The sequence below is a fragment of the Geodermatophilus sp. SYSU D00525 genome (genome assembly GCF_054050475.1).
The window spans coordinates 109,566-166,345 of sequence record NZ_JBJGZK010000010.1 but is presented as its reverse complement, the minus strand read 5'-3'; the positions used below and the strand labels follow the sequence as shown (position 1 = coordinate 166,345).

Below are 56,780 nucleotides of genomic sequence, written 5' to 3'. Positions count from 1 at the left end.
CGGTCATCGACCGGCTCGCCCGCGGCCTCGTCCGAGCCGGTCACCACGTGCTGCTCGGCGCCACGGCCAACAGCACGTGTCCGGTGGGCCGGGTGCCCGGGACGGACGAAGCCGCCGACGGCGCACCGGCGACCGGGGGTTCGGTGTCCGAGGTCCGCCACGTCGTCACCACGTCGTCACCACGGCGCCGCCCACGTGCAGCTCTACGACCGGGCCTAGCAGGCCGTCCGGTCCGAGACCGACCGGCCGCACGCCCTGCGCCAGGCCATCACCTCCTGCCGCAGCGGGGGGATCGTCTCGGTCATCGGCGTGTACGGCGTATTCGTCGACGAGCTCCCGGCCGGCTCCCGGATGAACCGCTCCCTGACCCTGAAGACCGGGCAGTGCCACGTCCAGCGGTACATGCGCCCGCTGCTCGAGCGCATCGAGCGCGGCGAGATCGACCCCACCCGGGTGATCACCCACCGGCTACCGCTGGCCGAGGTGCCGCACGGTGCCACGACGTCCTCAAGCACGAGCAGGATCGGTGCGAGAAGGTGGTCCTCAGGCCCTGACCGTGACGTGCCGCCGGCCGTCGCCGGGAGGGCGGACCGGTTCGATGAGCGTCTGCGGGCCCCGGGACGACTCGACGAGGAAGTCGACGAGCCTGCGGACGGCGGGAGTGACCGGTTCCCGCCAGACCGCCTCCAGGGCCCACGTCAACGCCGGAACGAGAGGCCGCACCGTGATCCCCTCGACCCCCAGGTGGTCGACGAGCCGGAGGATGCTCAGGGCGATGCCGGTGCCGGCTGCGACCGCGCGCAGCACCGCCCGCGGCGCGTTCAGCAGGTCGGGTTCGATGACGACGTGGTCGTGCGCGGCCCCGGCGGGGAACACGTGGTCCACGGCCCGGTCCCACGTCCCCGCGAACGGCTCCCGCGGGAACATCACCAGCACCTCGTCGGCGAGCGCGGCCACCGGCACCGTGACCGCGCCGCTCAACGCGTGCCCGAGCGGGAGCACGACGCCGAGGACGACCGAACCCAGCACCACGCCGGCGAGGTCCCGCTGCGGATAGGACCGGCTCCAGACGATCGCCGCGTCCGCCCTGCCCTGGCGGACGGCCTCGACGGCGTCGTCCCCCCGGGCGGAGCTCACCGACACCTCGATCCCGTCGATCGCCAGCGCGGCGTGCCGCAGCGGGCCGTCGAGGACGAGGTCGGCCATGGTGGCCACCCGCAGGGTCAGTCGCTCGCGGGAGTCCGCTCCGGCGGCGCGCGCGTCAGCCAGCGCCCGGTCCACCTCTGCCAGGATGATCCGGGCCCGCTCGACCAGGACGACGCCGGCGAAGGTCAGCCGGGCCGCTTCCGGGGTTCGCTCGAACAACGGGACCCGGAGCTCCCGCTCCAGCGCACGGATCTGCTGCGAGAGCGACGGAGCAGCCATGTGGAGCCGTTGCGCGGCCCGACTGAAGCGCCCCTCCTCAGCCACCGCCAGGAAGTAGCGCAGTTGGCGCAACTCCATGGTGGATCCTACTGCGGGAAACCGTGCCGTCCACGGGCCGTGGTGGCGGTGGCGACGACTCCGACCACCGAGGTTTCCGGTCACGGGGTCACGGGTTGCTCCCCGGGTGGGGTCGGTATGTACAGCTGCAGCCCGGTCAGCCTCGTCCAGGGCCGCGGCCGTCCTCGACGGCTCCGTCCGACCGCGCAGGCCCTGGACTGGTGGAGCGACATGACCGAGGCCCCGGCCCTCCGCCTCGCGGAGATCGCCGCCACTCCGGCACTGCTCCCTGAACGCGCCCAGGCGCTGCTGCACGAGCTGGGCCGCCACATCCCCTTCGACGCCTCGTGGATGGCGCTGGCCGACCCGCTGGGCAACGGTTACTCCTCCGTGGCCAGCACCTCGCTGGACCAGAGCACCGTCCGCTACCTCAGCGGTCCGGCGACGGCGCACGACCTCGAGGTGACCGGAGCCTGTCGCGCCCGCCCACCGCTGAGCCCGTCGGACCTCCCCCGTTCCGCCAAGGACCTGCCGACGTGGGCCGAGTGCCTCACCCCCGCCGGATACCACGAGGCCCTCACCGTGGGACTGTTCGTACCGGGCCAGCGCCACGTCGGGTTCCTGGCGCTGCTCTCCGCCGACACCCGGCCTCCGCCGGAGGCCGTCCGGCGCCGCCTGGCGCAGCTCGCCCCCATCCTCGCCCGCGGCATCGACCCGATGGACTCGCTGCTCACCGCCGCCCGCGTGGTCCAGGGTGCCGCGGCCGGCGTGGTGCTCTCCAGGGACGGTGGCACCGCCCCGTTCCCGGGTCTCGGCGACGACGCGCTGCTGGCGGGAGGCTCTCCCGTCCTGGACGCCGCCCGCGCGGCCATCCGGAGGGGCCAGGTGTACGCGTCCTTCGTGTGGCCGCGCGGTGGCCGTCACGCCCCGGACGGCCATGTCCGCGTGACGGTCCTGACGGGTACGGACGACGTGTCCCGCGTGCTGTCGGGGATGGTGCTGCTCTCCCCGGGCGGCGATCTGCGCGGGCTCACGCCCCGGGAGCTGGAGGTCCTCGGGCTGCTGGTCGAGGGGGACTCCAACCAGGAGATCGCCCGGGCTCTCGTGGTGGCCCCGCGGACGGTCGCCGCGCACCTGGAGCACATCCTCGTCAAGCTCGGGGCTCCCTCGAGGACGCTCGCCGCCGTGCGCGCCGAGAGGGCGGGCCTGTACGTCCCAGCGGGAACGGGCGCGGCCGGCCGGCGCTGACCCTCGGCGGAGGACTCACGGCCAGAGCAGGGGACGGTCCAGGCCACGTGGGCGCCGGGGAGAGGGGACGACCGACGACCGGCGGGGCCCGATCCCGGTCCACCAGGCGACCGACGGGCGTCGGGCGGTCTGCCGATCTCGGCCGGCGGCTCCGGTTCCGACGGCGACTCGGGGTACTCCCACGGCATGGACGGCGGAACCATCCCTCCGCAGGACGACGCACCCGCGGCTGCGGCTGCCGCCGAGGTCGACATCCGGCTCCCGGACGACCCGCGGGTGCCCCAGCCCGACGACGCGGATCCGACGGTGAGCAAGGAGCTCGGTGGCGCGGCTCCGGCCGTCGGCCCTGGGCGCTCGCGAGAGGAACCCGGGACCCGGGACCCGGACGGCTCTCGGCCGGGTGCGGACGACTAGCGGCGGACCGGACGACTCGGTCTCCGCCGCGGCCCCCGACACGGAGACGCGGGGCAGGCGATCACGTCCGGCGCGTCCGTCGTGAACAGCCCGCCGGCGTGCGGTCGAGCCGCCTGCTCCTCCCCCGGCGGTCCCTGGGCCGAGGAGCGGAGCCGTCGCCGCGTGTCGCCTCCCCGCGCGGGCGGCCGTGCAGGGACACGGGGGCCGGAGGCCGGATCGGTTGATCGACCGATGTCCCCGCGCCGCGACCGGCCCTAACGTCTGAGCCGCGGTCGGACGACGGGATCCCCACGACCGGCGCACGGCGGCGTCTCCGGAAGACGGTGCGGGAGGCGGTCGCACCCGGGGAGTTCGACGACGTCCTCTCCCAGCTGCCGCAGGAGTACCGGGAGCTGGTCGGGCCGCTGCTTGGACTCGCCGCCCGGGCAGCGGTCGGCGACCGGAGGAGCAGGACGGCAGCAGGTCAGGAGGAGCCCGGTGATCCGGTACGCGACGTTGATCCAGGCCGCGGGAGCGCAGGCCGGCGCAGCCGACACCGAGGAGGCCCGGCGGGCGGTGGAAGCGGTCGTCGCCGCCGTGGCGGCCTCGCTGGACGAGCCCGAGCGCGACCGGCTGGCCGCGGTCCTGCCCGGCTCCCTCCGGGGTGTCGCCGAGGTCCGGGGCCCGGGTCTGCACCCTGACAGCGGTGCCGCCCTCGTCTCCGCGGTGAGCGCGAGGTCCGGATGCCCGGCCGAGCGGGCCCGCTTCTACACCCAGGCGGTCCTGTCGACCCTGGCCGCCTCCGAGCCGGAGGTCGCCGGCGTCCTCGCCCGGCGACTGCCGGACGGTGAGGAGCTGTTCTCACCGATCGACCAGAGCGTTCCGCCCCGCGGTTCCGGAGTGCCGATCGGACTGACCCCGCGACTGCTCGAGCAGGACGAGATCGACCGCGCACTGGCCGCCCTGGAGGGCTGGGAGGGCGACGGACACCGCCTGCGGCGCACCGTCGTGCTCCCGCCCGAGCGCCGGCGACCCCTGCGCGACGCCGTCGCCCGCGCCGAGCAGGACATGACCCACCACGCGCGCGTCGAGCAACTGCAGGACACGGTCACCTTCGAGGTCTGGACGCACTCGCTCGACCGCGTGACCGACATGGACCTCGAGCTCGCCCGGCGGATCGACGCGGCCATCGCCGCGGTCGGGTCCTCCGGCTGACCCCCGGCCCGCCGGACACCGACGACCACGAGCAGGAAGGCAACCGACCGTGACCGCTCCCATCACCCCTGACGAGGTCCTGCGGTACCTGCAGGACGTCGACTACCCGGCCGGCAAGGACGCGCTGGTCGCCGCCGCCGAGCGGGCGGGCGCACCCGAGGCGGTGGTCCGCAGCCTCCGCGCCATCCCGCCGGTCGAGTACCGCAGCCGTGCGGAGGTGGTGCGGTCGGTGCCCGTCGACCCCGGAGCCGGCCGATCGGCGAGCCGGGCGGCCGAGCAGGCCCGCACCCGTGCCCCCGCGGGGGTCGCCGAGCACATGCGCGAGCCCCGGTAGGACCGGTCGCCGGCCACGTCACCGCGCCGGCCGGCTCTCGGAACGTCACTGTCCGGCCAGCCGTCCCACGAGCCCGAGGAACTCGTGGAGTCCACTGCGTGATCACCGACGTCGAACTACCTGGATGGAGGAGTCGTGAGCGAATCAGAGCTGGAGGAGACCGGGACCGGGGATGCCGCCAAGCGCATCGGTCAGGCGCCGACGACCACCGACGTGACCGATCCGGAGCGGTCCTCCCGGAACACCGCCGCCGGTTCCGGTTCCGAGCCGGGCGAGGGCCCCGTCCAGCCGGCCGCCGACGAGGGGGTGGACCCCTCGGCCAGCATCGAGCCCCACAACGAGGGGCTCGTCTGAGCACGGCGGCCCCGCAGCCACTGGCTGCGGGGCCGCCGTCCTGCCCAGCGTCGGCCGAGCACCTCCATCGCCTGCGCCGCCATCCGGGACCCCCCGGAGCCCCGGGAACGGGCCTGCGCCGGCGGGCGAGGCACCCGAGTCGCCGATCGCCAGAGGGAGGTCGAGCAGGAGCAGGAGCGAGCACCGGCACACCGCCCTCCTGCGGGGTCTCGTCGACATCACGCGACGGGGAGACCTGCTCCCCGATCTGAGGGGGTGTCCGGGCCCGGAGACGACTGCGACGACTGCTCCCCACTCCTGCGTCGAGTGGGCGTGCCGCCCCCGGACCGGCCCACGATCACGACGAGGAACCCGCCGGCTGCAGCTCGTGAGGCAGGCTCTCGTGACCGGCTCGTCGGCCGGTCTCGCCGGACGGCGGGGGGAAGAGCCGGTCGAGCCGGTCCAGCTCCGCCTGGCTGGAGCCGATCCCCGGCGCCGCGCGGTTCTCGACGACGTGCGCGCGGGTCGAGGCCTTGGCGACGCGAACACGTCGGGCAGCCGCAGCACCCACGCGATGGCCGGCGGGGCCGGGGTGCCCCCTTCTCCGCGGCCAGGTCTCGGACGGCCCCGTGCTCGAGGAGCCTGCCGTGGTCGACGGGCGAGTACGCCATCAGGGGCATGCGCCTGCCGCGGCACCAGGGGACCAGGTCGTACTCGGGGCCGCGCCGGGCGAGTTGTGGAGCACCTGGTCGGTCTGGACCCGGTCGTCGCCGGGAAGCCCGACCAGCTGGTCGAGGTCGGGGACGTCGAGGTTGCTCACGCCCCGGGCACGGATCAGCCCGCGGGAGACCCACGACTCGAACGCGGCGACGGTCTCCTCGACCGGGACCCGGCCGCGCCAGTGCAGCAGGTACAGGTCCAGGCGGTCGGTGCCCAGTCGGCGCAGGCTCCGCTGGCAGGCGTCCACCGTGCCGTGGCGCGTGGCGTGGCGCGGCAGCACCTCGCTGACCAGGAAGACGTCGTCCCGCCGGCCGGCGATCGTCCGGCCGACGAGTTCCTCGGCGGCGCCGTCGCCGTCCATCTCGGCGGTGTCGACCAGCGTCAGGCCGATGTCGATGCCCGTGCGGAGGGCGTCCAGCTGGGTGTCGTTCCTGCCGGGGTCCTCACCGAGGTACCAGGTGCCCGTGCCGAGGGCCGGGGCGGCGGTGCCGTCGGGCAGGGTCACGGTGCGCATCATGGATGCGGTCATGCGGGGCTCCTCCGGGTCCAGCAGGACGCGCACCGCGCCGTCCCGCGTGGTGAGCACGCGGAAACCGCTCCCGGCCGCCCCCGGAGCAGTTCACGGGCGCCGTCGTCCCGCACCGGTCCCACCCCGCGTCGCGCGGGGCGGGACCGGTGTGGGCGCGGCCTCGAGAACCGCGGGATGGGACGCCCGTTCGGCACCCGTCCGACGGCATGCCGTTCCCCGGGTCGCGCTGGTCCGTCCGTGTCCCGGGGCGAGCCGTCACCGGTTCAGTGCACCGGCCGCTGCCCGTCGGACCCGACGCGCGCCAGCGACCTCGACACGCTCCGGGCACCGGCGTAGACCGCCCCCGCCGCGGCGATCCACGGACCACCGACGATCACCGGGTCGAGTACCTGGTGCTTGAGGTCCGTGCGGTGCTGCCCGACCCGCGACCGCAGGCCGTGGTGGGTGAACTCGGCCTTCACCCCGGTCTCGGTGATCGGGTTGTCCGGGTGCAGCGTGAGCAGTGACTTCAGGTGGTGCTCCCACGCATCCACCCGGTCGGCGAGGATGAGCAGCAGCCAGTGCGCCGCGCGGCCCTCGCTGTAGCGGTAGGCGTAGCGACGGATGGCGCCGGAGACGCCTGACGGCGGCTGGGCGGTGCCGAAGACCGGGGTCAGCATCCCGTGCTCGACCGAGCGTTCCCGCGGATACCTCTCCGGCTGCCGCTCGGGGAACTCCCAGTGCGCGCCGGTGAAGTCCTCCTGGAACTGCAACTTCGGCACCGACGGCCGGACCTTGGGGTCCAGGTCGACGCCCCAGCCCGGGATGCGCTTGCGCAGTTCGTCGGGCGACTCCGCGATCGGCGGCTTGTGCGGTGTGTAGGTCATCAGGTTCTCCTGTCGCTCACGCCGCGGATGGGAGGACGAGGGGCTTGATGCAGCCGTCGAGCTTGGCCGAGAAGATGTGGTACCCCTCGGCGATGTCCTCGAGCGGCACCCGGTGGGTGACCAGCTCGCTGGGCTTGAGGTAGCCGTCGCGCACGTGCTCGAACAGGCGCGGCCACTGCCGTTTCACCGGGCACTGGTTGGTGTGGATGGTCAGCCCCTTGTTCATCGCGTCGCCGAACTTGACGGCGCTGAACAGCGGGCCGTACGCGCCCATCACCGAGATGGTCGCGCCCTTGCGGACGGAGTCGATCGCCCAGTTCAGCGCGACCGGGGAGCCGCCCTGCAGCTTGAGCTTGGACGAGGTGACGTGCTGGAGGAAGTTGCCGTCCGCCTCGGCGCCCACGCAGTCGATGGCGACGTCGGCGCCGAGCCAGTCGGTCGCCTTCTTCATCTCCAGGACGATGTCGCCGTACTCGGTGAAGTTGTACGTCTCGGCGTGGGCGAAGGTGCGCGCCTTCTCCAGCCGGTGGTCCAGGTGGTCGATGACGATGACCCGGCCGGCGCCCATCAGCCAGGCCGACTTCGCCGCCACCAGTCCGACGGGCCCGGCGCCGAAGACGATGACGACGTCGCCCTGCACGATGTCGCCGAGCTGCGCGCCGAAGTAGCCGGTCGCCGTCGCGTCGGTGAGCAGGACGGCGTCCTCGTCGGCCATCCAGTCCGGGATCTTCGAGGGGCCGACGTCGGCGAACGGCACCCGCACGTACTCCGCCTGGCCGCCGTCGTAGCCCCCGGTCGTGTGCGAGTAGCCGTAGATGCCGCCGACGGCGGTGGCGTTCGGGTTGACGTTGTGGCAATTGGAGTACAGCCCTCGCGCGCAGTACCAGCAGGTGCCGCAGAAGATGTTGAACGGGATCATCACCCGGTCCCCGACCTGCAGGTTCTGCACGGACGAGCCCACCTCGTCCACCACGCCGATGATCTCGTGGCCGAAGGTGTGACCGATCCGGGTGTCCGGCATCATGCCGTGGTAGAGGTGCAGGTCGGAGCCGCAGATGGCGGCCAGGGTGACCCGGACGATCGCGTCGTTGGGGTGCTCGATCCTCGGCCGCTGCTTCTCCTCCATCCTGACCTTGTATGGACCTCGGTACACCATCGCTCGCATCCGGTCGCCTCCTGGCGCGCGGGCCCCGGGGCTCCTGAGAGCACCACGGGGCGCCCAGCGGCCGGCTCTGCTCACCGGCCCCCCGACTCTGCGTCGGCCGTCCCACCGGGGCCACTCCAACCCGGGCTCCACGCGTCGCTCCGCCGAAAGATCGGCAGATCTACCGATGCCCGACGTCCCCCGGTCCCGCTCTGATGGGCTCGGACGTTCACACCGCTGAGAGCCGACCGGACCCGACCGCCTGGCCCGTGGTGCCGCGGCGCAGTCCCCGCGGTCGAGGGCCCTGCGCCCCCGCACCGACACGCCCCGGGCGCCCGCGAGGTCGGTCTGCCCCTACTGCGCCGTCGGCTGCGCCCAGCTCGTCCACGCCGACGCCGGGCGGGTCGTGCAGATCGAGGGCGACGCCGACACCGAGGACCTCGACGGCCTGTTCAGCGGCTACGACTCCGCCACGGGCAGCTACGACACCACGACCTGGGACCACGAGGGCGCCGGCCACCGCCAGACCGACCCCATGGAGACCGGCATGGGCGTGCCGCCGATCGAGGGGGCAGGGGGCGGGATCGCCCAGGACCCCACGCTGGAGCATCCCCGCTGCGTCTCCCGGGTGCTCGAGCGGCACTTCTCCCGGTACACCCCGGAGATGGTCGAGCGGGTGTGTTGAGCGCCCCGCGAGCAGTTCCTACAGGTCTGGGAGGCCTGGGACGGCGAACTCCGGCCGCGAGCGCACGGCGGGCCTGGTCCACAGCGTGGGGTGGACCCAGCACACCGTCGGCGCGCAGGACATCCGCGCCGGGGCGATCGTGCACCTGCTCCTGGGCGACATCGGCCGGCCGGGCGGTGGCATCCACGCGCCGCGGGGGCACGCCAACATGCAGGGCTCGACCGACATCCTGACGCTGTCCGACCTGCTGCCCGGCTACCTCCCGATGCCCCGCGCCGGGCAGGCCGGCGTGGCGCGGGGCGACCGGTCCGGTCACCTCGCCGGATCACCGCACGGCACCCCGCTCGCGGGTCACGCCCCGTCTTCCCCGCGGCCCCCCCAGGTCGGCGCCCTGCCGGACCAGTTCCGCCTGCACGGCGGAGATCTCCACCTCCCGGGGTGCCCGGCCCGCGGCGGCCGCGAGCGCCGCACAGACCCCGGCGGCCTGGCCGGTGGCCATGGCGGTTGGCGTGACCCGGTAGGAGGAGTGGGCCTCGTGGGTGCCGGAGATGCAGCGTCCGGCCGTCAGGAGGTCGTCGACGTCCCGTGGCAGCAGGCAGCGCAGGGGGACGTCGTACGCGTCCCCGGGAGGCACCGACCGCAGCACGGTTCCCCTGCCGTTGGGGTTGTGGATGTCGACCGGGTAGGTGCCGCGCGCGATCACGTCGTCGAACTTCCGTGCGCTCAGGATGTCCTCGCCCGTGAGCACGTAGTCGCCCAGGATCCGCCGCGTCTCCCGGACGCCGACCTGCACGCCGCTCTGGGCGACGTAGGAGTCGGCGAAACCGGGCACGTAGTCCCGGAGGAAGGCCGCGATCTGGGACATCTGCCGGTGGCTGACCGCCTCGGCGCGGGTGAGGTCGAAGACGTCGGTGCCGAAGACCTGCGTGACCCGTGTCGAGTTCACGGCGACCTCACCCGGGTGCGCCGAGTTGAAGAAGAGGACATCCTCGCGGGGCAGGTCCAGGTCGCCCGCTGCGGTCGCTTCCTCCACCAGGTCCCAGAGCCCGTGGACGCTGCGCCACTGGTCGGGGTGGTCGGCGACGTAGCGCTCGAAGGGTGCCGGGTCGAAGCCCACGACACGGAACATCAGCGTCATCGGCTGCACCAGTCCGTCACTCTCGCGGCCGATCTCGAACGGCGCTCCCGCGGCCGCGGCGACGTCGCCGTCCCCCGTGCAGTCGACCGTCACGCGGGCGGTCACGACGACCGGCCCCGACTTGGTCTCGAACACCACCTCGCCGGCCCGGCCCGGCGTCCGGACCCCGCTGGCGAAGGCGTGCAGCACGTACCGGACACCCGCGCCGTCGAGCAGGTCCAGGGCCACCTGCTTGAAGACCTCGGGGTCGAAGGGGACGGTGTACCCGGTGTCCGGCGACGGCAGCACCGCGCCGTCGGCCTGCACCAGCCGGTCGATGACCTCGATGTGCTTGCCCGCGACGACGGGCTCGCCCTCGCCGTGGTCGGTGGGGAACAGGCTCACGTCACCCAGCCGCGGCGGCTGCGGACGGCGGGTGTGGAAGGACATCCACGGCATCACGAGCGCCGCCGTCGCGTTGCCGCCGAGGAACCCGTACCGCTCGACGAGGACGACGTCGGCGCCGGCGTCAGCAGCCGCCAGCGCAGCACCGATGCCGGCCGGCCCGCCTCCGACGACGAGGACGTCGGCCTCAGCCGCCTGCAACGCTGAGCGTGGGGGCAACGTCAACCGCTCCCCCGCGACCGGCCGGGTCAACGGCGGCACGCTGGACTCCCTCCTGCTCGATGGACCGGCCTGCGATCGCGGATGCCACCGGTGCCGACGGCCCCGCCAGGACGTCGAGGACGTGCCGCAGCGGGGCGGCCGACCGGCGCTTGAGCCTCTCGATCCGGGCCCGTACCCGTCCGGCGTCCGCCTCGCGCTCGTCCCAGAGCCGGTCGACGGCCGCCAGCAGCGGTCCCACGGCGTCCCGGTCGAGGTTGCCCGGCGACTGGACACCCAGTGTCCGCGCGAAGTCGGCGACCTTGCCGGCGTAGGGCAGCGGCAGGAAGGGCACCCCCGAGAGAGCGGCGAAGACCAGGAAGTGCAGCCGCATGCCGACCGCGAGGTCCATGTGCTGCATCAGGCCGAGGATCTCGCGGGGCCCGTACGTGCCGTGGAGGACCCGCGCGCGGTCGGGGGCCGTCATGCGGGCCAGCACCGCATGACTCTCGCGGACGTCGCCGCGCTCCATGGGGACGAACACCACCTGGCCGCCGTAGCGGTGCACCGCGAAGTCGGCGACCGCGGCCAGGGTGGCGTGATAGGCGTCCACGGCGAGACCCGGTGCCGCTCGCCCTGGTTCCCGGACGGACATGGCGATCAGCCGTCCGGAGCCGTCCACCCCGTCGCGGGCCAGTCGGTCGGCCGGGAAGGGAGCGGGGCTCAGCAGCAGCGCCGGGTCGGCCACCACCTCGATGGGCCGCTCGATGCCGACCTCCTCCAGGACCCGCCTGCTCCCCTCGTCGCGCACGGTCACCTGGGTCATCACCGAGACGACCTCGCGTACGGCGCCGCGGTCCTCGGCCGTCGTGAGTGGCCCGACGCCGAGGGCGTATCCGACCGTCGGCACGCCGTTCCGGTGGGCCGTCCGCACGTGCCGGAGGTACTCCGTGGCCTCGCTGTCGTACAGCAGCCCCCCGCCCCCGAGGACGAGGACGTCGAGCCCGGCGATCTCCTCGTTGACGGCGTCACACCGGCCCCGGCGGGCGTCGACGACCCGATCGACCAGATGAGCGTCCCGGGTGTGCGCGGGGTCGCGGGAGAACACCACGACCTCGGCGAAGGGCACGGCCTCTCGCCAGGTGGCGAGGATCGAGGTCAGGATCGCCTCGTCGCCGATGTTGAGCCCGCCGTAGGAACCGAGCAGTCCGATGGTTGCCATCCAGGTCCTCCTGTCGATGTGTGGCCGGTGAGCGAGGGGAGACGGGACGCCGAGCAGGAGTGGCGATGCAGGACAGGCGGCCGGGGGACGGGATGATCGAGGGCGGGGCCCCGTGGTCCGTGGTCGCCGAGCCGGCCGGTTGCCGGCTGCCTCAGCGGAACGCGATCACGTCGGCAGGGGCGGTCTCGAGGGCGGCGGAGCTGCCCACGGTTCAGACGACCTCCCCGTGGGGTGCAGGACCGCGTGACCGGCCTCGCCGGCACCGTCCCCGTCGTGATCGGCGGAACGGCGTGTGGTCCAGGATCCCCTCGGCGGCCCCGGCCACACTCGGCAGATCGACCGATCCCGGCGGTCGGCACTCCGCCGCACCTGCGTTCCGGGGCATCAGCGGTCCTCGGCCAGGGGGGAAGGACTCAGAGCGACCAGCGCCTCCGGCAGGTCGTCGACGACCACGGCGTCGGCACCCGCGGAGACCAGTAACCGGGCCGACGCGATCTGCGGGCACCAGACCAGCAGCCGGCGGCCGCAGCGGTGGAGCAGGGACAGCAGCCTCGCCAGGACGCCCGAGTCGACCTGGCCGGCGGCCGTTTCCTCCCAGAGCGAGCCGACGTGGAGCGCGAGCACCTCGACGTCCATGTGGACGCAGGCCGCCACGGCCATCTCCACGGGGAAGCCGTGCCAGGTCAGCAGTCCGAGGGGCACCCGCGGCGCCGTCGCACGCAGGAGCCCCAGGGCTGCCGGGTCGAACGAGGAGACCATCAGCGGCCGCCGCGTCGCCTCCGCCGCCACGACCGGCGCGAGGAAGCCGGCGCTGGTGTGCTCGGGTGACCGCAGACAGTCGTCCATCGAGGACTTGAGGTCCAGGTTGAGCCCCACCTCGCGAGGGAGCTCGTCCAGCAGGGTGCTGAGACGCAGCGTGCCGCGACGGTCGGCCTCCGCCCCCGTGACGTCGTCGAGCCGGGTGCCGTCCGGGTACACGGCGTCGTGCGCCACCACCAGGACGTCGTCGGCCAGGCGCTGGACGTCGGCTTCCACCCATCTCGCCCCGCTGCGCACGGCGGCGGCGAAGGAGCCGAGGGTGTTCTGCTGATGCCCGTCGACGATGCCGCAGCCGAGCCCGCGGTGCCCGATGACGGCAGGCCCCTCCCCGAACACGTCCGGGGGCACGGGTCGTGCCCGGCCGGCCGTGGTCACGGGTCCACTGCGAGGTGGACGCAGGTGCACCGTCTCGTCCGGAGGGGTCACCGACCGCAGCCCGCGAGGCTCCGACGGAGGGCGCAGCCGCCCCGTGACGCGAGATGGAGCACGCGGTCATCTCCCCCCGTGGCGTGGACGCGACCGCCGGCGTACCTGGCACGGCGTGCAGGTGCGGAGGTGCTACGAGAACGCCCGTTCCCGTCGTGCAGCCGCTCTCCAGGATGGTCGGGCCGGTGCCCGGGCGCCGTCGGCACAACTGCCCATCTTCGGCCCCGAGCGGCCGCCCGGAGCCGCTCCGGCCCGGGGTCGTGGCCGGGGCCGGGGCCGTGAACGAACGGCTCCACGCCCAACTCCTCGCTCGGACCGCCCGGGGGGACGCCCTGCGGGACGGCCGACCCACCAGCGACGCCCGGCGCGCACCGGCGCCTCCCGATGGGCGTGTTCCAGGACGCCGAGGATCCCGGGTCGATCCCGAGCGGGACGTCGTCCCGAACGCGCTCCCCGGGCCGGCTCCGACGGCCGCACCGGCTGCGGCGGACCCGCCGTGGGCCCACGTGCCTCAGCCGGGTGCTCCGGCCGCCCGGAGCAGGACGACGGGCTGATCGCGCGTCGGTCCGCCCGGGGACGTGTCCGGCTGTCGGGCGCGGGTACCCCGCTCACCGCCGAGCAGCCGGCCAGGTGAGAGCAACTCCGTGGCGCCTCGATCGAGGCTTCCGCCGCCGGGGGATCTCCGTCATCTCTCCGCCATCGAGCACCAGGGGACGACATGCCCACCAGACGCAGGCTCGAGGGCCGCACGCTCGCTGCCCTGGCGGCCGACGGCTTCGAGAAGGTGGAGCTGGTCGTTCCGCTGCGAGCCCTGAAGGCGGCCGGCGCCGAGGTGGACGTCGTGTCCCTGCGGCGCGGACGGATCCGCGGGGTGAACCTGCACATGCCGGCCAGCCGGGTCCGCGTGGACAAGACGATCGAGGAAGCCGATCCCGGCGACTACGACGGCCTGCTGTTGCCCGGTGGGTTCATCAATCCCGACCTCCTCCGGCAGTCCGCCCCGGCACGGGAGTTCGTTCGCGCCTTCGCCGCGAGTGCCAAGCCCATCGCCACCCTCTGTCATGGACCGTGGGTGCTCGCATCGGCGGGACTCGTGGACGGACGGACGCTCACCTCCTGGCCCGGGATCCGCGACGACCTGGTGAACGCGGGCGCCACGTGGCTCGATCAGGAGCTCGTCCGGGACGGGAACCTCACCACCAGCAGGGGGCCCCAGGACATGGCCGCCTTCGTCCCCGGGATGCTCGATGCCTTCGCGGCGCCGTCGTCGCCGGAGCCGGCGACGACGGCGCCGCGTCGTGAGTCCGATCGGCAGCGCGAGGCGCCCGTCGGCTGGGCCGTCGCCGCGCTGCGGTGGTCGCCGAGACCGTCGGCCGCCGCCGTGATGGGCATCGGCCTGGCTGCCGCCGCCCAGCGCGCCCTGCACGGCCCGGCCGCGCAGACCTGGAGGACCCGCACGGCGGGCCGTGCTCGGTGACGTCCGCGATCGCGGCGGCTGAGGAGTACCTGAGCCGGCGCGGCTCCACGACCCACGCCGGTGCTCCGCAGTGCAGCCGCGTCGCTGGCACCGTTAGGCGGTACCTCAGACCACTGCGGCTCTTTCGTCATCGTGAACGGGACTACTCGGTCCCGCTTCGCGGTAACCGGGCCCACGGGGGTCAGGCTTCGGCGCCGTTGAACAGCCAGCGTGCCGTGCCGAGGCTGCGGTCCCGGGAGCGCAGATGACCGAGACCGCGGGCCTCGAACTGGCCGAGGTCGCCGCCTCGACCAGCCCTCTTCCCCAACGCTCGCAGGAGATGTTGCAGAGCCTTCGCCGCCTCGTGCCGTTCGACGCCGCGTGGCTGGCCCTCGCCGAGCCGATGAGCAGCAGCTACACGTGCGTGGCCAGCACGGGCCTGGATCACCGCGCTCTCGAGTACTTGAGCGGTCCCAAGATGGCGCACGACATCGAGGTGACAGGGACCGACCGCGCCCGCCCTCCGTTGAGCGTGTCCGACCTGCCCTACTCGGCCGCAGACCTGCCGACATGGGCCGAGTGCCTCATGCCGGCCGGCCTCCACGAGGCCCTGGCCGTTGCGCTCTTCGACAGAGGCCGGCGCCACGTCGGGTTCCTCGCGCTCCTCCACGGCAGCAAGGAGCCACCCTCCCCGGTCGTGCGGCGCCGGTTGCACCGGATGACCCGTGTCCTGGCACAGGGGATCGACCCGTTGCGCTCGCTGGCCGCGGCGGCGCGGGTGGTGCGGGGGGCGGCCGCCGGTGCGGTGCTGTGCCGCGACGGCGCCACCCGGCCGCTGCCCGGCCTCGACGGCGACGCACTGCTCGCCGAGGGATCGCCTGTCGTCACCGTCGCGCGTACGTGCATCGACGACGGTCGGGTGTTCGCGTCCTTCCTGTGGCCCCGCGGAGGACGCCATGCCCCGGACGGGCACGTCCGCGTGACCGTCCTGGCCGCTCCCGGGGAGGCATCCGCACGCCTGCTCGGAACGGTCGTCCTCTCCCCCGTGACCCACCTGCGGGGGCTGACGCCGCGCGAGCTCGAGGTGCTCGGGTTGCTGGTCGACGGGTGTACCAACCAGCAGATCGCCCGCGCGCTGGTCGTGGCCCCGCGTACGGTCGCTGCCCACCTCGAGCACGTCCTGGTCAAGCTCGATGCGCCCACGAGGACGCTCGCCGCGGTGCGGGCCGAGCGCGAAGGCCTCTACGTGCCCGTGATCCCGTCGCCCTGCCGGACCTGAATCGGGCGTTCTGCCGATGGAGCTGCCCCGTCCGCATCGGTTCCATGGGAGCACCTGGCGCGCCCCGAGGTCGCCGGGTCGAGCACGTCCGCACGAGCGCATCCGCCCACACGGAGGGGAGAGCATGACCGAGTACGAGTCGTGCGTCCAGGCGGCGGACCTGCAGGCCTCCAGCGCATGAGTTGGCTGCGGCTCCAGCGCTTCGTCCGCACCAGCATGTGGCTGCTGCCGGTCGGCTGCCTGGCCGCGGGCGCCCTCCTCGCCGTCGGGACGCTCGCCGTGGACCGGGCGACGGGCTACCGGCTGGTCCCGCAGAGCCTGACGGGGACGCCGTCCGACGCCCAGACGATCCTGTCCTCCTTCGCCACCGCCATGGTGTCGCTGACCAGCCTCGTCCTGACGGTCACCCTGGTCGCGGTCCAGCTGGCGATGGGACAGTTCTCGCCCCGCATCGTGGGGGCACTGCTCAACGACCGGTTCAGCCAGTTGGCGATCGGACTGTTCGGGGCGACCTTCCTGGTCGCGGTGCTGACCCTCCGCGAGATCCGCGGCTCCGACACCGGCACCGTGCCCGGACTGTCGATGCTGCTGTGCTACCTCCTGATGCTCGCCAGCATCGTCGTGCTCGTCCTGTTCGTGCACCACGCCGGCCAGGGTCTGCGGGTCGCCGGACTGATCGACCTCGTCGGCGACCGGAGCCGCGAGTTCATCGTCCGCGAGCACGGGGAGCGGCCCGTCGTCACCGGCGGCCCGGACGAGATGGTCGCCGCGCAGCCCGGCAACGTGATCCGCGTCGACCGGCCGGCGTTGGTCGCCGCGGCCCGGCAGGCGGACTGCGTGCTGGAGCTGGTCCCCGTCGTCGGGGACTTCGTCGTCGGCGGCGCGCCGCTGGTCCGGGTGCACCCGGGCACCCGGTCGCCGGTGAGCGCCGACGGCCCCTGGGCCGGTCGGCTCCGGGCCACCGACGTCACCCGCCACGTCCTGCTCGGCCCGGAGCGCGTGCACACCGAGGACCTCGCCTACGGCTTCCGCAAGCTCGTCGACATCGCCGTGCGGTCGATCGCACAGCCGTTCAACGACCCCACGACGACGGTCCAGGCGCTGCACCGGCTGCACGACCTGCTGCGCCAGATGGCCGCTCGCCCCCTGCCCTGCGGTGAACACCGAGACGAGGACGGCGTGGTGCGCCTGCTCGAGCGGACCCTCAGCTGGGACGGCTACGTCCGGCTGGCGTTCGACGAGATCCGACTGGCCGGGGCGTCGGAGCCGCAGGTGACCCGGAAGATGTGCGCGGCGCTGGCCGACCTCGAGAGCGTGGCACCGCCCGACCGGCAGGAACCGCTGGACCGCCAGCTCCGGCTGCTGCACGCCGCCGTCCGGCGCGCCCACGAGGACGAGGAGGACGTCGTCGCAGCGCTCACCCCGGACACCGAGGGCATCGGGTCGGGGGCCGACGTCACCGCCGCGCCACGATCTCGGTCGGCTCCGGGCCCGTACTGAGCTGCCCGGATGCCGGCCGATCCGCCGTCGCGAGTCAGGAGCTACACCGTCGTCTCGATGCGACTGCAGCCAGAGACGACTCAGGCCGTCCTCCCGGGGGAGAACGGCCTGGTCATCGGGGTGGAGCTGAGGGGACTCGAACCCCTGACCCCCACACTGCCAGTGTGGTGCGCTACCAGCTGCGCCACAGCCCCGTTCCTCGGCCCGCCCGGTCTCGCTCGGGCCACGGAGAACTATACGACGTCCGGAACGGCCCTCTGCGACGGGGGGTCGTCCCGCGCGTCGCGGGTCAGACCTCGACCCCGCGCTCGGCCAGCCACGGCACCGGGTCGATCTTGCGCCCGTTCATCCCGCCCCGGTGCACCTCGAAGTGCAGGTGCGGCCCGGTGGACTGGCCGCGGTTGCCCAGCAGCGCGATCGTCTCGCCGGCCTCCACGAACTGGCCGGGCTCGACGAGGATCTCGTCCATGTGGCCGTAGACGGTCACGTCGCCGTTCTCGTGCAGGACGTAGACGGCCAGGCCGAAGCCGCTGGCCGCACCGGCCCGGACGACGACGCCGTCCATGGCCGCGTACTCCGGCGTCCCGATGGGGGCGGCCAGGTCGATGCCGTAGTGGAAGGTGCCCCACCGCGAGCCGAAGCCGCTGGTGAACCGCGCGCCGTCGACCGGCAGGACGGCCTTGGGCCGCGCCGCCTCCCGGGCGGCTTCCGCGGCGGCCTCCGCGGCGGCGGCCTCGGCCGCGGCCCGCTCCGCGCGGCTGGCCGCGACCTCCTGCAGGCGCGCCTGCGCCTCCGCCTCGGTGATCGAGGCCATCGGCATGACCTCGACGGACTCCTCGCCGGTGGCCAGCTCCATCTGCGCGCCGAGCACCGGCGTCGAGCCGGCCTCCGCCGCGGACCCGCCGGGCACCCCGACGACGCCGGCGCCGATCGCGCCGGCCACGAGCGCGGCGAGCAGCAGCTGCGGACGGCGGGCGCGCACGCCGCGACGGCGGGCGCGCGGCGTAGCGACCTCGGCGGTGACGGGCTCGGTCACCGTGGCGGGGACCGGCAGGGCGGTGGTGTCCGGCGCGGGGCCGGCGTCGTCGACGGTGTCCTCGGCGGCGGACCGCGGGACGGGGAGGGCGGCGGGGCGGACCGGCGGGAAGCCGCGCAGCGGGGAGACCGGGTGGTCCGACACACCCGGGGACCCGCCGTTCCGGGGACCGGGCACCCCCGTGGCGGAGCCGCTGGCGGGGCGGGTCAGCAGACCCGCATCACTCCGGTGACTGGCCAAGGCGCGTACCCCGCTCGCTCGTGGGAAGCGGCCCGTCCGGGCCCGATCGAGTCGTGTCGATCCAAACACACCGTGACCTGGTCGTGACCGGGAGTACGGCGTGTCCGCCGGTGACACGCCGTGTGCGCTGCGTCACGAGTGGCGGGTGGGTTTGGGACGACGCCGTTGCGGGGATGTCTCGTCTTCCGGCGTGGAGCAGCACGCGCCGGTCCGACGGGGACCGCCGGGCCGACGCCGGCTCCGCACGGCACCCGCGTGCCCACGCTCCGCGGGCGTCGTCGCGACCCACCGGCGCGACCCACCGCAGCACCGCCCCGCCAGATCCGTCCGCCCCTCCGTGTGCGCCCGGATCGACCGGCGTGGTCCCATGATCGTTCCCCGCCGCGCGCGGGGGCGGCCGGCCCTGCGCCGGCCCCGCACGGACAGGAAGGACCGATGCCTCGATGGCACAGCCCGAGCGCTCCCCGCGGCACCTCCCGCGGGCGGGCACGGCCGCGCAGCCGACGGCACTGCCCGTCGGCCGCGTCCGGCCGCTGACCGCGGCGACGCTCGAGCAGCACGGGGCCCGGCTCACCGTCCCCACCTACCACCGGGCGTCCCTGACGCCGTCGGTCGTGCACATGAGCGTGGGCGGGTTCTCCCGCGCGCACCAGCTCATCTACTTCGACGAGGTCGCCCAGCAGCGGATCTCCACGGACTGGGGCGTCGTGGGCGTCGGCCTGCGCGCCCGGCGGCTGCGGGAGGCCCTCGCGCCGCAGGACAACCTCTACACCGTCGTCGAGCGCAGCCCCGACGGCGAGCGCGCCCGGGTGGTCGGCGTCCTCACCGACTACCTGTTCGCCCCCGATGCCCCGGCCGCGGTCCTCGACCGGCTCAGCGACCCGCGCACCCGCGTGGTCACCATGACGATCACCGACGCCGGGTACCTCCTCGACCCCACGACCGGCGTCTTCACCCCCGACGACGACGTCCGGCACGACCTCGCGCACCCCGGCACCCCGCGCACCGTCTTCGGGTTCCTCGTCGAGGCCCTCGACCGCCGTCGCCGGGCCGGCACCCCACCGTTCACCGTCGTCTCCTGCGACAACCTGCACCGCAACGGCGACGCCACCCGCACCGCGGTCACCGGGCTCGCCGCGCTGCGGGACGAGGTCCTCGCCCGGTGGATCGCCGACCGCGTCGCCTTCCCCAGCAGCATGGTCGACCGGATCACCCCGCAGACGACGCCCGAGGAGCGCGAGGCGATCGCCCGCCGGCACGGCATCGACGACCGCTGGCCGGTCGTCACCGAGCCCTTCTCGCAGTGGGTGATCGAGGACTCCTTCTGCAACGGCCGCCCGCCGCTGGACGCGGTCGGCGTCCGGTTCGTCCGCGACGTCACCGACCACGAGCTGATGAAGACCCGTCTGCTCAACGCCAGTCACTCCGCGCTCGGCTACCTCGGCACGCTGGCCGGGTACGAGCGGATCGACGTGCTCATGGGCGACCCGGTGTTCGCCGCCTACGCCGCCCGGCTCATGGACGCCGAGGTCACCCCGCTGATCCCCGTGCCGGAGGGCATCGACCTGGACGAGTACAAGGCCACGCTGCTGCAGCGCTTCGCCAACCCGGCCATCGCCGACCGGCTGTCCCGGCTGTGCCGCCGCGGGTCGACCAAGCTGCCGCACCACCTGCTGCCCTCGCTCCGCCAGGCCCTGGCCGAGGACCGCCCGCACGCGCTGCTCACCCTCGCCCTGGCCGGCTGGGTCCGCTACCTGCAGCGGGTCGACGAGCACGGCCGGTCGCTGCCGATCGAGGACGATCACGGGCCGCGCCTGCAGGCCCTGGCCCGCGCCGGGGGCGACGACCCGCGCCTCCTGCTGGCCGACGAGCCGGTCTTCGGCGACCTCGGCTCGGTCCCCGGGTTCGCCGACGAGCTGGCCGACGCCGTGCTCCGGCTCCGGTGCGACGGCGTCCGGGAGACCGTCGCCGCCGTCACCGCCGCGAGCGCCCGGTGAGCGCGCCCCGCACCGGCGGGGCGGCCGCGGTGCTCCCCCGCGAGGTCGTCGCGGGCCTGACCGCGCTGCTCTGCGACGCCGACGGCAACCTCTTCCCCTCCGAGGAGCCGGCCTTCGTCGCCTCCGCCGAGGTCACCAACCGCTTCCTCGCCGAGCTCGGCGACGCACGCCGGTACACCCCGGAGGAGCTGCGCCTGGCCACGACCGGGATGAACTTCCGGACGACGTCGCGCCGGCTGGCCGCCGAGGCCGGCCGCCCGGAGGTCGACGTCGAGCCGTGGGTGGCCGAGGAGAAGCGCGCGGTCACCGCGTACCTCGGCGAGCACCTGCGCCCGCACGGGCCGACGAGCGCCGCGCTCACCGCGCTCGCCCCGCACCTGCGGCTGGCCGCGGTCAGCTCCAGCGCGCTGGCCCGGCTGGCCGCCTGCTTCACCGCCACGGACCTGGACGGGCTCATCCCGCCGGCGGCCCGGTTCAGCGCCGAGGACTCGCTGGCGGTGCCCACGAGCAAGCCCGACCCGGCGGTGTACCTGTACGCCTGCGAGCACCTGGGGATCGCCCCGGAGCAGGGCCTCGCCGTCGAGGACTCCGTCCCCGGGGCACTCTCCGCGGTCCGCGCGGGTTGTCCCACGGTGGGGAACCTGCTGTTCGTCCAGCCCACCGAGCGCGCCGAGCGGGAGGCCGCGCTCTGGGAGGCCGGCGTGCTCGCCGTCGTCTCGTCCTGGCAGGAGCTCGCCGACCTGCTGCTGCCCGTCCTGACCGGAGGTGGTCGATGAGGATCGTCTACACCAGCTTCCGCGGCCTGTTCTCCGACAGTCCGCGGGCGATCTACGAGGCACTGGTGGCCCGCGGCGACGACGTCACGCACACGTGGCTGACCGCGCCGGTCGCCGAGTCCGCCTTCCCGGCCGACGTCGGGACCGTGCCGTTCGGCAGCCCGGACAGCATCGCCGCGCTCGAGTCCGCCGACGTCGTCGTGTCCAACGACCACGTGCCGCTGGACTGGGAGAAGCGCCCGGGCGCCTTCTACCTGCAGACCTGGCACGGCACCCCGCTCAAGCGGATCCACAACGACGTCCTCTGGGCGCCGGAGGGCCGGCTGGCCTACCTGGAGCACGACATCGCCCGCTGGGACGCGATGCTCTCCCCCAACGCCTACAGCACCGGCCGGTTCCGTCAGGCCTTCGGCTTCCGCGGGCCGGTGCACGAGACCGGCTACCCCCGCAACGACCTGCTCTCCAGCCCCGACCGGGACGCGGTGCGGGCGCGGGTGCGGGCCGGGCTCGGCATCGACGACGACGCCCGCGTCGTCCTCTACACCCCCACCTGGCGCGACGACCTGGTGTTCGAGGGCATCGGGGAGCGCGACTTCCACTTCCCGGTGGACCTCGCCGACTTCACCGACCGGCTCGGCAAGGACCACGTGCTGCTGCTGCGGCTGCACAACATGGTCTCCGACCGGCTGGAGTCGATCGACGGGCTCCCGGTGCAGGACGTCTCGTCGTACCCGGACATCCGCGACCTGTACCTGGCCGCCGACGTGCTGGTCACCGACTACTCGTCGACGATGTTCGACTTCGCGGTCACCGGGAAGCCGATCCTGCTGTTCCCCTACGACCTCGACGAGTACCGCGACCGGCTGCGCGGGTTCTACGTGCCGCTGGAGGAGGTCGCGCCCGGGCCGATCGTGACGGCCAGCGAGGACCTGGTCGCCGCCCTCGCCGACCTGGACGCCGTCACCGCGGAGCACGCCGACCGCTACGAGTCCTTCCGCGAGACCTACACCTCCCTCGAGGACGGCAACGCCACCGGGCGCGTCCTCGACCTGTTCTTCCCGCCCGGCGGTCCCGCCGGCGCGGCTGCTCCGACCCGAGGAGGGGACGACAGTGCGCATCGCTGACCTCGTGCCGACCCGGGGACCCGGCCGTAGGACCGCAGCCGCCCGGCCGGCTGCCCGCCCGCAGCCGTTCCCGCCGCAGGTGGTCGTCCTGGCCGCCGGGATGGGCACCCGCCTGGGGCGCCCGCTGCCCAAGCCGCTGACCCCGCTGGTGGACGGCCGCAGCATCCTGCACCGCCAGCTGGACACGCTCGCGCAGGTCTTCGGGCCCGCCGTCGACGTCACCGCCGTCGTCGGCTTCCAGTGCGAGCTGCTCATGCAGGCCGCGCCGGACCTGCGCTTCGCCTACAACCCGCACTTCGCGCGGACCAACACCTCCAAGAGCCTGCTGCGCGGCCTGCGGACCACCCGCCAGGGCGGCGTGCTGTGGCTCAACGGCGACGTCGTGTTCGACGCCGCGGTGCTGGAGGCCGTGGTGCCCGCGCTGGAGGCCGACGAGAGCTTCGTGTGCGTCGACACCTCCACCGTCGCCGACGAGGAGGTCAAGTACACCCTCGACGGCGAGGGCTTCATCGCCGAGCTGTCCAAGACGGTGAAGGGCGGCCTGGGTGAGGCCGTGGGCATCAACCACGTCTCGTCCGCCGACAAGGCCGTGCTGGTCGAGCACCTCGACGCCTGCGGCGACCAGGACTACTTCGAGCGCGGCATGGAGACGGCGATCGTCGAGGCCGGCGTGCGGTTCCGTCCGGTGGACATCTCGCGGTGGGCCGCCGTCGAGGTCGACTTCGAGGCCGACCTGGACAGGGCCAACGCGATGCTCTCCGGCGACCGCCCGCACCTGCACCCGGTCCCCGACGGCACCGCCTAGCCGGAACGGCCCCGCGGCCCCGGCCGGTCAGGCGACCGGCTGGGGCTCCGGGGCGGGGTCCTGCGGGCGGGTGCGCTCCGGGTCGCGGAAGCGCCGGGCCGCGGCCAGCCCGCCGACGACGAGCCCGGCCCCACCCGCGACCAGGACGGCGACCGCCACCCGGGCGAGCGGCGCCGGGCCGCCGGTGGCCACGTGCGCGCTCCACAGCACGTCGACGTCGGGCAGGCCCTGCACCAGCAGCAGCCAGCCGAGCACGACCGCGCACAGCCCGGCCACGACCCCGCGACCGCGCCGGGCGGCGACCCAGCCGAGCGCGGCCACCAGCGCCGCGGTGACCGCGGGCAGCAGCGCGGACACCACCGCCGCCGCGTGCGAGGACACCGTCACCGGGGGCTCGGGCGTGCTCGCCGCGTGCCACAGCGCGGCGGCCCCGCCCGCGGCCAGCGCCCAGCCCAGCGGCCGCGGCGACCGGGCCAGCAGGCCGGCGGCCGCGACGGCGGCGGCCAGCGCCAGGTGCAGTCCCCAGGTGAGCGCCGTCGGCGGCGGCGGGCTCCAGGTGAGCACGCCGCGCACGGTCACCGCGGTGTCGCCGTGCCGCAGCGGGACGGTCCAGGCGAACACCGTCTGCGCGCGGTCCGGGTCGGCCGCGACCGCCGGGGGCAGCTGCTCCTCGCTCATCCAGTGCGTGCGGTGGTCGTGCCAGGTGTACTGCGGCTCGGTGGAGACGCGCACCCACTCCGGCTCGGCCCGCGGGTCGGCGTCCGCGGGCAGCGTGACCCGGCCGTAGCGGTCGAGGTTGATGTAGGTGGCCGGGCTGTGCGCGTTGCGCCAGACGCCGTCCGGGCCGATCCGCAGGTAGGGCTCGTCGGAGTAGCCCGGCACGGTCACCTCGGTGCCGGTGGTGTTCACCAGCTCCAGGGAGTCCCCGAACTCGAGCACCCGCACGCTCACGCCGGGCACCGGCGGCTGCACCGAGGTGACCCGGCCGTCGAAGTCGCTGCCCGCGACCTCCCCGCCGACGTGCGCCTGCGCCGGCCCGGCGAGGGCGAGGGCGGCCAGCACGCCGAGCACGACCACCAGCAGCCGCGCGCCGGCGGCGGCCGGGCGGCTCACGCGGCGTCGGCGACCGCGGCCAGGTCGCCGGCGATGTCCCGCGCGGTGTTGCCGGCGTCGAACGCGACGTGCGCCTGGTCGTCGGCGCCGTAGAGCAGCAGCAGCGAGCTGTGCAGCCGGCCGTCCTCCTCGGCCAGCGGCACGCCGGCCGACAGCTGCGCCTGGTCGATCGCGTCCTGGCCGCCGGTCAGCCCGACGAACTGCGTAGGCAGGTCGGCGTCGAACCGGTCCAGGTACTCCCCCAGCACCTGCGGGGTGTCGGTGGCCGGGTCGGTGGTCACGAACACCACCTGCACCTGCTCGGCCAGCGCCGGGTCGGTGTCGCGCAGGGCGAGGGCGACGTCGGCCATGGTCGTCGGGCAGATGTCGGGGCAGTTCGTGTAGCCGAAGAACAGCAGCGTCGGGCGGCCCGCCGTCACCGAGGCGAAGTCGTAGGACGCGCCGGTCTGGTCGGTCAGGGTGAACGAGGGCCGCTGGTAGGGGTCGGGCAGGTCGAGGCCGGCGTAGGTGTCGTCGGGCCCCTCCACCGTGGCGAGGGAGCCGCCCGTGTGGTCCCCGTCGGCATGGGAGTGGCCCTCGGCGGCCGCCGCCTGGTCCCCGTCGTCGGAGCCGCAGGCGGACAGCGCCAGGCCGGCGGCGAGGAGCAGCGCGGCGCTCCGGCCGCGTCCGGGAGCGGTCACGAGGACACGGTACGTCGGCCCGCGCGGTACCCGAGGACGACGCCCGCGACCCCGACGGCCAGCGCCAGGACGGCGAGGACCAGCGCGAGGACCGCCGGCGTGTCCGACGTCCCGCCGTCGGCCTGCTCGCCGGTGGCGGCCGCGGTGTCCGTGGCGGTCGTGTCACCGGTCCCGGCAGCGGTCCCGGAAGCGGTCAGCGTCAGGGTCGGCGCCGGGTTCTCCGGCTCCTCCTGGCCCTCGACGGTCGGCTCGATCCACGCCGACTCGGTGCCGTCGCTGTAGGTCTGCACGGTGGGGAACGACAGCGTGCCGGCGTCCGGGAACGGGCCACCGGACAGCGAGAACTCCTGGAACTGCCCGGGTGCGATCCCGCCGCCGGCGTCGGCGCGGAACTCGACCACCGACACGTAGCTGGTGATCTCCGTCCCGTGGTTGTCCACGGGCTCGGGGAGCTCGGAGGAGGTCGTGGTGACCGACCAGCCCGGCACCGGCAGGGTCCGCAGCGAGGCCAGTGCCTCGTCCTCCGGGATCGAGATGCGCACCGAGACGGTGCTCGCGGTGTCGCTCTCGTTGGGCACCCGGAAGGTCAGCTTCCCGTAGCCGCCGGGGGCGGCGTCGGCCGACGAGACCGTCACGTGCGCCGACGCGGTGGCGGCGACCACGACGGACGCGACCAGGGCGGTCAGCACGGCGGCCAGGACGACACCGGCACGGGCCAGCGGTCGCAGGATGAGGGACACGGTTCTCCTTCTGTCGGTCCGGGGAGGGGTCTCAGCGCACCGGGACGTCGGTGCTGGCGGTGGTGGCGGTGAACTCGTCGAGCCGGACGCTGACGGCGACGGTCCAGGTGCCGGCGCCCGGGATGGACATCCCGTCGGCCACCCAGTGGCCGGGGCCGGCGGGCTCGAGGTCGACGTCGAGCGGGCCGATCTCCTGCTCGGGCTCGGTGAGCGTCACGCGCAGGTCGGCCGGCTGGGCCAGCTGCCCGTCGTCGTCGAACAGGTAGAGGTGCAGCGTGTTGGCGCCCGGGCGGGCCGGGTCGATCGACAGCTGGACGCTGCCGGACTCCCCCGCCGACGACTGCAGCGGCAGGGTGACGTCGACCGGCTGGGCGGCCGCGGCGCGGGCCGGCGGGGTGCCCACCAGCACCGCGGACAGCACCAGCACGGCGGCGGCGACGGCGGCCTCGACCAGGATCGTGCGGCGCAGCGGCGCGACGTCCTCGACGGCGCCGCGGGCCTGCACGTCGGCACGGGCGCGGGCGGCCTCGGCGACCGCCGGCTCCCCGGCGCCGGGGGCGGCGAAGGCGTGCGCGGTCACCCGGCGGCGGCCGCCCGGCCGCGGCCGGGCGAGGCCCAGGTGCTGCTGCACCCACACCCGCGAGACGCCGGCGGCGGCCAGCAGCAGCAGGACCAGCGCGAGCTTGGCCAGCAGGACCCAGCCGTAGGTCGTGGAGACCAGCGCGGCCGGCGAGCCGACCTCGCGCACCGACTGGACGACGCCGGTGACCACCAGCGCGGCCACCGAGCCGGAGGCGATCCGCGACCACCGCGGCAGCGCCGCGGCCAGTTCCCCGGCCTCGACGCCGGGCCGCAGCAGCCCGGCCAGCAGCGCGGCCAGCCCGCCCAGCCACAGCGCCATGGCCGCGACGTGCACCGCGGTGACGGCGGTGGCGAACACCGGCACGCTGCCGGCCACCGGGTGCCCGACCGCCGCGGTGGTGAGGACGACCCCGGCGCCGAGGACGGCCGGGCCCACCGCCTCCGCCGGCCGCGGCGCGGCCCCCTGGCGCCACAGCGGCACCAGCAGCGCGGCGAGCAGCAAGGCGAGGGCGCCGCGGCCGAGCGTGGTGAGGCCGTAGGCCGAGGAGCCGGTGGCGGCCAGCAGCGCCGGGTCGACCAGCGACCCGAGCCCCGCCCCGGCCGTGTACGGGCCCTGCAGCAGGAAGGTCAGCACCGCGGCCCCCGCGACCGTCCCCAGCCCGGCCGTGGTCAGCCGCCGCATCCGGCGCGAGGCCCAGCCGGCGGGCCAGCACAACAGCAGGAACGCCGGGACCCCCAGACCCACGGCCTCGCCGGCGAACCCGAGGGAGCGCGCGGCCGGCAACGCGGCGGCCACGAGCGGGTCGGCGTCGGGGTCGGCGGCGACCGCCCCGGCGTCGGCCAGCGCCCCGTCGCCGACGACGAAGGCGTACGCCCCGCTCACCGGGTGCGAGTCGGCGGAGACCACCCGGTAGGTGACGACGTAGCTGGCGTCGGGCAGGTCACCGCGCAGCGGGATGGTCACCGTGTCGTCCTGCACCGACGCGGCGCCGGTGTCCACGCGCTCGCCGTCGTCGCCGAGGACGCGGGCGTAGCCGGCGCCCAGGGACACGCCCTCGGTGAAGCGCAGGGTGACCTGGCCGGGCACCGCGTCGAGGCGGGCGCCCTCCCCCGGGTCGGTGGAGACCAGCTCGGCGTGCGCGGCGGCGGGGCCGGCGGTGGCCACGCCGAGGCCCAGCCAGCCGGCGAGCAGCACGAGCAGCAGCAGGGCCGGCCGCGGCGAGCGGCGGGCCGGGACGGCGGGGGTCACGCGACCACCCGCCGGCCCGCGGCGGGCGCGGCCGCCCGCCGCGGCCGCTGCCGCCAGGCGACGACGGCGATGAGCACGACGCCGGCGAGCAGCAGCAGGTGCGCGGCGGCGCGGTCGGCGTGCACGTGCCCGGCCTGCAGGTCGCGCACCGTGGTGACGGTCAGCAGGACGGCGAAGGTGGCCAGGAACGGTAGCGCCCCCGCGGCCAGCCGGGGCGCGGCGGCGACGGCGAGGAAGGCGGCCGCGACAGCGAGGTTCCACGCGCCGGTCTCGTGCGCCACGTGCACCGGCGCGCTCATCGCCGCGGTGCCGGCGGACAGCGCCGGCCACGCCAGGCCGGCCTGCGCCACGCCCACGGCCAGCAGCGCCAGCCGCAGCGCCGACCGCACCAGCCGGGCGCGCGCGGCCGCCGCGGTGCCGGGCAGCTGCCGCGGCAGCGCGCCGAGGACGGCGGCGGTGAGGTCGGGCACCGGCGGCGCGGGGGCCAGCCGCGCCCGGCGGGTCACCGCCTCCGCGGCGTCGGCCCACCCGGCGCACGCGGGGCACGCGGCGAGGTGGCGGTCGAGGTCGGCGGCGGGCACGCCGAGCGGCTCGCCGTCGAGTCGTGCGGAGACCGCCTCGCGGAAGGGGGCACACTGCATGTCGTCGTAGTCGTCACGGAGGGCCCGTCCGGTTCCCGGGACCGGCCCGGATGTGACGGAGGGAACACGTGGACGAGCTCGCGCGGGTCGCGGCGGCCGCCGTCGACGGCGACCCCCTCGCCGCGGCGACCCTCGTGCGGTCCACCCAGTCCGACGTCTGGCGGCTGTGCGCCGCGCTCGGCGATCGGGACTCCGCCGACGACCTGACCCAGGAGACCTACGCCCGCGCCTTCGCCACGCTGCACCGCTTCGAGGGCCGCTCCTCGCTGCGGACGTGGCTGCTGGCCATCGCCCGGCGGGTCTGCGCCGACGCCGTCCGCTCGCGGCGCCGCCGGCGGCTCACCCTGGTCCGCGACGACGCCGACCTCGAGGCCCTCGGCCGCGGCGACGACGCCGACCGGGTGGGCGAGGGCGCCGCCGTCACCGACCTGCTGGGCCGGCTGGACCCCGACCGCCGGGAGGCCTTCGCGCTCACCCAACTGCTCGGGCTCTCCTACGCCGAGGCCGCCGAGGTGGCCGGCTGCCCGGTGGGGACCGTCCGCTCGCGGGTCGCCCGGGCCCGCGCCGACCTGGTCGAGGCGCTCGGCGGGAGTGCGCAGGAGGAGCCGGACGCGGCGCGCGGGTGAACCTGCGCTGAACCGTGGGTGAACGGGTACCTATGCTGCCCGACGGCCGTGCGACCGCTCATCCGCGGCGGGCGCCCTCCCGACACCCGCCGATCCGGAGCCCCTCGTGCCCTTCAGCCTGACCCCCAAGGACCAGAGCTTCTACACCCTGTTCAGCGACTCGGCGCAGAACCTGGTCGCGGCCACCGACGTCCTGGGCGAGTTCCTCCACGACCACGCCCGCCGGACCGAGCTCGCCGACCGGCTGCGCGACCTCGAGCACACCGGGGACCAGTCGACACACGCGATCTTCCGGCAGCTGAACTCCAGCTTCGTGACGCCGTTCGACCGCGAGGACATCTACAGCCTGGCCAGTCACCTCGATGACGTCATGGACTACGTCGAGGCCGCCGCCGACCTCGTCGTCCTCACCGGGCTGGGCACGCTGCCGGCCGAGATGAGCCAGCAGACGGCGCTGCTGCAGCGCGCCGCGGAGACCACCGCCGAGGCGATGCCGCGGCTGCAGACGATGAAGGGCCTCCCCGACTACTGGATCGAGGTCAACCGCATCGAGAACGAGGCCGACAAGCTCTACCGGCGGCTGCTGTCCCGGCTCTACAGCGGCGAGTTCGAGGCACTGGAGGTCCTCCGGCTCAAGGAGGTGGCCGACCAGCTCGAGGAGGCCGCCGACGCGTTCGAGAAGGTGGCCAACGTCGTCGAGTCCATCGCGGTCAAGGAGTCCTGAGCTCCGTGGACCTCTTCTGATGGACGCGGCCTTCGTCGCGCTGGTCGTCATCGTCGTCGTCGCCCTGGCCTTCGACTACACCAACGGGTTCCACGACGCCGCCAACGCCATCGCCGTCGCCGTCTCGACCAAGGCGCTGACGCCGCGGGTGGCGCTGGCGCTGGCGGCGGTGATGAACCTGGTCGGCGCCCTGCTGTCCACCGAGGTCGCCAAGACCGTCGGCGCCGGGATCATCGAGGCGCCGACCGGGACCGGCGGGCTGGAGATCGTCTTCGCCGCGCTGGTCGGCGCGATCGCCTGGAACCTGATCACCTGGTACTTCGGGCTGCCGTCGTCGTCCTCGCACGCGCTGATCGGCGGCCTGGTGGGCGCCGCGCTGGCCGCGGCCCACGACGTCCAGTGGCTGGGCGTCGTCGACAAGGTCGTCATCCCGATGGTCGTGTCGCCGCTGGTCGGCTTCGGCCTCGGCTACCTGTTCATGCTGGCCCTCCTGTGGACCTTCCGGAGCGCCAACGTCACCCGCGCCAACCGCGGGTTCCGCTACGCGCAGATCGTCAGCTCCGCGACCATGGCGCTCGGCCACGGCCTGCAGGACGCCCAGAAGACGATGGGGATCATCACGCTGGCGCTGTTCACCGCCGGGGAGATCGACGGCTTCGAGGTGCCGCTGTGGGTCGTGCTCGCCGCGGCCCTCGCGATCAGCGCGGGCACCTACGCCGGCGGGTTCCGCATCATGCGCACGATGGGCCGGCGGATCATCCAGCTCACCCCGGCCGGCGGCTTCGCCGCCCAGACCGTGGCCTCCGGCGTCATGGTAACGACGGCGACCGTGTTCGCCGTGCCGGTCTCGACCACCCACATCACGACGACGTCGATCATGGGTGTCGGGTCGACGCGGCGGCTGTCGGCGGTCCGCTGGGGCGTGGCCGGCAACATCGTCGTCGCGTGGATCGTCACCCTGCCGGCCGCCGGTGCGGTGGCCGCGCTGGCGTACTTCCTCACCGGCCTCGTCGTCGGCTGACGCCGCCGCTCCCCTGACCGGGGAGGTCACCCCGCGAGGCGCTCGCGGGGTGACCTCCGTCTCGTCGACCCCCCTGCTGGCATATCCCGATCGATCTGGTAGACATAGTCCTCGTGGCGGCGACGGCGGTGCTCCTGGTGGGGCGGATCCACGTCGACCTGCTGCGCGTCTGCACGGCCACCTGTCCGGGCCGCTGACGCCCGCGCCCTCCTGGGCGCCCCTCTCCTCGCACGACCCGCGTCGAGTCGCGCCCTGACGCGCGCCCGCGGCCCGTCTCCCAGCCGGACAGGAGCCCCACCCCCGTGAAGACCTTGATCGTGCTCGCCCTCGCCGGGCTGGGCGCCCAGCTCGTCGACGGCAGCCTGGGCATGGCCTACGGCGTCACCTCGACGACGCTGCTGCTCGCCTTCGGCACCAACCCCGCCGCCGCGTCGGCGACCGTGCACTTCGCCGAGATCGGCACCAGCCTGATGTCGGGCGTCGCCCACTGGAAGTTCGGCAACGTCGACTGGAAGGTGGTCGCCAAGGTCGGCGTCCCCGGCGCCGTCGGCGCCTTCGTCGGCGCGAACGTCCTCTCCAGCCTCTCCACCGAGGTCGCCGCCCCGGTGATGTCGCTCATCCTGCTGTCCCTGGGCGTCTACCTGCTCGTCCGCTTCACCCTGCGCGGCATCGACCGCCGCAACATCGGCCGGCCGGTGCGCAAGCGCTTCCTCGCCCCGCTCGGTCTGGTGGCCGGCTTCGTCGATGCCACCGGCGGTGGCGGCTGGGGCCCGGTCGGCACCCCGGCGCTGCTGGCCAGCGGCCGCATGGAGCCGCGCAAGGTCATCGGCTCGATCGACACCTCCGAGTTCCTCGTCGCGCTGGCCGCCAGCCTGGGCTTCCTCCTCGCGCTCGGGTCGCAGGGCATCGACTTCGTGTGGGCGCTGGGCCTGCTCGCCGGCGGCCTGGTCGCCGCGCCGATCGCCGCCTGGCTGGTCCGGCACGTGCCGCCGCGGCTGCTCGGCTCCCTGGTCGGCGGCATGATCATCCTGACCAACACCCGCACGCTGCTGCGGAGCGACTGGATCGACGCCTCCGACCCGGTCCGCTACTCGGTCTACGCGGTCATCTACCTGGTCTGGGCCGCCGCCGTCGCCCACTCCTTCCGCCAGTACCGCAAGGACCGCGTGCAGGAGTCGGCCGACGCCCTCGCCGCCGAGGCCGCCCTGCTGGCCGAGGAGGAGCACCTGCACACGCCGGACGCGGCGGACGCCGCGGACCTCGAGCGCAGCCTCCGCGCCGGCCGCCCCGCCGACCCGCGCGACTAGGGGCACCTCACGGGAGGCCCCGTCCGGCACCTGCTGGGCGGGGCCTCCCGTCGTCTCAGCGGCGGCCCAGCAGCGTCGCCTCGAGCTCCTCGGGGAGGCCGGGCTCGGGCAGGCCGTGCGGGGTGGGCAGCCGCTCGGGGTCCTGCTGCAGCCAGGCCCAGGTGTCGGCGACGGTCTCGCGCACCGGCCGGCTGGGCAGCCCCAGCGCCCGCGCGCGGGCCGTGTCGACGTCCCACGCCGTCGCCGCCGTCTCCCGCGGCAGCCAGAACGGCAGGTGCAGCCAGGGCTCGACGCCTGCGGCCAGCAGGTCCTCCTCCGGCACCGGGACGAGCTCCGCGTCGCTGCCGGTGACCTCCCGGCACGTCTCCAGCAGCCCGCCCAGGGTCGTCATCCCGGCCGGGCCGGTGGCGTTGACCGGACCGTCCTGCCCGCGCTCGGCCATCCCGACCAGCCAGCCGGCCAGGTCACGGACGTCGACCAGCGCGATCGGCTGCTCCAGCGCGTCGGGGACGACGACCCGGCCGCCGCGGGCGATCCGCGCCAGCCACCACGGCAGCCGGCGGACGTTGTCGTGCGGGCCGAGGACGAGGCCGGCGCGGGCGGTGAGGAACCGCCCCGGCAGCGCCGCGCCGAGCACCCGCTCGGCGTACGCCTTGTTCGGGCCGTAGTCGTCGTCGGGGGTGTCCCAGGTGGGGTCGTCCTCGCCGCGGACCGGGCCCGGCGGCCAGGTCGAGTAGGCGTTGAGGCTGCTGACGAACGCGTAGGCCCGCACGCCGGCCAGGGCGGCCGCGGCGTGGCCGGCGGCGGCGCGGGTCTGGCAGGAGGTGTCGACGACGGCCTCCGGCGTCCAGCCGTCCAGCGCGCGCGGGAGGGCGGCGGGGTCGTCGCGGTCGCCGTGCAGCGGGCGGACGCCGTCCGGCGGCGCCCCGGTGAGGCCGCGGCTGAACGTGGCCACCTCGTGGCCGCGGTCGAGGGCCGCCGTCGCCACGTGCCGGCCGAGGAAGTGGGTGCCGCCGAGGACGAGGAGTCGCACGGGCCCACCCCAGCCGAGGCGCTCCCCCGCCGTCCACCCGGTTCGCGGACGGCGGAAGCGCGCTACACCGCGCGGGTGACCACCGGAAGGTCGGGGACCTGCGGCAGCGGCTGGGAGCGGGCCGCGGCGAGCACCATCTGCGGCGAGCGCGGCAGGCCCCGCCGGGTGCACAGCCGCAGCGCGCGCACGCCGGTGATGACGTCGGTCTCCGGCGGGACGACCAGCAGGTCCGCCCGCCGGTTGCCGCCCGCCCAGCTCAGGCACACGACACCGGGGTCCATGCTGCGGAACCCGCCGGTGCGCACCACCCGGCCGTCGACGACGACCTTGCGCGGCGCCGGCAGCCACGAGTCCAGCGCGTAGGTGAAGCGCTCGACGCGCACGCCGCGGCGGTCGAGCGCGGCGATCAGCTCGGGCACCTCGACGGCGAGGTCGCGGGTCCGCGGGAACCAGGCCCCGTCGAAGGCGTTCTCCCCCGACCCGGCGTCGGCCCGCAGGCTCACGCGGACGTCGATGCCCCCGCGGAAGCCCCCCGTGGTCCCCGTCGCCTCCGTCGTCGTCATCAGCAGTCCCGCCTCCCGCTCAGCGCGCTGCGGACCCGCGTCCGGGCCCACCGGGCGACGGTAGGTCGGCGCACCGCGCGATCCCCGCGCGCCACGGGTGGGCCTGTCGCGCCCACACGGCTCGCCGTCACGCGAGGTCACGATGCCGTCACGAGGCATCCGCCCGGGCAGCGTCCCACGAAGCTCCCGTGAGGAACGTGCCGGAGGAGGCCCCATGACCCGCGAGTTCGTGTTCGACGGCGTCCTCGAGCCCCTGCCGTGGGGACGGAACGTCTACGTGGTCATCCGGGTCCCGGCCGGGCTGGAGGAGGCGGCCCGGGCGTGGCCGACCCGGCGGGTCGAGGGCCGCATCGACGACGTCGCGGTCAACCTGGGTCTGAACCGGGCCCAGCCGGCCGTGCTGGCCGACGCCTTCGTCTACGCGGGACCGGGCCTGCGGCGCCGGCTGGGGCTCGACCCCGGGGACGCGGCGGCGTGCCGGCTGCGCCCGGCCGGCCCCGACGCCGTCCTGGTCCCGGATGACGTGCGTACGGCGCTGGAGGACGGCGGGCGCCTGCCCGCCTTCGAGCGGCTGACGCCCGGCCGGCGCAGGCGACTGCTCACGCCCGTCGAGAACGCCGTCCGCGAGGCGACCCGCGCGCAGCGGATCGCCGCCCTCGTGCGGGAACTGGCGGCCGGATAGCACGGGAGCCCCCGCCCGGCGGACCGGACGGGGGCTCCCGAGGCGTGCACCTCCGCGGAAGTGCACGGGTGGCTCACGCCTTGGGCTTGCGGTTCTTCGCCTTGCCGCGCTCGTTCTGGTCGAGGATGACCTTGCGCACCCGGACGGCGGCCGGCGTCACCTCGACGCACTCGTCCTCGGCACAGAACTCCAGCGCCTGCTCGAGGTTGAGCACCTTCGGCGGCACCAGGCGCTCGAGCTCCTCCGCGGTCGAGGACCGCATGTTGGTGAGCTTCTTCTCCTTGGTGATGTTGACGTCCATGTCGTCGGGCCGGGAGTTCTCCCCGACGATCATGCCCTCGTACACCTCGGTGCCCGGGGCGACCATCATCTGGCCGCGCTCCTGCAGCGAGAACATCGCGTACGACGTCGCCACGCCCTGCCGGTCGGCGACCAGCGAGCCGGTCGGCCGGGCGCGCATGTCGCCCATCCAGGGCTCGTAGCCCTCGAGGTTGTGGTTGAGGACGCCGGTGCCGCGGGTCTCGGTGAGGAACTCGGTGCGGAACCCGATGAGGCCGCGCGAGGGGACGACGTACTCCATCCGCGCCCAGCCGGTGTCGTGGTGCACCAGGTTCTCCATGCGCCCGCGGCGGGAGGCCAGCGCCTGGGTCAGCGTGCCGACGTACTCGCCCGGGGTGTCGATGGTGACCCGCTCGACCGGCTCGTGCAGCTTGCCGTCGATCTCCTTGGTGACCACCTGCGGTCGGCCGACGGTGAGCTCGAACTCCTCGCGGCGCAGCTGCTCGACGAGGATGGCCAGCGCCAGCTCGCCGCGGCCCTGCATCTCCCAGGTGTCGGGGCGCTCGGTGGGCAGCATGCGCACCGACACGTTGCCGACCAGCTCCTGGTCGAGGCGGTTCTTGATCAGCCGGGCGGTGAGCTTCTTGCCGCTCTTGCCCGAGATCGGCGAGGTGTTGATGCCGATGGTGATCGAGATCGACGGCTCGTCGACGGTCAGCGGCGGCAGCGGGCGCGGGTCGTTCGGGTCGGCGAGGGTGTCGCCGATCATGACGTCCTCGATGCCGGCGATGGCGACCAGGTCGCCGGAGCCGGCGCTGTCGGCCGGGGTGCGGGTGAGGCCCTCGGTGACCAGCAGCTCGGTGATCTTGACGTTCTTGACGCTGCCGTCGGTGCGGCACCAGGCGACGGTCTGGCCGTTCTTCATCGTGCCGGAGTGGATGCGCAGCAGCGCCAGCCGGCCGAGGTAGGGCGAGGCATCGAGGTTGGTGACCTGCGCGCGCAGCGGCTCCTCGGCGTCGTAGGTCGGCGCCGGGATGGTCTCCAGCAGCGTCGTGACCAGCGGCGCGAGGTCGGGGCTGTCCGGCGAGGTGCCGTCGGCAGGACGGGTGAGCGACGCCCGCCCCTCCTTGCCGTTGCAGTAGACGATCGGGAACTCGAGGGCGTCGGTGTCCAGGCCGTTGTCCTCGAGCAGCTCCATGAACAGCTCGTAGGTCTCGTCGACGACCTCGGCGATGCGCGCGTCGGACCGGTCGGTCTTGTTGACCACGAGGATGACCGGCATCCCCTTGCCGAGCGCCTTGCGGAGCACGAAGCGGGTCTGCGGCAGCGGACCCTCGGAGGAGTCCACGAGCAGCACGACGCCGTCGACCATCGACAGGCCGCGCTCGACCTCGCCACCGAAGTCGGCGTGGCCGGGGGTGTCGACGATGTTCACCGTCACCGGGTTGCCGTTCTCGTCGGCCAGCCGGATGGCGGTGTTCTTGGCCAGGATGGTGATGCCGCGCTCGCGCTCGAGGTCCATCGAGTCCATGACGCGGTCCTGCGTCGTGTCGGCGTCGGTGCCCTCGCCCTTGGCGCGGCCGAGTGCACCGGCCTGGCGGAGGAGGGCGTCGACCAGGGTGGTCTTGCCGTGGTCGACGTGGGCGATGATCGCCACGTTGCGCAGGTCGTCGCGGGTGGGCATGCGGAAGGGCACCTCGGGGAGAGTCAGGGGGATCCCGCGGCGGCAGCGCTCGCGGTGCTCCGTACAACGGCCGCCGGGGTCGCGACCTTCCCACCCAGCTTAGGGGCTCAGCGCGCGGTGACCTGCGCCTGCGGCCGGTCCGCCACCGCGTACGTCACTCCTGCGGCGGCGATCGTGACCAGACTCACCGCCAGCCAGGCCGGCAGGCCGGCACCGAGGGCCAGCACGTGCGCCAGGACGAACGCGCCGACGTAGAGCGCGCCGAGGCCGAGGGCGACCGCCACGCCGCGGCGCTGCACCCACAGCCAGGCCGCGCCCAGCCCGCCGGCGAGGAACACCGCCCCGCCCAGGGCCCGGATGCCGGTGCCCTGCGCGACGCCGAAGCCGGCCGCCAGCCCGGCGGCGACGAGGACGGCGGAGGACAGCCGGGTGCGGGCGCGGGTGAGCACGGACGTCGTCATGACCCCAGTGTCCCCGGACGCGCGAGGGCCCCGGACGCAGCGCACGTCCGGGGCCCTCGCGAGTGGATCAGGCGGTGCGGAGCACGGCCTCGATCTCGAGCTCGACGTCGATCTTGTCGCCGACGACGACGCCGCCGCCGTCCATCGGCAGGTCGATGTCGACGCCGAAGGCCTTGCGGGAGATGGAGGTCTTGGCGCTGAAGCCGGCGCGGTAGCCGCCGTAGGCGTCGGGGCCGAAGCCGTTGAGCTCGAGGGCCAGCGTGACCGGCTTGGTGATGCCCTTGATGGTCAGGTCGCCCTGGACGGTCCAGTCCTCGCCGTCGGCGACGACGCCGGTCGAGCGGAAGGTCATGACCGTGTGGTTGCCGACGTCGAAGAAGTCGGCAGAGCGGATGTGCGCGTCGCGCTGCTCCTGGCGGGTGTCGATCGAGTCCATGTCGACGGTGGCGTTCACCGAGGAGGCGGCCGGGTCCTCGGCGGTGACGATCTCGCCCGAGAACTCCGTGAAGTAGCCGCGGACCTTGCTCACCATCATGTGGCGGACGGAGAAGCCGACGGTGGAGTGGGTGGCATCGATGTCCCAGGTGCCGGCGACGTAGCCGGGGATCTGGACGGCGGTGGTGCTGGTCATGGGAGGGACCTCTCGGTGGTTGAGCGTTTGAGCTTCCGCGCCTCGTAGCGTAGTTGAGCGCTTGACTATTCCGCCAGTACCCTGACGGACATGACGACACAGGTGTCACCCGGAGCGGGGGCTGCCGCCGGGCCGCCCACCGGGGAGCCGCGCTGGCTCGACGCCGAGGAGCAGAAGGCCTGGCGGGCCTGGCTCTACAGCACCCAGCTGCTCAACGACCGGCTCGACCGCGAGCTCATGCGGGCGACCGGCATCCCGCACGCCTACTACGAGATCCTCGTCCAGCTGTCGGAGACGCCCGGCCGGCAGATGCGGATGAGCGAGCTGGCCGACCGCTGCCTGTCCTCCCGCAGCCGGCTGTCGCACGCGGTGTCCCGGCTCGAGGAACGCGGCTGGGTGCGCCGCCAGGTCTGCGCCGAGGACGGGCGCGGGCTGCTCGCCGTCCTCACCGACGAGGGGTTCGCGGCCCTGGAGGGCGCCGCGCCGATCCACGTCGAGGGCGTGCGCACCCACCTGTTCGACCAGCTGACCCCCGAGCAGGTCGCGGCGATGCGCGACATCGGCGAGACCCTGCTGCGGCACCTCGACCCCGAGTAGCCGGAGGACCCCCTGCCCCCACCGCTCGCACGCTCGCGGCGGGCCGCTGCAGGGGGCCGTGAGTACGGGCCTCATGCCATGGCAGGACCGGCGGGTCCTCCCCCGGGTGGACGACGCGGCGTGCGGTGCTGCCTAGATTCGGGGCCGACATGGACGGCCCCCTGCTCGAGCGCGTGACGGCGGAGCTGCGCGCCCGGCCGTTCACCGTCGACGTCACCCTCACGATCGCCCTGGCGCTCGTGCCCCTCGTGACGTTCAGCGGCTCCCCCGGCGAGGGCCCGGCGTTCGTCGTCAGCCTCCTGCTGCTGGCCCCGCTGGCCTGGCGCCGCCGGGCCCCGGTCCCGGCCGCCGCCGCGGTGACCGCCGCCGGGCTGGTCGAGCTGGCCACCGTCGACGTGTTCCTGCCGGCCAACGTCGCCGCGCTGGTCCTGGTGCACGCCCTCTCCGCCTACGGCCCGTCCTGGGCCGGCCGCGCCGGGCTGGTCCTCGGGCTCGTCGGTGCCGTCCTGGCGGCGCTGCGCTACTACTCGTGGGACTCCGCCGAGGCGCTCGTGTCCGCCGCGGGCGCGATCGCGGTGTCGGTGGTCGCGGCGTGGGCCCTGGGCCGGCTGCGCCGCTCCCGGCTCGGCGAGGTGGCCGGGCTCGCCGAGCGCGCCCGCCTGCTGGAGGTCGAGCGCGACCAGGAGATGCGGCTGGCCGCCGGCGCCGAGCGGGCCCGGATCGCCCGCGAGATGCACGACGTCGTGGCGCACTCCCTGTCGGTGGTCATCGCCCAGGCCGACGGCGGCCGCTACGCCGGGCGCACCGACCCCGAGGCGGCCACCGGCGCGCTCGAGGCGATCGCCGCCACCGGCCGCCAGGCGCTCACCGACATGCGCGCCCTGCTCGGGGTCCTGCGGGAGGACCGGCGCGAGGAGTACGCGCCGCAGCCCGACGTCGCCGCCGTCCCGGCCCTCGTCGACGACGTCCGGGCCAGCGGGCTCGACGTCGACCTGCTGGTGGAGGGCGAGCCGCGGCCGATGGCGGCCGGTCCGCAGCTGGCCGCCTACCGGATCGTGCAGGAGTCGCTGACCAACGTGCTCAAGCACGCCGGGCCCAGCGGGCGGGCGTGGGTGCGGCTGCACTGGCGCCCGGACTCCCTCGAGCTGTCGGTGCTCGACGACGGCCGCGGCGCCGCAGCGGCGGTGGCCGAGGGCGACGGGCACGGGCAGGGGTTGCGCGGCATGCACGAGCGGGCGCAGCTGCACCGCGGGCGGCTGGAGGCCGGCCCGCGCGCCGGCGGCGGCTGGCGGGTGTACGCGGTCCTGCCGCTCGGGGGCGCGCGGTGATCCGGGTGGTGCTGGTCGACGACCAGCAGATGGTCCGCGCCGGGTTCCGCATGGTCATCGACTCCCAGCCCGACCTGACCGTCGTCGGCGAGGCCGGCGACGGCGCCGCCGCGGTCGGGCTGCTGCGGGCCACGGCGGCCGACGTCGTGCTCATGGACGTCCGCATGCCCGGCACCGACGGCATCGAGGCGACCCGGCAGGTGACCGCGCTGCCCGACCCGCCGCGGGTGGTCGTGCTGACCACCTTCGACCTGGACGAGTACGTCGTCGCCGCGATCGGCGCCGGGGCCAGCGGCTTCCTGCTCAAGGACGCGCCGCCGGAGGAGATGCTCGACGCCGTCCGCACGGTGCACGCCGGCGACTCGGTGATCGCGGCCAGCTCCACCCGGCGGCTGCTGCAGCACGTGGCGCCGATGCTGCGCGGGGCCGGCTCGACCCCCGCGCCGGCGGGGGAGCTGGCCGAGCTCACGCCGCGCGAGCGCGAGGTCCTCGTGCAGATGGCGCTCGGCGCCACCAACACCGAGATCGCGCAGCGGCTGTTCGTCAGCGAGGCGACGGTGAAGACGCACGTCGGGCGGGTGCTGGCGAAGACCGGCTCGCGCGACCGCGTGCAGGCCGTCGTCCTCGCCTACCGGACGGGGCTGGTCTCCCCCGCCGACCTGCTCCGCGACGCCTGAGCGGCAGGGATGGCATTCCTGCCGCCCGAGGGCCCACAGGGCCAGGCCGAGGACGAGCCCGACGACCGCACCGCCGCCGAAGACCGCCGCCGCCCTGCGACGCCACCACGCCGCCGGCGCGGCGCCCGCCAGCGGGATCCCCGTGGCGGTCGCGGCCAGGACGAGGGCGTCGTCCTGCGCCTCCGCGGGTGAGTACGCGGGGGTGGTGAACGGCCAGAGGAAGGAGGTGTCCGAGAGCCGGTCGGTCAGGTGACCGGCCGCCGCCCACCCGGTGTGCCAGCCGGCGACCGCCCGGACCAGCACGACGAGCAGCAGCAGCGGCGTCGACCACCGCGGGGGCACGCGCCGGGTGGCGGACGCCTCCGCCGTGCCGGTCATCCGCCCACCCCGTGTCCGACCGGAGGATGACACGCCCTCCGCCCGCGGGCGCACCGGCGCGGCCGCGGGAACCGGCCCCCGCTCCGACGCGGGGGGACGGCCACGACGGCGAGGGTCTGCGGCGTCCCCAGAAGCGATCCGCGGAGGTCCCCCGTGTCCGTCCCCGTCCTGACCGTCCCCGGCGAGCCGCCGGCGCCGGTGTCGTCCGCCGCCGTCCGCGCCACCGGCCTGACCAAGGTGTACGGCTCCGGTGAGACCGCCGTGCGCGCGCTGGACGGCGTCGACGTCGCCTTCGCGCGCGGTGAGTTCACGGCGATCATGGGCCCGTCCGGTTCGGGCAAGTCGACGCTCATGCACTGCCTCGCCGGCCTGGACACCGCCACCTCCGGCCGGGTCTTCCTCGGCGACACCGAGCTGACCCGCCTGCGCGACGACGAGCTGACCCGGCTGCGCCGCGACCGCCTCGGCTTCGTCTTCCAGGCGTTCAACCTGTTGCCGGTGCTCGACGCGCGGGAGAACGTCGTGCTGCCGATGCAGCTGGCCGGCCGCCGCCCCGACCCGGCCTGGTTCGACGCCGTGATCGCCCGGCTCGGCCTGCGCGAGCGGCTGCGGCACCGCCCGCCGGAGCTCTCCGGCGGCCAGCAGCAGCGCGTGGCCATCGCCCGGGCGCTGCTCCCCCGCCCCGACGTCGTCTTCGCCGACGAGCCCACCGGCAACCTCGACTCCCGCGCCGGCGCGGAGGTGCTCGCCCTGCTGCGCAGCAGCGTCCGCGAGACCGGCCAGACCGTCGTCATGGTCACCCACGACCCGACCGCGGCCTCCTACGCCGACCGCGTCGTCCTCCTGGCCGACGGCCGCCCGGCCGGCGAGGTCGAGCGGCCCACCGCCGCGTCCGTGCTCGAGGCGCTGCGCGGGCTCGGGGGCTGACCGGTGCTGTCCACCACGCTGGCGAGCCTGCGCGCGCACCTGCCGCGGCTGGTCGCCGCCACCCTCGCCGTCGTCATCGCGGTCGCCTTCGTCGTCGCGACCCTGGTCCTCAACGAGACCTCCCGCGCCACGCTGCTGCGCGCCGCGGGCGCCGAGTACGTCGGCACCGACGTCGTCGTCACCACCACCGACGGCTCCTCGCTGGCCGGGGCGGCCGGTGCCGTCGCGGCCGTGCCCGGCGTCCGCGCCGTCGACCCGACCACGTCCGCGGACGTGCAGGCCCGCTTCCCCGGCCGGTCCGAGGCGTACCTGCAGGTGCAGTCGGTCGCCGCAGACCCCGCGCTGCGCTGGCAGCGGGTCACCGACGGCGCGCTCCCCGACCGGCCGGGCGAGATCGCGGTCGCGACGACGACCGGGGCGGCCGTGGGCGACGTCGTGGCCGTCACCGTGTACGACCCCGTCACCGGCGAGGTGGTCACGACCGCCGCGGCCACCGTCACCGGCCGGGTCGACCTCCGCGGCGACCCGAGCGCCGGGCTGTTCGCGCGCGCCTTCGCCGTCCCGGACCAGGTGGCGGCCTGGGGCGCCGCCGAGCCGACCGAGCTGCGGGTCGCCGGCGGGCCGGGCACCGACCCGGAGGCGCTGGCCGCGTCCCTGGCGCCCGCACTGGGCTTCGCGGCGGTGGAGGTCCGCACCGGCGAGCAGGCCGCCGAGGACGCCGTCGCCGACGTCACCGGCAACCGGCTGGCCCTCGCCGCCGTGCTGCTCGTGTTCGCCACCGTCGCGGTCCTGGTGGCCGGCCTGGTCATCGCCAACACGCTGGCCGTCCTGGTCGCCCAGCGCACCCGCGACCTGGCGCTGCTGCGCTGCGTGGGCGCCACCTCCCGGCAGGTGCGGCGCGGCGTCCTGGCCGAGGCCGCCGCCACCGGCCTGGCCGCCTCGGCGCTCGGGGTCGGCGCCGGCGTGGGGCTCGCCGCGCTCGTCTCGGCGCTGGTCGGCACCGACTCGCCGCTGCCGCTGGAGGGCGTCACGGTGCCGCTGTACGCGGTCGGTGCCGGGCTGGCGGTCGGCACGCTGACCACCCTGCTCGCGGCGCTGGGCCCGGCCCGCGCGGCGACCCGCGTGGCGCCGCTGGCCGCGCTGCGGCCGCAGGACCCCGCGCCGCTGCGCAGCCGGGGCGGCCGGCTCCGGTTCACCGCCGGGCTGCTGCTCGTGCTCGGCGGCGCCGCGCTCATGGCGCTGGGCGTCCTGCAGGTGACCGTGTACGCCGCGCTGGCCGGCGGCGTGGCGAGCTTCCTCGGCGTCGTGCTGCTCGCCCAGCGGGCGGTGCCGCCGGTGGTGGCCGCGGCCGGCCGGGCCCTGGGCCGCCTCGGCGGGGTGCCCGGCCGGATGGCCGCGGGCAACGCCTCGCGCAACCCGCGGCGGACGGCGGCGACCGCGACCGCGCTGCTCATCGGGGTCACGCTGACCACCGCGATGGTCGTCGGCGCGGCGTCCACCCGGGCCACCGCGCAGGCGGGACTGGACGCCGCGTACCCCGCCGACGTCGAGATCGGCGCGTACGCCGAGCTGCCGGGGTCGCTGCTGCCGCGGCTGCAGGAGGTCGACGGCGTGGCGGGCGGGACGGCCCTGCTCGGCGCGGACGTGACCGCGCCGGACGGGCAGCCGCTGTGGGTGCAGGGCGTCGACCCCGCCACGGCCGCGCCGGTGCTGCGCAGCACCGCGGGCCTGACGCTGCCCGCGTTGGGCGAGGCGGTGCTGCCGCAGTGGGCCGCCGACACCCACGGCCTGCGCGCCGGGGACACGCTGACGCTGCGCGCCGGCGACCGCACCCGGGCGCTCACGGTCGTCCTCGGCGCGGGCGACGCCGGGACGCCGCTGGTCACGGCCGCGGACCTGCACGCCCTGGTGCCCGGCGCGGCGCCCGCGACGCTGTGGCTGCGGCTCGACGACGGCGCCGGCCAGCGGGCCGCGATCGACGAGGTCACCGAGCTGACCGGCGCGGCGGCCCCGGACGCCTACGTCACCGGCCTGGCGAGCGAGCGCGCCGCGATCGACTCGGTGCTCGACGTGCTGCTGCTGGTGGTCACCGGTCTGCTCGGGGTCGCGGTGCTCATCGCGCTGATCGGCGTCGGCAACACGCTGGCGCTGTCGGTGGTCGAGCGGCGGCAGGAGAACGGCCTGCTGCGGGCGCTCGGGCTGACCCGCGGCCAGCTGCGCGCGCTGCTGGCCTGGGAGGCGGTGCTGGTCGCCGGCGTCGCCGCGGTGCTCGGCGTGCTGCTCGGCGGCGGCTACGGGCTGATCGGGACGGCATCGGTGCTCGGCGGGCAGGACGAGGTGCTGCTCGACGTCCCGTGGCTGCAGGTCGGCGGGATCGTCGTCGTCGCGGCCCTCGCCGGGCTGCTGTCCTCGGTGCTGCCCGCCCGCCGCGCGGCCCGCACCGCCCCCGTCGCCGCCATCGCGGCGGTCTAGTCCGCGATCACGGCGCCGTGACCATCCGCGGAGGTGCGGAGGTGGTCATGGCGCCGTGATCGCGGGGACCTGGCGCTAGGGGCGGACGTCGTCCGGTGGTGCGGGCCAGGGCGGGACGCCGGCCGGCAGCCCCTCCCCCAACGGCGTGGCGAACGCCGGCGGGCGCTTGGCGAGGAAGGCGGCCACGCCCTCGGCGGCGTCGGGACCGGGGCCGAGCTCGGCCAGCGCCCGCGACTCGAGCCGGTGCGCGTCCCAGGGCGAGGGCGCCCCGAGCATCGACCACAGCATCTGCCGGGCCGCGGCGACCGCCACCCCGGAGGTGTTGTCGGCGATCTCGCGGGCCAGGTCGAGCGCGGTGGGCAGCAGGTCGGCGTCGGGGACCACCCGGCTGACCAGCCGGCCGCGCAGCGCCTCGTCGGCACCGAAGACCCGGCCGGTGGCCACCCACTCCACCGCCTGGCTGATCCCGACCACCCGCGGCAGGAACCACGTCGACGCCGCCTCCGGCGTGATGCCGCGGCGGGCGAAGACGAAGCCGAACCGGGCGGACGCCGCGGCGATCCGCACGTCCATCGGCAGCACCATCGTCGCGCCGATGCCGACCGCCGGGCCGTTGACCGCGGCGATCACCGGCTTGCGCAGCGCGGCGAACGGCAGCGACGCGACGCCGCCCCAGTCCCGCGCGACGCCGTCGACGGTCCCCTGCACCGGCGGGCCCCCGCCGCGGTCGCGGTCGGCGAAGGTCCCCGAGCCCGCGCCCAGGTCGGCGCCGGCGCAGAACGCCCGCCCCTCCCCCGTGACGACGACGACCCGCACCGCCTCGTCGGCGTCGGCGGCCGCCGCGGCGCGGCCGAGCTCGGCGGCCATCCCCGGCGTGAAGGCGTTGAGCCGGTCGGGCCGGGACAGCGTGATGGTGGCGACGCGGTCGGCGACCTCGTACCGGAGCTGCTCGAACGTCATCCCAGGGCGCCGGCCTCGGCGAGCCGGGCCACGGTGTCCAGGTGCTCGGCGGCGTCCCCGAGCAGCAGCCGGTCCACCTTGGCGCGGCGCCAGTACAGGTGCGCGTCGTGCTCCCAGGTGAACCCGGTGCCGCCGTGGACCTGGATCGCCGTCTCGGTGGCCCGCTCGGCGACCTCGGCGGCGTAGGCCTTGGCGGCGGCCGCGGCCAGCGGCAGCTCGGCCGGCGAGGAGTCGGCCGCCCACGCCGCCCACCACACCAGCGAGCGCAGCTGGTCCACACCCACCCACGCGTCGACCAGCATGTGCTTGACCGCCTGGTAGGAGCCGATGACCCGGCCGAAGGCCTCCCGCTGGCGGGCGTACTCCACGCCCATCAGCACCGCGCGGTCGGCCGCGCCGAGGTCCTCGGCCGCGAGGACCACCGCGCCCACCTGGCGGGCCCGCGCCCACAGCTGCCCGGCGTCCTCGGCGAGCACCCGGCGGGAGGTCATCCGCACCGAGGCCAGCCCGCGGGTGGCGTCCATCGGCCGGCCGGGGGTCACCTCGCCCTCGCCGACGACGAGCGCGCCGCCGTCCAGGCCGAGGAACAGCGTGGCGTCGGCGGCGTCCAGCGACGGCGCCGAGCCGGTGACCGGCCCGTCGAGGACGGCGAGCGCGGCCGACCCGTCGGCCAGCTGCGCGGCGAGGTCGGGTGCGGACTCCAGCAGCACCGCGGCGCGCGCCGCGGTGACCAGCGAGGGCCCGGCCAGCACGGCGCCCGCCTGCTCGGCGACGACGGCGAGGTCGAGCACGCTCCCGCCGGCGCCGCCCGCGGACTCCGGCACCGTGATGCCGAGGAAGCCGATGTCGGCCAGCGCCTTGCGCCCCGGGCCGGGGACGCCGGCGCCCTCGAGCGCCGCGCGGGCGGCGGCCGGGGTGACCGAGCCGGTGAAGAACTCGCGCGCACCGGCGGCGGCCGCCCGCTGGTCGTCGGACAGGTCGAAGTTCACCGGGCACCTCCGGAGAACGGCGCGGTCTTGTCGGTGCGGGGTTCCGGCGGCAGGCCGAGCACCCGCTCGCCGAGGATGTTGCGCAGCACCTGGTCGGTGCCGCCGGCGATCGCGATGCCCGGCACGTAGGCCTGCGCCCGCTGCCAGGTGTCGTCGCCGTCGGCGGTGGCGCCGTACACGGCGTCGTCGCCGAGCAGCCGGACGCCGGCGTCGGCGACCAGCCGGGCCGCGGCCGTGCCGCCGAGCTTGCCGGCGCTGGCCTCCGGGCCGGGCACGCCGCCCTGGGACAGCGTGGTGAACCGGCGGTAGCCGGTGTAGCGGGCGGCCAGCGAGGCGACCAGCGCCCGCCCGACCGCCTGCCGGGCCAGCGCCTGCCGCTGCGGGTCGAGCGCGGGCAGCCGGTCGCGGGCGTGCGCGGCCAGCGACTCCGGCGCCGGGCCGATGTCGCTGCCGGCGCCGCCGATCGCGACCCGCTCGTTCATCAGCGTGGTGAGCGCGACCCGCCAGCCCTCGCCGGGCTCGCCGAGCCGCTCGGAGTCGGGGATGCGGACGTCGTCGAAGAACACCTCGTTGAAGTCCGCGCCACCGCTCATCTGGCGCAGCGGCCGGACGGTCACGCCCGGGGCGCGCATGTCGACGACGAACATCGTCAGCCCGGCGTGCTTGGGCCGGGCCGGGTCGGTGCGGGTGAGGAGGATGCCGAGGTCGGCGACGTGCGCGAGCGTCGTCCACACCTTCTGGCCGTTGACCACCCAGTCCTCGCCGTCGCGGACGGCCGAGGTGCGCAGCGCCGCGAGGTCCGAGCCGGAGCCCGGCTCGCTGAACAGCTGGCACCAGACGTCGTCGGCGCGCAGCAGCCGGGCCAGGTAGCGGGACCGCTGGTCGTCACTGCCGTGCGCGATGACCGTGGGCCCGCACATGCCGATGCCGATGTGGTTGACCAGCGTGGGGACCCGGGCGCGGGCGAGCTCCTGGGCCACGATCGCCTGCTGCACCAGCGTGCCGCCCTGCCCGCCGTACTCCCGCGGCCACGTGACGCCGACCAGCCCCGCCTCGGCCAGCACCCGCTGGGTGGCCCGCAGCTCCGCCTCGCGGGAGCGCGCGTCGACCGGCTCCCCCGGGGAGACGTGCAGCAGCTCGGACGCGTGCTCGTCGAGCACGGTGCGGACGTGCGCCCGGTAGGACGCCTCCTCGGGGGTGTCGTCGAAGTCCACCCGGTCCCTCCTCGTCGTCGAGCGGTACGCGCCGCAGCGTGACAGCGGTCACCCTCGACGGTCAACGGTGACTGTTCAGCGGGGCGCCGGGGCCCTAGCCTGCGGCGCGTGAGCGCCGACCCTCTCCCGGACGACGGCCCCCGCCGCCGGTCGACCCGCACGGCCGACAGCCGCGCGCTGATCCTCGACGCCGCCGTCGCCTGCCTGGTCGAGTCCGGCTACGCCGGGGCCTCCACCCTCGCCGTCCAGGCCCGGGCCGGGGTGTCCCGCGGCCGGCTGCTGCACCACTTCCCGTCGCGGGCGGAGCTGCTGGTCGCCGCCGCCGGGCACCTGTCGAGCACGTTGCTCACCGAGGTGGAGGAGCGCGCGGCGGCGGTCATGGCCGACGAGCCGGCCGGGCCCGAGCGGATCGACCGGGCCATCGACCTGATGTGGGCGACGTTCCAGGAGCCGCCGTTCTGGGCGGCGATGGAACTGTGGCTGGCCGCCCGCACCGACCCGCAGCTGCGGGCGGCGCTGCGGGTCGAGGAGCGCCGGCTGCGCGCGGCGATCCGCCGGGTGGCCGACGGGATCTGGGGCCCGCGGATCGCCTCGGCCCCGCGCTACGCCGAGGTCTGCGAGCTGCTGTTCACCAGCATGCGCGGGGTGGCCTGCGTGTACGCCTTCGAGGAGCGGCCCGCCGCCACCGACCCGCACCTCACGCTCTGGAAGGGGCTCGCCGCGCGGATGCTGACGCCGCCCGCGGAGGGCTGACGGCGCGGTCGCCCCGGGCCACGATGCGGGTGCATGACCGGCGACACCCGCGACGGACCCGGCACCGGCTACGTCCTCGGCGACACCGACCCCGAGCTGGCCCGGCTGGACGTGCTCGCCCGCCTCTACGCCCCGGCCACCGGCGCCTGGCTGGACAGCGCGGGCCTGGCCCCCGGCGCGTCGGTCGTCGACCTCGGCTGCGGTCCCGGCGTGGCCGCGCTGGCCGCCGCGGAGCGGGTGGGGCCCACGGGCCGGGTGGTCGGCGTCGACGCCTCGGACCGCCACCTGGCGGTGGCCCGGCGACGGGCGGAGGCCGCCGGGTACGCCCACGCCGAGTTCGTGCGGGCCGACGTCACGACCTGGTCCCCGGCCGGGCCGGTGGACGCCGTCCTCGGGCGGCTCGTGCTGCTGCACCTGCCCGACCCGGTCGCGCTCGTCGCCCGCACGGCCGGGCTGGTGCGCCCGGGCGGGGTGGTCGCCTTCCAGGACGTCGTCCTCACCAGCCGGGCCGCGCACCCGCCGCTGCCGCTGCTGACCGCCTACGACCGGTGGCTGCGCACCGCGCTCGGCCGGTCCGGCGTCCCCCTCGACGCCGGCCTGCGGCTGACCGGCGTCTTCCGCGCCGCCGGGCTGCCCGACCCCGTGCTCACCTCCGCCCAGCCGCTGGAGCGGGGCGGCGACGCGGCCGGGTGGGCGGTCGTCGCCGGCGACCTCACCAGCCTGCTGCCGGTCCTCGAGCGCACCGGCACGGCCACCGCCGCGGAGGTGGGACCGGAGGACTTCGAGCGGCGGCTGCGTGCCGAGGCCGCCGCCGCGGACGCCGTCCTGGTCAACCCGATGCTCGTCGGCGCGGCCGCCCGGGTGCCCTGACGGTCAGGGTTGACCGCCCCCCGCCACCCCGCCAGCATGACGCAGGTCACACCCGGCGGCGGCGCAGGAGGAACACGTGGACGACCCGACCCCCCGGCTGCAGGGGCGCGGCATGACGACGGCCGACCAGCTCGCCCGCTGGGCCCGCCGCACCCCCGACGCGGTGGCCGTGCGCTTCTCGGGCACCGGCCGCACCTACGCCGAGCTCGACGAGCGGGTCACCCGGCTGGCGCGGGCGCTGGCGGGCCGGGGCGTGGCCGCGGGCGACCGCGTGGCCGTGCTGGGGCTCAACTCGATCGAGGTGTGGGAGTCCTACCTCGCCGGCGTGCGGCTGGGCGCGATCGTCGTCCCGGTCAACTTCCGCCTGGTCGCCGACGAGGTGGCCTACGTGCTCACCGACAGCGGGGCCGCCGCGCTGGTGGTCGACCCCGCGCTGGCCGGCGTCGCGGCCAAGGCGCGCGAGCAGGCGCCCGGCGTGCACACCGTCCTGACGATCGGCCAGGACTACGAGGACGCGCTGGCGGCGGCGTCGGCCGAGCCGCTCGACGTCGAGGTCGACGAGGCGGCGCCGGCGTTCGTCATGTACACCTCCGGCACCACCGGGCGGCCCAAGGGCGCCGTCCTCACCCACCACAACCTGCTGATGCACGTGTTCAGCCAGGTGGCCACCCTCGGGGTGGGCCCGGACGACCGGGTCGGCGCGCCGGGGGCGCCGCTGTTCCACATCGCCGGGCTGGCCGGCGGGCTGCCGTCGCTGCTGCTCGGCGGCACGCACGTCATCCTCACCTCGGGCGGCTTCGACCCGGTGGCCACGCTCGACCTCATCGAGCGGGAGCGGATCTCCAACCTCTTCCTCGTGCCGGCGATGTGGGCGGCGGTGGTGGCGGTGCCGGGGATCGCCGAGCGCGACCTGTCCTGCCTCAAGCGGATCTCCTGGGGCGCCGCGCCGGCGTCGACCACCCTGCTGCGCACGATGATCGACACCTTCCCGCAGGCCGAGGTGGTCACCGCGTTCGGCCAGACCGAGTGCAGCCCGGTCACCTGCCTGCTCCGCGGCGAGGACTCGATCCGCAAGATCGGCTCGGTCGGGACGCCGATGCTCAACGTCGAGGTCCGCGTCGTCGACGACGCCATGCAGGACGTGCCGCGCGGCGAGGTGGGCGAGATCGTCTACCGCAGCCCGATGGTCATGAAGGAGTACTGGGGCAAGCCCGAGGCGACGGCGGAGGCGTTCGCCGGCGGCTGGTTCCACTCCGGGGACCTCGTGCGCGAGGACGAGGACGGCTACTTCTACGTCGTCGACCGCAAGAAGGACATGATCATCACCGGCGGCGAGAACGTGTACTGCGCCGAGGTGGAGGACGCCCTCGCGGCGCACCCCGGCGTCGCCGAGGTCGCGCTGATCGGGGTGCCCGACCCGCGCTGGGGCGAGGCGCCGCTGGCGGTGATCGCGCCGCGGGACCCGGAGAACCCGCCCAGCCCCGCCGAGCTGTCGGCCTGGTGCGGCGAGCGGCTGGCCCGCTACAAGCACCCGCGGGAGTACTCGGTCGTGTCCGCGCTGCCGCGCAACCCGAGCGGCAAGGTGCTCAAGACCGCGCTGCGCGAGGAGCACCGCGCCGGCTCGCTGGTCTCCGACCCCGCCGTCTGAGCGCCCGCCTGTGCGCTGTGCACATCCGCGGGTGTGCACAGCGCTGCTCGACAGCGGATGTGAGCTGTACCACCCTGACGGCACCGATCCGGACGGAAGGACACGCATGACCGCCACGCACCCTGCGCCCACCGACGCCGCGCAGGCGCCCGACCCGACGCGCCAGGCCGCCGCCGGCTGGCCGCCGGGACTGCCGCGCTCGCTGGAGTACCCGCTGGTGCCGGTCGGGTCGATCCTGCGTGCCGCGGTGCGTCGCTGGGGCACGCGGACGGCGTTCGTCGACCACGACGTCGAACTCACCTTCGAGGAGCTGGGGCAGCGGGCCGCCGCGGTCGCCAACTGGCTGGCCGACCACGGCGTCGGCCGCGGCGACGTCGTGGCGGTGCACATCCCGAACTGCCGCCAGTACCCGGCCGTCTACTACGGCGTGGTGATGGCCGGCGCCGTCTTCTCCCCCACCAACCCGCTGCTGCCCGCGGCCGACCTCGCCGCGCAGCTCACCGACGCCGGCGCGAAGGTCCTGGTCACCTGGGACCAGGTGCTGCCCTTCGTCCGCGGCGCGCTCGAGGCCACGCCGGTGCAGACGGTGGTCGTCACCGGCGAGGCGCACGCCCTCGACTTCGCCGCCCGGCTCGAGGGCCTGCAGGACCCCGACGTCGACCTGGCCGACCTGCTGGCCGCCGACCCCACCGACCGGCACCTCGACGCCGGGCTCGACCCCGCCGCCGACCTCGCGCACCTGGCCTACACCGGCGGCACGACCGGGGTGAGCAAGGGCGTGGAGCTGCCGCACCGCAACGTGGTCACCAACGTGCTGCAGTCGTCGTGCTGGACCTCGGGCTCGCTGCCCGAGCTCGACGAGGCCGGCGACGTCACGATCCGCCAGGTGCTCGGCGAGGACGAGTGCCCGACCCGGCTGGGCGAGGCCGTCCTGATCAACCTGACGCCGTGGTTCCACGCCATGGGCGCGATCGGCTACCTCAACGGCATGGTCATGGGTGGCACCACCACCGTGATCCACATGCGCTTCGACCCGGTCAGGTACGTCGAGGACGCCCAGCGCTACCGGGTGACCAGCATCGGCGGCGCACCGCCGGTGTTCGTGGCGCTGCTGCAGGTGCCCGGGTTCGCCGAGCAGGACTGGTCGCACGTCCGCGGCGTCTCCAGCGGCGCCGCACCGCTGCCGGTGTCGCTCATCGAGCGGCTGCAGGCGCTGCTGCCCAACGCCGTCATCGGCGAGGGCTACGGGCTGACCGAGGTCACGATGATGGCCACCGGCAACCCGACGTTCCGCTCCGGCACCCGCAAGGCCGGCACGGTCGGGCTGCCGATCTTCGACACCGAGATCAGCATCCGGCCGCTCGGCGGCGGTGACCCGCTGCCCGCCGGCGAGCGCGGCGAGGTGTGCATCCGCGGGCCGCAGGTCATGCGCGGCTACGCGCACCGGCCCGAGGCCACCGCCGAGGCGATCGACGGTGACGGCTGGTTCCACAGCGGCGACGTCGGGATCCTCGACGAGGACGGCTACCTGTCGATCGTCGACCGCACCAAGGACATGCTGCTCTACAAGGGCTACAACGTGTTCCCGCGCGAGCTGGAGGAGATCCTCTTCGGCGTGCCCGGCGTGGCCGGCGCCGCGGTCGTCGGCCGGCCCGACGAGGCGGCCGGGGAGCTGCCGGTGGCCTACGTCGTCCGGAAGGCCGACGACGCCGGGGCGGCGCTGACCGCCGAGTCGCTGATGGCCGCGGTCAACGAGCGGGTCACCCACTACAAGCGGCTGCGCGACGTCGTCTTCATCGACGCCATCCCCGTGTCGGCGGCGGGCAAGGTGCTCAAGCGCGAGCTGGCCGCCCGCGAGCGGGAGGCCGTGTCCGGATCGTGACGCGTCCGGGTGGTGGCCGTGCCGGGATCCCGGTGCGGCCACCACCCGGTCGCTATCGTCGCCGGACGTGATGGGCGGACACGGGCCGGGCGACGACCCGCACACCGGGGTGCAGATCGCGCACGTCGAGCAGTCCCCGGTCCGCCAGGTGTGGCAGCGGGTGGTGCTGGCGGCGTTCTTCCTGGCGCTCACCGTGTTCATCGTCTGGCTGGACCGCGACTCCTACCGCGACGGCGACGAGGTCGGCATCTCGCTGCTCGACGCCGTCTACTACTCCACGGTCACCCTCTCGACCACCGGCTACGGCGACATCACGCCGATCACCGAGGGCGCGCGGCTGGTGAACATCCTGTTCATCACGCCGCTGCGCGTCATGTTCCTGATCGTCCTCATCGGGACCACGCTCGAGGCGCTCACCGCGCGCTCGCGCGAGGAGTTCCGGATCCGACGCTGGAGGTCCCGCGTGCGTCAGCACGTCATCGTGTGCGGCTACGGCACGAAGGGCCGCAGCGCCGTCCGCTCGCTGCGGGCCACCGGCACGCCGCTGGAGAACATCGTCATCGTCGACGGCGACCAGCGGGCCATCGACGAGGCCAACTCGATCGGCCTGACCGGCATCGTCGGCGACGCCGGGCGCACCGACGTGCTGCGGCGGGCGCACGTCGAGCGGGCCCGCGCGGTGATCGTGGCGGCCAACCGCGACGACGCCTCGGTGCTGATCACCCTCACCGTCCGCCAGCTCAACCCGAGCGTGCCGATCACCACCTCCGTGCGCGAGGAGGAGAACGCGCAGCTGCTGCGGCAGTCCGGCGCCGACACCGTCATCACCACGTCGGCGACGTCGGGGCGGCTGCTGGGCCTGTCCACCGACAGCCCGCGGGTGGTGTCCGTCGTCGAGGACCTGCTGACCGGCGGGCAGGGGCTGGACCTCTCCCAGCGGACGGTCCGCTCCGGCGAGGTCGGCCTGGGCCCGCGCGACCTGCGCGACATCGTGCTGTCGGTGACCCGGGGCGGGCGCACGCTGCGCTTCGACGACCCGCTGATCGGCACGCTGCAGAGCGAGGACGTGCTCGTCGTCGTCCGCTCGCACGGCCCCGACGGTCAGGTGTTCGCCCGCTCCCAGGCCTGACCCGGCCACCGCGCGGCGGGGTCCCGGGTCGCCGACGCCACGGCCGTCCCGGCGACGGCCAGGACGAGCGCGGTCCGCTCGCCGGCGGAGTCCCACGGGGCGGCGTGCAGCACCGACTCCGGCAGTGCCGTCTGCGCGACCAGCCCGGCGCCGAGCAGCACCGTCGCCGTGACCGCCCCGGGAACCCCCGCCCGGCGGCCGACCGCCCCCGCGGCCAGCGCGAGCAGGCCCAGCACCGCCCACAGCCGGACCAGATCCCACCCCGGGTCGGCCCCCGCCGCGGCGGCGAGGAGGACGACGCCGGCCAGCGATCCGGCCGACACCGGCAGCGCCAGCGCCACCCGGGCCAGCAGGCGCCGGCGGACCGTCACGGGGGTGGCCGCGGTCAGCCGCGCCGTCCCGTCGTCGGCGACCCCGCCGAGGCCGCAGGCGAGCACGAGCACCGCCGTGCCCGCCACCTGGGCGTCGGCGGGTGCCGGCAGGACGGTGAGCAGGGCCGTCACCGCCAGCGCGGCGCCGCCCGACGCGGCCAGCGTGCGCCACGGGACCACGGGCCGGGTGGTGGCGAGCAGGGCCGGCCAGGGCACGCCGGTGCTCACAGCGGGGCCAGCCAGCCGAGGTCGCCGTCGTGGGTCCCGAGCTCCCCGGCGAGGCCGAGCGCGACGAGGGCCAGGCCGACCGTGAGCACCCGCCGCGTGCGGCGGTCCCGGCCACTGAGCGCCAGCGCGAGGCCGGCGAGGGTGAGCGTGACGCCGGCGACGTAGACCAGGTGCGTCCCGTAGAAGGCCAGCGAGCGGTCCAGCGCGAGGAACCCGTCGACGAACCCGCCCGGTGGCTCGCCGGCCTGGTGCGCCGCCAGCTGCGCCGCCGGCGGGTCCACGCCGAGGTCCGTCGCGACCACCGACGAGCGCGTCACGGCGAACAGGCCGAAGGGGGCGTACAGCCACGTGTAGTACATGGTGGAGAAGGCCGCCCAGCCGACGACGCCGAGCACGGCGCCGGCTGCCCGCGAGCGCACCAGCCGGGCCACGGCCACCCCGGCGGCGGACGAGCACGCGACCGCCAGCGGCCCGCCCAGCAGCTCCACCGGTGCCGGGTCGAACGTGCTGGTCCAGCGCCCGTCGCCCAGCACCGCGCCGTCTCCCGCCAGGACGGTCAGGTACTGGCCGGTGAGGACGGCCAGGGCCATGACGGCGGGCACCACCGCGGCGGGGAGCAACCCCGCCGTCCGCTCCCACCCGCGGGCCGGGGTGCTGCCGAACAGCTCCGCGGTCGGGGCGGGCCGGTCCCGGAGGGCGGCTGCGTTCGCCGCGAGGAAGGCGGCGAACGCGAGCGGCGCCACGGGGTACTCCCACAGCACGTAGCCGTCGACCATGGGCCCCGGCTCCGAGAAGCCGCCGTCCGCACCGGCCCAGACGGCCAGGGCCACCGAGCCGGCCCACCCTGCCCACAGCAGCGGGCTCCGGGCGGCGTGGCCGAGCTCGGCCCGGGCCAGCGCCGCGACGGTGGAGCGACCGACGACGACGTCGCGGGTCGCGGTCGCGGCGGTCACGACGCCACCTGTTCGGCGGTCGCGGCGCCGGTGAGCAGCAGGTAGCCGTGCTCGGGACCGGCGGGGACCAGGTCGGCCCCCGCGGGCGGCGACCCCACGTTGCGGAAGCGGCCCTCCGGCGTGCGCCAGGAGACGGCGGCCCGCGGGTCCGGACCGTCGGCGTCCCACACCCGTCCGTCGGCCAGCGCCGCCAGGGCGGAGGTCTCCCCGTGGAACAGCACCCGGCCGGCGTCGAGGACGACCACGCGGGGGCACAGCGCGGCGACGTCCTCGGTGAGGTGCGTGGACAGCAGGACCGTGCAGTCGGCGGGCAGCCCGGCGAGGACCTCGCGGAAGCGCAGCCGCTGCTCCGGGTCCAGGCCCACCGTCGGCTCGTCGAGGACCAGCAGGTCCGGCCGGCCGAGCAGGGCCTGCGCCAGGCCGACGCGGCGGCGCATCCCGCCGGAGAGCGCGCGGATGCGCCGGTGCGCACGGTCCCCGAGCCCGACGACGTCCAGCACGCGGCGGACCTCCGCGTGCCGGGCGGCCCGGTCGGTCATCTCCTTGAGGACGGCCACGTAGTCGACGAAGGCGAACGCGGTGAACCCGCCGTAGGCGCCGGACTCCTGCGGCAGGTAGCCGAGCCGCCGGCGGATCGCCAGCCGTCCCGCCGGGTCGGCCGGGTCGTGGCCGAGCACCCGCACCACGCCGGTGCCGGGCGACAGCGCGGTCGCGACGATCCGCAGCAGGGTGGTCTTCCCGGCGCCGTTGGGGCCGAGCAGCCCGGTCACCCCCGGGGTGAGGTCGAGGGTGACCTCGTGCAGCGCGGTGGTGCCGCGGAAGCGCTTGCCGACGCCGGCGAGCGCGACGGGGAGGGTCATCTCCTGCTCCTGTCCTCGAAGGTGGCGCGGCGGGTGACGGCGGCGACCAGGGCGAGCGCGGCCACGCACAGCAGCGCGGCCTGGCCCGCGGGGCGGAAGGCGAGCGAGCGGTCGAGCACCTCGTCGACCGCGAGCCGCGACCGCGGCGGGCGGAGGGCTCCCCACGAGGCGGCCAGCCACAGGACGGTCAGGACGGCGGCCACCCGGCGTGGGTCGGTGCGGGCCGACAGGGCCAGGGTCAGCGCGCACAGCGCGAGGGCGGGCGCCAGCCACAGGACCGCCGGCCGCGTCCCACCCGGCAGTGCCGACGCCAGCGCCGCGGTGACCGGCAGGGTGGCCGCCGCGACCGCCGTGGTCCGCATGAGCAGCAGCCGGAACCGGGAGAACGGCGTGGTGCCCGCGACCTCCCCGGCCAGGTCGTCGACCCCGCCGTAGGCGAGCGCGACCCCGGCCAGCGGCAGCAGCGGGGCGGAGACGACGAAGACGGCCGTCCCGAGGGCACCGCTGCCCAGCTGGGCGGCCAGAAGGGCCACCACCAGCAGCCCGGTCCCCGCCGCCCACCAGGCGCGCTGCAGCGCGGGCGCTGCAGCCAGCAGCCGGACGACGTGCGTGGGCAGCACGCGGCCGAGCAGCCGCTCGCCCGCGGACGCCGGTCGGTCGTCGAGGGCCGTGGCCAGCGCGTCCCAGGTGCGCTCGTGGGCGGCCCGGTCCGCCCCGGGCGGCGCGGCGGCGAGGCCGGCCCGGCACGCCGCGCAGTCCAGCAGGTGCGCCTCGACCGAGGCCGCCGCGGCGTCGGTCAGGGCACCGGCGCGGTACCCGGCCGACGTCCCGGGGTCGACGTGCCAGCTCATGTCCGTGCCTCCTGGGTGAGTGCCGCCTGCATCTGGGCGCGGGCGCGGGCCATCCGGGTGCGCACCGTGCCCGGCGGCACGCCGAGCAGGCGGGCGGCCTCCCTGCTGGTCAGCCCGTCGAGCACGACGGCCCGCACGACGGCGCGCAGCTCCGGGGACAGGCCGCCGACCGCGGCGGCGAGGTCGCCGTGCTCCACGGCGAGCAGCACCTCGTCCTCGGCGGAGGGGGCCGGCGGCGGCACCAGCAGTCGCAGGGGCAGCGGACGCCGCGGCCGGACCGCGGCCAGCAGGCGGCGGACGCCGATGCCCCACAGCCACGCGGGGACGT

At 75.4% G+C, this 56,780-nt stretch carries 52 protein-coding genes, 1 tRNA gene and 2 pseudogenes (1 of these 55 only partly in view); 28 read left to right on the top strand and 27 right to left on the bottom strand.

The genetic code is table 11. The features are described 5' to 3' along the window. Positions 1-543: 543 nt before the first annotated feature. On the bottom strand, positions 544-1,503 hold the full coding sequence (locus ACI796_RS11490) for a LysR family transcriptional regulator (protein WP_456941356.1): 960 nt from the start codon (positions 1,501-1,503) through the stop codon (positions 544-546). Positions 1,504-1,713: 210 nt separating this feature from the next. On the opposite strand from ACI796_RS11490, the gene ACI796_RS11485 reads away from it, so the two are divergent. The 4 genes from ACI796_RS11485 to ACI796_RS11470 all read left to right on the top strand — a co-directional run bounded on the left by ACI796_RS11485 (position 1,714) and on the right by ACI796_RS11470 (position 5,026). Next, complete coding sequence (locus ACI796_RS11485) at positions 1,714-2,730, top strand: response regulator transcription factor (RefSeq protein ID WP_456941355.1); 1,017 nt, start codon at positions 1,714-1,716, stop codon at positions 2,728-2,730. Positions 2,731-3,621: 891 nt separating this feature from the next. Beyond that, entirely contained in the window at positions 3,622-4,338 is a 717-nt protein-coding gene (locus ACI796_RS11480) for a 4a-hydroxytetrahydrobiopterin dehydratase (protein WP_456941354.1), read from the top strand. A gap of 49 nt (positions 4,339-4,387) precedes the next feature. Beyond that, positions 4,388-4,672: a DUF2795 domain-containing protein gene (locus ACI796_RS11475; RefSeq protein ID WP_456941353.1), complete on the top strand. Its 285-nt coding sequence runs from the start codon at positions 4,388-4,390 to the stop codon at positions 4,670-4,672. Positions 4,673-4,807: 135 nt separating this feature from the next. Next, positions 4,808-5,026: a hypothetical protein gene (locus ACI796_RS11470; RefSeq protein WP_456559909.1), complete on the top strand. Its 219-nt coding sequence runs from the start codon at positions 4,808-4,810 to the stop codon at positions 5,024-5,026. Positions 5,027-5,675: 649 nt separating this feature from the next. On the opposite strand, the gene ACI796_RS11465 is transcribed toward ACI796_RS11470, so the two are convergent. The 3 genes from ACI796_RS11465 to ACI796_RS11455 all read right to left on the bottom strand — a co-directional run bounded on the left by ACI796_RS11465 (position 5,676) and on the right by ACI796_RS11455 (position 8,246). Further along, on the bottom strand, positions 5,676-6,254 hold the full coding sequence (locus ACI796_RS11465; RefSeq protein WP_456941352.1) for an aldo/keto reductase: 579 nt from the start codon (positions 6,252-6,254) through the stop codon (positions 5,676-5,678). 263 nt (positions 6,255-6,517) lie between these two features. After that, entirely contained in the window at positions 6,518-7,120 is a 603-nt protein-coding gene (locus tag ACI796_RS11460) for a hypothetical protein (protein WP_456941351.1), read from the bottom strand. Positions 7,121-7,136: 16 nt separating this feature from the next. Then, entirely contained in the window at positions 7,137-8,246 is a 1,110-nt protein-coding gene (locus tag ACI796_RS11455) for a zinc-dependent alcohol dehydrogenase (RefSeq protein WP_456941350.1), read from the bottom strand. A gap of 280 nt (positions 8,247-8,526) precedes the next feature. Here ACI796_RS11455 and ACI796_RS11450 point away from each other — a divergent pair. Further along, positions 8,527-8,655, top strand: a pseudogene (locus ACI796_RS11450) (hypothetical protein); the annotation flags it as partial. A 36-nt stretch (positions 8,656-8,691) separates the two neighbouring features. Beyond that, positions 8,692-9,226, top strand: a pseudogene (locus ACI796_RS11445) (formate dehydrogenase); the annotation flags it as partial. A gap of 48 nt (positions 9,227-9,274) precedes the next feature. Here ACI796_RS11445 and ACI796_RS11440 read toward each other — a convergent pair. The 3 genes from ACI796_RS11440 to ACI796_RS11430 form a co-directional block, all read right to left on the bottom strand. After that, a complete protein-coding gene (locus tag ACI796_RS11440; RefSeq protein ID WP_456941349.1) occupies positions 9,275-10,672 on the bottom strand; it encodes an FAD-dependent oxidoreductase in 1,398 nt (465 codons plus the stop codon). After that, positions 10,659-11,891 (bottom strand): polysaccharide pyruvyl transferase family protein, encoded by a 1,233-nt coding sequence (locus ACI796_RS11435; RefSeq protein WP_456941348.1) that lies wholly within the window; start codon positions 11,889-11,891, stop codon positions 10,659-10,661. Before ACI796_RS11435 ends, ACI796_RS11440 begins: the two co-directional genes overlap by 14 nt. 384 nt (positions 11,892-12,275) lie before the next feature. Then, positions 12,276-13,058: a glycerophosphodiester phosphodiesterase gene (locus tag ACI796_RS11430; RefSeq protein ID WP_456941347.1), complete on the bottom strand. Its 783-nt coding sequence runs from the start codon at positions 13,056-13,058 to the stop codon at positions 12,276-12,278. A 796-nt stretch (positions 13,059-13,854) separates the two neighbouring features. Between ACI796_RS11430 and ACI796_RS11425 the strand changes: the two genes are divergently transcribed. The 3 genes from ACI796_RS11425 (at position 13,855) to ACI796_RS11415 (ending at position 17,371) form a co-directional block, all read left to right on the top strand. Then, a complete protein-coding gene (locus ACI796_RS11425; protein WP_456941346.1) occupies positions 13,855-14,613 on the top strand; it encodes a type 1 glutamine amidotransferase domain-containing protein in 759 nt (252 codons plus the stop codon). Between the two features lie 244 nt (positions 14,614-14,857). After that, on the top strand, positions 14,858-15,871 hold the full coding sequence (locus tag ACI796_RS11420) for a response regulator transcription factor (protein ID WP_456941345.1): 1,014 nt from the start codon (positions 14,858-14,860) through the stop codon (positions 15,869-15,871). A gap of 177 nt (positions 15,872-16,048) precedes the next feature. Then, positions 16,049-17,371: a DUF2254 domain-containing protein gene (locus ACI796_RS11415; protein ID WP_456941344.1), complete on the top strand. Its 1,323-nt coding sequence runs from the start codon at positions 16,049-16,051 to the stop codon at positions 17,369-17,371. A 121-nt stretch (positions 17,372-17,492) separates the two neighbouring features. On the opposite strand, the gene ACI796_RS11410 is transcribed toward ACI796_RS11415, so the two are convergent. Continuing rightward, a tRNA-Ala gene (locus ACI796_RS11410) sits at positions 17,493-17,565 on the bottom strand. A 95-nt stretch (positions 17,566-17,660) separates the two neighbouring features. Beyond that, positions 17,661-18,551 (bottom strand): M23 family metallopeptidase, encoded by an 891-nt coding sequence (locus tag ACI796_RS11405; protein WP_456941343.1) that lies wholly within the window; start codon positions 18,549-18,551, stop codon positions 17,661-17,663. Between the two features lie 539 nt (positions 18,552-19,090). Here ACI796_RS11405 and ACI796_RS11400 point away from each other — a divergent pair. The 4 genes from ACI796_RS11400 (at position 19,091) to ACI796_RS11385 (ending at position 23,349) form a co-directional block, all read left to right on the top strand. Beyond that, on the top strand, positions 19,091-20,644 hold the full coding sequence (locus ACI796_RS11400) for a mannitol dehydrogenase family protein (RefSeq protein ID WP_456941342.1): 1,554 nt from the start codon (positions 19,091-19,093) through the stop codon (positions 20,642-20,644). Continuing rightward, on the top strand, positions 20,641-21,420 hold the full coding sequence (locus tag ACI796_RS11395) for an HAD family hydrolase (RefSeq protein WP_456941341.1): 780 nt from the start codon (positions 20,641-20,643) through the stop codon (positions 21,418-21,420). Before ACI796_RS11400 ends, ACI796_RS11395 begins: the two co-directional genes overlap by 4 nt. After that, complete coding sequence (locus ACI796_RS11390; RefSeq protein ID WP_456941340.1) at positions 21,417-22,544, top strand: CDP-glycerol glycerophosphotransferase family protein; 1,128 nt, start codon at positions 21,417-21,419, stop codon at positions 22,542-22,544. The genes ACI796_RS11395 and ACI796_RS11390 overlap by 4 nt, the downstream gene beginning before the upstream one ends. Before the next feature lie 79 nt (positions 22,545-22,623). After that, complete coding sequence (locus ACI796_RS11385) at positions 22,624-23,349, top strand: phosphocholine cytidylyltransferase family protein (RefSeq protein WP_456941339.1); 726 nt, start codon at positions 22,624-22,626, stop codon at positions 23,347-23,349. Positions 23,350-23,376: 27 nt separating this feature from the next. On the opposite strand, the gene ACI796_RS11380 is transcribed toward ACI796_RS11385, so the two are convergent. From ACI796_RS11380 to ACI796_RS11360, 5 genes are read right to left on the bottom strand one after another with little or no spacing between them, the layout of a single operon-like run. Beyond that, positions 23,377-24,462: a hypothetical protein gene (locus ACI796_RS11380; RefSeq protein ID WP_456941338.1), complete on the bottom strand. Its 1,086-nt coding sequence runs from the start codon at positions 24,460-24,462 to the stop codon at positions 23,377-23,379. Then, the gene (locus ACI796_RS11375) at positions 24,459-25,142 is read right to left on the bottom strand and encodes an SCO family protein (protein WP_456941337.1); all 684 of its coding nucleotides are present in this window, start codon (positions 25,140-25,142) and stop codon (positions 24,459-24,461) included. The genes ACI796_RS11380 and ACI796_RS11375 overlap by 4 nt, the downstream gene beginning before the upstream one ends. After that, positions 25,139-25,882, bottom strand: coding sequence for a YcnI family copper-binding membrane protein (locus tag ACI796_RS11370; RefSeq protein WP_456941336.1), 744 nt, complete (start codon positions 25,880-25,882; stop codon positions 25,139-25,141). The genes ACI796_RS11375 and ACI796_RS11370 overlap by 4 nt, the downstream gene beginning before the upstream one ends. A gap of 31 nt (positions 25,883-25,913) precedes the next feature. Next, positions 25,914-27,713, bottom strand: a complete 1,800-nt coding sequence (locus ACI796_RS11365; protein WP_456941335.1) for a copper resistance CopC/CopD family protein — start codon at positions 27,711-27,713, stop codon at positions 25,914-25,916. Then, entirely contained in the window at positions 27,710-28,354 is a 645-nt protein-coding gene (locus tag ACI796_RS11360) for a zf-HC2 domain-containing protein (RefSeq protein ID WP_456941334.1), read from the bottom strand. Before ACI796_RS11360 ends, ACI796_RS11365 begins: the two co-directional genes overlap by 4 nt. 68 nt (positions 28,355-28,422) lie before the next feature. Between ACI796_RS11360 and ACI796_RS11355 the strand changes: the two genes are divergently transcribed. The 4 genes from ACI796_RS11355 (at position 28,423) to ACI796_RS11340 (ending at position 32,032) form a co-directional block, all read left to right on the top strand. Then, positions 28,423-28,980, top strand: a complete 558-nt coding sequence (locus ACI796_RS11355; protein WP_456941333.1) for a sigma-70 family RNA polymerase sigma factor — start codon at positions 28,423-28,425, stop codon at positions 28,978-28,980. A gap of 106 nt (positions 28,981-29,086) precedes the next feature. Further along, positions 29,087-29,704, top strand: a complete 618-nt coding sequence (locus ACI796_RS11350; protein ID WP_456941332.1) for a DUF47 domain-containing protein — start codon at positions 29,087-29,089, stop codon at positions 29,702-29,704. Positions 29,705-29,723: 19 nt separating this feature from the next. Beyond that, positions 29,724-30,725, top strand: coding sequence for an anion permease (locus tag ACI796_RS11345; RefSeq protein ID WP_456941331.1), 1,002 nt, complete (start codon positions 29,724-29,726; stop codon positions 30,723-30,725). Positions 30,726-31,027: 302 nt separating this feature from the next. Beyond that, a complete protein-coding gene (locus ACI796_RS11340) occupies positions 31,028-32,032 on the top strand; it encodes a sulfite exporter TauE/SafE family protein (RefSeq protein WP_456941330.1) in 1,005 nt (334 codons plus the stop codon). Between the two features lie 55 nt (positions 32,033-32,087). Here the strand turns inward: ACI796_RS11340 and ACI796_RS11335 are convergent, their stop codons facing one another. Together ACI796_RS11335 and ACI796_RS11330 are read right to left on the bottom strand one after the other, a co-directional pair. Continuing rightward, complete coding sequence (locus ACI796_RS11335) at positions 32,088-33,065, bottom strand: NAD-dependent epimerase/dehydratase family protein (RefSeq protein WP_456941329.1); 978 nt, start codon at positions 33,063-33,065, stop codon at positions 32,088-32,090. A gap of 62 nt (positions 33,066-33,127) precedes the next feature. Next, on the bottom strand, positions 33,128-33,628 hold the full coding sequence (locus ACI796_RS11330) for a DUF5994 family protein (RefSeq protein ID WP_456941328.1): 501 nt from the start codon (positions 33,626-33,628) through the stop codon (positions 33,128-33,130). 214 nt (positions 33,629-33,842) lie between these two features. Here ACI796_RS11330 and ACI796_RS11325 point away from each other — a divergent pair, with 214 nt between their 5' ends. Further along, positions 33,843-34,310: a YdeI/OmpD-associated family protein gene (locus ACI796_RS11325; protein ID WP_456941327.1), complete on the top strand. Its 468-nt coding sequence runs from the start codon at positions 33,843-33,845 to the stop codon at positions 34,308-34,310. Positions 34,311-34,383: 73 nt separating this feature from the next. On the opposite strand, the gene typA is transcribed toward ACI796_RS11325, so the two are convergent. The 3 genes from typA to ACI796_RS11310 all read right to left on the bottom strand — a co-directional run bounded on the left by typA (position 34,384) and on the right by ACI796_RS11310 (position 37,365). Beyond that, entirely contained in the window at positions 34,384-36,273 is a 1,890-nt protein-coding gene (gene typA, locus ACI796_RS11320) for a translational GTPase TypA (protein ID WP_456941326.1), read from the bottom strand. 107 nt (positions 36,274-36,380) lie between these two features. Next, positions 36,381-36,734 carry a hypothetical protein gene (locus ACI796_RS11315; RefSeq protein ID WP_456941325.1) on the bottom strand — a complete coding sequence of 118 codons (354 nt, stop codon included), beginning with the start codon at positions 36,732-36,734 and terminating at the stop codon, positions 36,381-36,383. A gap of 67 nt (positions 36,735-36,801) precedes the next feature. Then, complete coding sequence (locus tag ACI796_RS11310; RefSeq protein ID WP_456941324.1) at positions 36,802-37,365, bottom strand: YceI family protein; 564 nt, start codon at positions 37,363-37,365, stop codon at positions 36,802-36,804. Between the two features lie 90 nt (positions 37,366-37,455). On the opposite strand from ACI796_RS11310, the gene ACI796_RS11305 reads away from it, so the two are divergent. From ACI796_RS11305 to ACI796_RS11285, 5 genes are all read left to right on the top strand, one after another. Further along, positions 37,456-37,962 carry a MarR family winged helix-turn-helix transcriptional regulator gene (locus tag ACI796_RS11305; protein ID WP_456941323.1) on the top strand — a complete coding sequence of 169 codons (507 nt, stop codon included), beginning with the start codon at positions 37,456-37,458 and terminating at the stop codon, positions 37,960-37,962. Positions 37,963-38,111: 149 nt separating this feature from the next. Further along, a complete protein-coding gene (locus ACI796_RS11300; protein WP_456941322.1) occupies positions 38,112-39,290 on the top strand; it encodes a sensor histidine kinase in 1,179 nt (392 codons plus the stop codon). A gap of 5 nt (positions 39,291-39,295) precedes the next feature. Next, the gene (locus tag ACI796_RS11295; protein WP_456941321.1) at positions 39,296-39,967 is read left to right on the top strand and encodes a response regulator; all 672 of its coding nucleotides are present in this window, start codon (positions 39,296-39,298) and stop codon (positions 39,965-39,967) included. A gap of 531 nt (positions 39,968-40,498) precedes the next feature. After that, positions 40,499-41,272, top strand: a complete 774-nt coding sequence (locus tag ACI796_RS11290) for an ABC transporter ATP-binding protein (protein WP_456941320.1) — start codon at positions 40,499-40,501, stop codon at positions 41,270-41,272. Positions 41,273-41,275: 3 nt separating this feature from the next. Beyond that, positions 41,276-43,744 carry an FtsX-like permease family protein gene (locus tag ACI796_RS11285; protein ID WP_456941319.1) on the top strand — a complete coding sequence of 823 codons (2,469 nt, stop codon included), beginning with the start codon at positions 41,276-41,278 and terminating at the stop codon, positions 43,742-43,744. Between the two features lie 75 nt (positions 43,745-43,819). Here ACI796_RS11285 and ACI796_RS11280 read toward each other — a convergent pair whose 3' ends face one another. The 3 genes from ACI796_RS11280 to ACI796_RS11270 are packed head-to-tail and all read right to left on the bottom strand — an operon-like array spanning position 43,820 to position 46,907. Beyond that, positions 43,820-44,704, bottom strand: a complete 885-nt coding sequence (locus tag ACI796_RS11280; RefSeq protein WP_456941318.1) for an enoyl-CoA hydratase-related protein — start codon at positions 44,702-44,704, stop codon at positions 43,820-43,822. Beyond that, positions 44,701-45,693: an acyl-CoA dehydrogenase family protein gene (locus ACI796_RS11275; protein ID WP_456941317.1), complete on the bottom strand. Its 993-nt coding sequence runs from the start codon at positions 45,691-45,693 to the stop codon at positions 44,701-44,703. Before ACI796_RS11275 ends, ACI796_RS11280 begins: the two co-directional genes overlap by 4 nt. After that, a complete protein-coding gene (locus ACI796_RS11270; RefSeq protein WP_456941316.1) occupies positions 45,690-46,907 on the bottom strand; it encodes an acyl-CoA dehydrogenase family protein in 1,218 nt (405 codons plus the stop codon). The genes ACI796_RS11275 and ACI796_RS11270 overlap by 4 nt, the downstream gene beginning before the upstream one ends. Positions 46,908-47,015: 108 nt before the next feature. Here ACI796_RS11270 and ACI796_RS11265 point away from each other — a divergent pair, with 108 nt between their 5' ends. The 5 genes from ACI796_RS11265 (at position 47,016) to ACI796_RS11245 (ending at position 53,189) form a co-directional block, all read left to right on the top strand. Then, a complete protein-coding gene (locus ACI796_RS11265) occupies positions 47,016-47,660 on the top strand; it encodes a TetR/AcrR family transcriptional regulator (protein WP_456941315.1) in 645 nt (214 codons plus the stop codon). A 33-nt stretch (positions 47,661-47,693) separates the two neighbouring features. Beyond that, on the top strand, positions 47,694-48,530 hold the full coding sequence (locus ACI796_RS11260; protein WP_456941314.1) for a class I SAM-dependent methyltransferase: 837 nt from the start codon (positions 47,694-47,696) through the stop codon (positions 48,528-48,530). A gap of 76 nt (positions 48,531-48,606) precedes the next feature. Then, positions 48,607-50,178, top strand: a complete 1,572-nt coding sequence (locus ACI796_RS11255) for a long-chain-fatty-acid--CoA ligase (RefSeq protein ID WP_456941313.1) — start codon at positions 48,607-48,609, stop codon at positions 50,176-50,178. A 106-nt stretch (positions 50,179-50,284) separates the two neighbouring features. Next, the gene (locus ACI796_RS11250; protein WP_456941312.1) at positions 50,285-52,060 is read left to right on the top strand and encodes a class I adenylate-forming enzyme family protein; all 1,776 of its coding nucleotides are present in this window, start codon (positions 50,285-50,287) and stop codon (positions 52,058-52,060) included. A gap of 70 nt (positions 52,061-52,130) precedes the next feature. Then, the gene (locus tag ACI796_RS11245; RefSeq protein WP_456941362.1) at positions 52,131-53,189 is read left to right on the top strand and encodes a potassium channel family protein; all 1,059 of its coding nucleotides are present in this window, start codon (positions 52,131-52,133) and stop codon (positions 53,187-53,189) included. Here ACI796_RS11245 and ACI796_RS11240 read toward each other — a convergent pair. The 5 genes in view from ACI796_RS11240 to ACI796_RS11220 are tightly spaced (at most 8 nt apart) and all read right to left on the bottom strand, a layout consistent with a single transcriptional unit that may run on beyond the window. Continuing rightward, complete coding sequence (locus ACI796_RS11240) at positions 53,162-53,776, bottom strand: hypothetical protein (protein ID WP_456941311.1); 615 nt, start codon at positions 53,774-53,776, stop codon at positions 53,162-53,164. The two genes, ACI796_RS11245 and ACI796_RS11240, sit on opposite strands and share 28 nt — an antisense overlap. An 8-nt stretch (positions 53,777-53,784) precedes the next feature. Continuing rightward, positions 53,785-54,741, bottom strand: coding sequence for a hypothetical protein (locus tag ACI796_RS11235; RefSeq protein WP_456941310.1), 957 nt, complete (start codon positions 54,739-54,741; stop codon positions 53,785-53,787). Then, a complete protein-coding gene (locus tag ACI796_RS11230; protein ID WP_456941309.1) occupies positions 54,738-55,601 on the bottom strand; it encodes an ATP-binding cassette domain-containing protein in 864 nt (287 codons plus the stop codon). The genes ACI796_RS11235 and ACI796_RS11230 overlap by 4 nt, the downstream gene beginning before the upstream one ends. Next, a complete protein-coding gene (locus ACI796_RS11225) occupies positions 55,598-56,452 on the bottom strand; it encodes a hypothetical protein (protein ID WP_456941308.1) in 855 nt (284 codons plus the stop codon). Before ACI796_RS11225 ends, ACI796_RS11230 begins: the two co-directional genes overlap by 4 nt. Beyond that, a protein-coding gene (locus ACI796_RS11220; protein WP_456941307.1) for an RNA polymerase sigma factor crosses the window boundary here: on the bottom strand, positions 56,449-56,780 show its 3' portion. Its footprint extends 211 nt past the window's final position; the window shows 332 of its 543 coding nt (coding positions 212-543); the start codon falls outside the window, past its right edge; it ends in the stop codon at positions 56,449-56,451. The genes ACI796_RS11225 and ACI796_RS11220 overlap by 4 nt, the downstream gene beginning before the upstream one ends.

Bases quoted from the DNA above. Each gene is read 5' to 3' on its own strand.
- ACI796_RS11490 (WP_456941356.1), bottom strand. From the start codon at position 1,503: ATGGAGTTGCGCCAACTGCGCTACTTCCTGGCGGTGGCTGAGGAGGGG.
- ACI796_RS11485 (WP_456941355.1), top strand. From the start codon at position 1,714: ATGACCGAGGCCCCGGCCCTCCGCCTCGCGGAGATCGCCGCCACTCCG.
- ACI796_RS11465 (WP_456941352.1), bottom strand. From the start codon at position 6,254: ATGACCGCATCCATGATGCGCACCGTGACCCTGCCCGACGGCACCGCC.
- ACI796_RS11460 (WP_456941351.1), bottom strand. From the start codon at position 7,120: ATGACCTACACACCGCACAAGCCGCCGATCGCGGAGTCGCCCGACGAA.
- ACI796_RS11455 (WP_456941350.1), bottom strand. From the start codon at position 8,246: ATGGAGGAGAAGCAGCGGCCGAGGATCGAGCACCCCAACGACGCGATC.
- ACI796_RS11435 (WP_456941348.1), bottom strand. From the start codon at position 11,891: ATGGCAACCATCGGACTGCTCGGTTCCTACGGCGGGCTCAACATCGGC.
- ACI796_RS11425 (WP_456941346.1), top strand. From the start codon at position 13,855: ATGCCCACCAGACGCAGGCTCGAGGGCCGCACGCTCGCTGCCCTGGCG.
- ACI796_RS11420 (WP_456941345.1), top strand. From the start codon at position 14,858: ATGACCGAGACCGCGGGCCTCGAACTGGCCGAGGTCGCCGCCTCGACC.
- ACI796_RS11415 (WP_456941344.1), top strand. From the start codon at position 16,049: ATGAGTTGGCTGCGGCTCCAGCGCTTCGTCCGCACCAGCATGTGGCTG.
- ACI796_RS11400 (WP_456941342.1), top strand. From the start codon at position 19,091: ATGGCACAGCCCGAGCGCTCCCCGCGGCACCTCCCGCGGGCGGGCACG.
- ACI796_RS11390 (WP_456941340.1), top strand. From the start codon at position 21,417: ATGAGGATCGTCTACACCAGCTTCCGCGGCCTGTTCTCCGACAGTCCG.
- ACI796_RS11360 (WP_456941334.1), bottom strand. From the start codon at position 28,354: ATGCAGTGTGCCCCCTTCCGCGAGGCGGTCTCCGCACGACTCGACGGC.
- ACI796_RS11345 (WP_456941331.1), top strand. From the start codon at position 29,724: ATGGACGCGGCCTTCGTCGCGCTGGTCGTCATCGTCGTCGTCGCCCTG.
- ACI796_RS11330 (WP_456941328.1), bottom strand. From the start codon at position 33,628: ATGACGACGACGGAGGCGACGGGGACCACGGGGGGCTTCCGCGGGGGC.
- ACI796_RS11325 (WP_456941327.1), top strand. From the start codon at position 33,843: ATGACCCGCGAGTTCGTGTTCGACGGCGTCCTCGAGCCCCTGCCGTGG.
- typA (WP_456941326.1), bottom strand. From the start codon at position 36,273: ATGCCCACCCGCGACGACCTGCGCAACGTGGCGATCATCGCCCACGTC.
- ACI796_RS11315 (WP_456941325.1), bottom strand. From the start codon at position 36,734: ATGACGACGTCCGTGCTCACCCGCGCCCGCACCCGGCTGTCCTCCGCC.
- ACI796_RS11310 (WP_456941324.1), bottom strand. From the start codon at position 37,365: ATGACCAGCACCACCGCCGTCCAGATCCCCGGCTACGTCGCCGGCACC.
- ACI796_RS11305 (WP_456941323.1), top strand. From the start codon at position 37,456: ATGACGACACAGGTGTCACCCGGAGCGGGGGCTGCCGCCGGGCCGCCC.
- ACI796_RS11300 (WP_456941322.1), top strand. From the start codon at position 38,112: ATGGACGGCCCCCTGCTCGAGCGCGTGACGGCGGAGCTGCGCGCCCGG.
- ACI796_RS11280 (WP_456941318.1), bottom strand. From the start codon at position 44,704: ATGACGTTCGAGCAGCTCCGGTACGAGGTCGCCGACCGCGTCGCCACC.
- ACI796_RS11260 (WP_456941314.1), top strand. From the start codon at position 47,694: ATGACCGGCGACACCCGCGACGGACCCGGCACCGGCTACGTCCTCGGC.
- ACI796_RS11250 (WP_456941312.1), top strand. From the start codon at position 50,285: ATGACCGCCACGCACCCTGCGCCCACCGACGCCGCGCAGGCGCCCGAC.
- ACI796_RS11245 (WP_456941362.1), top strand. From the start codon at position 52,131: ATGGGCGGACACGGGCCGGGCGACGACCCGCACACCGGGGTGCAGATC.
- ACI796_RS11230 (WP_456941309.1), bottom strand. From the start codon at position 55,601: ATGACCCTCCCCGTCGCGCTCGCCGGCGTCGGCAAGCGCTTCCGCGGC.
- ACI796_RS11225 (WP_456941308.1), bottom strand. From the start codon at position 56,452: ATGAGCTGGCACGTCGACCCCGGGACGTCGGCCGGGTACCGCGCCGGT.